Below are 57,671 nucleotides of genomic sequence, written 5' to 3'. Positions count from 1 at the left end.
CGGCCCGGCCGGTCCGATGTGGCGACACCGGCGTATCTCAGCGCCAGGTCGATGTTGCCGCCGACGGTTCGCCAGGGAAAGAGGCGTGGTTGCTGGAACACGACGCCCGCCGAGTCGCCCGGGGTGGGTGGGCGGCCGAGCACGTCGACGCGACCTTCGGTGGGCCTCTCGAATCCCGCGATCAGCCGCAGAAGGGTGCTCTTGCCACACCCCGAGGCCCCGACCAGGACGAGGAATTCCCCGGCCGGTACATCGAGGGAGACCGGACCGACCGCGGTGACGGTGTCCGAACCCTTGCCGTACCGGTGCGAGACGTTGTCGAGCCGGATCGCACCCGACGTCGGGGCGTCACTGTGCGAAGGCACCGGGCAAACCTTCGACGTAGATCGCCTGCTGCAGTTGCTCGAGGGTGGGCGCCTTGTCGATCTGCTTCTGCTCCACCAGGAACTCTGCGGCACTGAGCAGGTTGTTGGCGAGGTTGCCGACGGCCCCCGGGGTGCCGAGCCACTGCGGCGACGCGATCGATTCCGGGGTCAGGTACACACCCTGCTTCAACTGACCGAGTGCCTCATCTGCGCTGATACCCAGTTCGGGTGCGATGAACCCGGCCGCTGCGGCGGGATCGGACTTGATGAGCTCGAGAGCGCGGGCCTGCACCTTGCGCCATGCATTGACCGCTTCCGGGTCGCTCTCGATCAGCTTGTTCGACACCACGCCGAGATCCAGTGTGGGATTGCCTGATTCACCGATGGCCCGGCTGGTGACCAGATCTTTGCCGGTCTTGCGCAGCTCGTCGAGCGTCGGCAGCCAGGTGTAGGCGGCGTCGATGTCGCCGCGTTCCCATGCCGCCAGGATCGCCTGGGGCTGCAGGTCGACGATCTTGACGTCGCTCGCTTTGAGACCGGCCTGCTCGAGGGCGACCAGCAGACTGTAGTGAGCTGTGGACGCGAGCGCGGTTCCGATGGTCTTGCCACGCAGATCGGCGACGCTGTTGATGTTCGTGCCGTTCCGGGCGACGAGCGCCTCGTTGTCACCGGCGACATCCAGGACGAACGCAACCTTGTAGCCGATGGGTGAGGCGCCGGACAGTCCGCGGGCCACCGGGCTCGACCCGATTGCGCCGATGTCGATCGAGTTGCCGATGAACGCCTGATTGATGGTGGCTCCGGATTCGAACTTCGTCCACTTGATGGTGTGGTCGGGCAGCGCTTGCTCGAGCCACTTCTGGTTCTTGACGATGAGGTCGCCGCTGGGGAAGGCCTGATATCCGATGGTGATGGTCTTGCCGCTGTCGCTGTCGTCGGAGCAGGCGGCGAGGCCGAGCGTCAGGGTCAGAGCCGCCAGCGCGGCGACCACGGTTGTCCATCGTCGACGCAGGCGTCCGGGCAGGGCTGTATCACTCATGTTCGTTCGGGTTCTTTCTCTCTGTGGGACTTGCTGTATGGAGTTCAGGCGGAGTGGGTCAGACGCGACCACGCCAGGGCACGGTCTTGCGCTCGATGAGTTGCAGCAGACCGTCGATGATCAGTCCCGAGGTACCGATGGCGACGATGCCCACCAGCACCACCGGAGTGTTGTTGTAGTTGGCGGCATCTCGCACCATCCCGCCGATGCCCGGCAGACCGTTGACCAACTCGGCCGCCACCAACGATGAGTAGGCGACGCCGACCGCAAGGCGGATGCCGGTGAAGGTCTCCGGCAGTGCCGACGGCACCACCACATCCTTGATCACGTCGAACTTGCTGCCGCCCAGCGCTTTTGCTGCTTCTGTGAGGCTTTGCGGTGCTGCCAGCACCGCAGATGTGGTGGCGACGGCCACGGGAGGGAACGCGGCGATGGCCAGCAAGGTGATCTTGGGTTCTTCGTTGATGCCCAGCCAGATGATGAGCAGGGAGAAGTAGGCCAGTGGCGGCAGGGTGCGCAGGAACGTGATCCACGGTTCGAAGACCGCGCGGACCTTGCCGAACGTGCCCATCAGCAAGCCGAAGGCGATACCGACGGCGATGCCGATCACGGTGCCGTATGCGATTCGTTCGAGGCTGATCAGGAGGTGCTCGTACAGGTATTTGCCGGCGTAGCCCCGCACCCCGTCGTTGGTCGTCGAGGTCTGGACAAAGGCGTCCCATACCGCACTCGGGGCCGGAACGAGGGTCTCGTTCCAGATCTTCAGGCTCACCACGAGCTGCCACAGCGCGATGAAGATGATCAGCGACAGAACCGGCAAGCCGATGCGCGACAACACCTTCGAGCTGCGCCGCCCACGGGGCGACGATGCCGGAGTGATGGCCCGGTCGCCGTCCTGATCGGTCGGTTCGGATATGGCTGGCACTACTGACACTGCAAAACCCCTGGTGACATGGAGGCTCGTATCGAGCGGGAGACGATCGATCCCCGAGGCGGCCGCGGGCCGTGCCGGATCGATCAAGAGGGACGGGAGAACGCGATCAGGCGTCGGCCGACAAGCCGCAACCGCGCTCGAACATGGCTATCGACAACAGCTCTGGGCGCCGACGCGGCACAGATCCACCGCAAGCCGTCGCACCAGGGTCGTCGTGAACACTGCGTCACAGTAGCCCCGCCGACATCGGGCAGGACGAGATACAGTTCGCCCGCTCGCAACTCTTTACGCCCTGGCGGGCATGTAGTAGGCCCGGCATCGGCCGACGCCGGCTCTCAACTGGTCCGTACATGGCATCACAGGCGGTGAGCGGGGGTGCGTCTGCCATTGCGACTCGTCCGCGGGGCGTGTGGCGATGCATCGCATCTTCATGCTAAAAAATCTTTAGCTCCAGATAGTGGGCCTCAGTTAGCCGCCAACCTGCACCACAGCGCGACGGTTCTACAACTCTGTCCGCACGTTGGCCGAGGAGCTTCTACATGGAAAACAACCCCACCGATGGCCAGTCCATCGAGCACGTCCTGGGTGGCACCCCACACACGGTGGGTAGTTTTCGCTTCTACGCGAGGGAACGGCGTTGGGAGTGGTCCGATGAGGTCGCCGCGATTCACGGGTACCGTCCCGGCGAGGTGAATCCCACCACGCAGTTCCTGCTCGACCACAAACATCCCGACGACCGCGAGCGGGTCGCCCAGGCCATCGATGGCCTGGTCCGGGACGGACGGCCCTTCAGCAGCCGTCACCGCATCATCGACCGCGACGGCCGGGTTCGGCACGTGCTGGTCATCGGCGACCAGATGCTGGACGAGTCGGGCGCCGTGACCGGCACCGAGGGCTTCTACGTCGACCTCTCCGACGGCCACGACAGCGAGCTCAAAGAGACGATGGACGCGGCGGTCAAGAACTTCGCGACATCGCGGGCCGTGATCGAGCAGGCTAAGGGCATGTTGATGCTGGTCTACGGCATCCCGGCCGACCGGGCTTTCGACGTCCTGACCTGGCGATCACAGCAGACGAACACAAAACTGCGAACCCTGGCACAGAACATCGTCGCCGCTGCCTCGGGCGCGGTGACCATCGACGATGCGGCTCGCCAGAGCTTCGACCACCTGTTGCTCAATGCCCATCAGGATGCCGCACCGGCCGTCGGCTGACGAAAACTGGCTCTAGTGCCAGGATGGTCTGGTGACTTCTTCCACCGATACCCCTTCCATCACCGCCGACGCGTCGGACCCCAGGTCCGGGATCGACCTCAGCTGGGTCGATGAATCGGTGCGTCCGCAGGATGACCTGTTCGAGCACGTCAACGGGGCATGGTTGCGCGAGCACATCATCCCCGACGATCGTCCCGTCGACGGCGCGTTCCATGTGCTCCGCGACCGCGCCGAAGAGAACGTCCGCGACCTGATCACCGAATGCGCGGAGAACGACCCGGCCCCGGGGAGCGACGCCCAGAAGATTGGCGACCTCTTCGCCAGTTTCATGGACGAGTCCCGCATCAACGAAGTGGGCATCTCGCCGATTCGCGGCGACCTCGACGATCTGGACGCTGCCGCGGACCGTACCGAGCTGGCCCGCCTCGTCGGCGCGCTGCAACGCCGCGGCATCGGCGGGCTCTTCGGGTATTACGTCGACACCGACGCCAAGCAGTCTGATCGGTACCTGATCCACATCACGCAGTCAGGGATCGGTCTGCCCGACGAGTCCTATTACCGCGAGGACAACCACGCCGAGACCGTGGCCGCCTACCGCGCACACATGGAGAAAATGTTCTCTCTCGCCGGCTTCGACGACGCGGCAGCGCGTGCGGCAACGGTTGTGGATCTGGAGACGGCCATCGCCGCGCAGCATTGGGACGTGGTTCGTCGCCGCGACGCGGACCTGTCCTACAACCTGCGCTCTTTTGCCGAATTGACCGACCAGGCAGCAGGCTTCAACGTCGAATCCTGGATCTCGGGGCTGCACACCGAACCTGCGACCACGTTCGGCGAAGTGGTGGTCGGGCAGCCGACTTTCGTCGAAGGTGTGGCGGCGTTGTGGGCCGACCGCGACCTCGACGAGTGGAAGACATGGGCGCAGTGGCGTCTGTTGCATTCGGCATCGCCGTACCTGTCCGACGAGTTCGTCGCCGAGAACTTCGCCTTCTACGGCAAGACCTCACCGGTTCGGAGGTGATCCGCGACCGCTGGAAGCGCGGGGTCGGGCTGGTGGAGCAGTGCCTGGGCTTCGCCGTCGGGAAACTGTATGTGGCCAAGCACTTCCCGCCCGAGGCCAAGGCCCGCATGGACGTCTTGATCGACAACCTCGTCAAGGCCTATCGCCGCAACATCAGCGACCTCGACTGGATGAGCCCGCAGACCCGCGAGAAGGCGCTGGTCAAGCTCGAGAAGTTCACCCCGAAGATCGGTTATCCGGCGACCTGGCGCGACTACTCATCGCTACGCATCGAACGGGACGACCTGTTCGGCAACATCGCTCGCGCAAGCGCTTACGAAGAAGACCGGGAGTTCGCGAAGATCGGCAGCCCGGTTGACCACGACGAGTGGTTCATGACCCCGCAGACGGTCAACGCGTACTACAACCCCGGCATGAACGAGATCGTCTTCCCCGCGGCCATCCTGCAACCGCCGTTCTTCGATCCCGAGGCCGACGATGCGGCGAACTACGGCGGCATCGGCGCGGTCATCGGCCACGAGATCGGGCACGGATTCGACGATCAAGGTGCGAAGTACGACGGCGACGGCAACCTGGTCGACTGGTGGACCGACGACGATCGTGCCGAATTCGGTACCCGCACACGCAAACTCATCGACCAGTACGGCAACTTCACCCCCAAGGGCCTCGACGAGAAGTACAAGGTCAACGGCGAGTTCACCATCGGCGAGAACATCGGCGACCTCGGCGGGCTGTCGATCTCGTTGGTGGCGTACCAGATCGCGTTGGACGGCAAGCCTGCCCCGGTGATCGACGGACTGACCGGTCTGCAGCGGGTGTTCTACGGGTGGGCTCAGGTCTGGCGCACCAAAACCCGTGACGCCGAGGCCATCCGCCGGTTGTCGATCGACCCGCATTCACCGCCGGAGTTCCGCTGCAACGGGGTGATCAGCAACATCGACGCCTTCTACGAGGCCTTCGATGTCAGCCCCGACGACGCCCTGTATCTCGACGACGGGGACCGCGTCCGCATCTGGTGACCCCAGCACCCCGATTTTGGTGGGTTCCGGTGAGCACGACCTGCGGGTTCACTCGCGCGAACCCACCAAGATCGGGGGTCTACGGCGTGGTGAAGTCGGTGAGGCCGTCGGTGGGGTCGACGGTTCCGCCGATGGTGTTCTGCACGATGACGGGTGCGCCCTTGGGTGCGTTCTCGAAGAACCAGCGGCCGTCCTCGGTGCTCACGTTGAGGCAGCCGTGCGAAACGTTCGTGTTGCCTTGCTGTCCCACCGACCAGGGCGCAGCATGCACGAAGATGCCGCTGTTGGAGATACGCGTCGCGTACTCGACGTAGGTGCGGTAGCCGTCGGGCGAATCGACCGGCACCCCGTAGGTCGAGGAGTCCATGTACATGTCGGCGAATCGTTCCCCCACGGTGTAGACCCCGTTGGGGGTGGGGTTGTCGTTCGACCCCATCGACATCGGCATCGTGCGCACCACGTCACCGTCGACGGTCACGGTGATGTTGTGGGTGTTGTCGTCAGCAGTGGCCACCCATGACTCGCCGATCGTGAAATTCGATGTGGCACTACCGGCTTCGACAGTCACGTCGGTGCCGGCGGGCCAGAATCCCTCGGGCTTCCACCGAACCTCTTTGTGGCCCACCCAGTAGAGGTGGCCCTTTACTTCCGGACTGGTGGTGACGCGGATGGCCTTCTCGGCGGTCTTCTTGTCGTCGATGGCGTTCTGGAACCTGATCACCACGGGCTGCGCCACGCCGACGGTCTCGCCGTCAGCTGGATCGAGCGACGGTGTGGAGAAGTTCGCCCGGCCGAGTGGGCGGTCGTCGCTCGGCGAGGTACTGGGGGTGGTGCTGGGGGTCGAGGGCGCGGAAACGCCCGGGACCTCGGGCCCACCGGGCCACAGGGGGTCGGCTCCGATGGGGGACGCCGAGATGCCCACACACAGAGCAGCCCCCGCCACGGCGACCGTCAGCCGGCCGAGGCCGCGACGGCTGGTTGCGTTGATCTGCATGTAATTCCTTCGGTTGATCCCCCCGCACGCCAGAACGCCCAACATACTCGACAGGGTGTCCTTTGTTCAACGGCCACAACCGAATGCGAGAGTCGTCGTTCACATCACCATCTCGCCAAGTATTCCCACGTCGCAGCTATTTCCGGGGCAGTATGATCACGTCAGTCGAGACGCGGCAATTTGACATCGGAAAGTAAGCTTTCCCTGTCGTCGGGAAACGGCATTGCGAGGATGAGGTCACATGGAGTCACAGCAGATCTACCCACCGTCCACCGCCCTGTCGGCTCAGATGGCCGACGTGGCGCGGCTTTTGCGGTCGGAGAGTAAAGACACCGAGTCCATTTTGCATGCTATCTCAAAGTCGGCCGTCGAGTCGGTTCCCGGCGCGGAGTACGCCAGCGTCACGCTCGTGACGGGCAAAGGCCAGGTCCAAACTCCCGTGATGATCGGTGACCTGGCAGGCAAGTCGGACGAGTTGCAGCAGGAACTCGGAGAAGGTCCCTGCATTCGCTCGGCCCTCAACGAAGAAACCGTGCGCATCGACAACATGGCAACCGACTCCCGCTGGCCCGCGTTCGCCGCCGGCGCGAACGAGCTCGGCATCAAGTCGATGATCTGCTTCTGCCTCTACATCGAGAACGAGAACTTCGGCGCCCTCAATCTGCACAGTTCGACGCCCAATGCGTTCGACGACGAGTCGGTGTCGATCGGCTCGTTGTTCGCCGCGCACGCCGCGATCGCGTTCTCAGCCGTTCGCGAACGTGACCAGATCCGCGCCGCTCTCACCAACCGCGACATCATCGGTCAGGCCAAGGGCATGATCATGGAACGGTACGGACTCGACCCCGACGAGGCCTTCCGCCTACTGGCACGACTGTCACAGGATGCCAACGTCAAGCTCGCGGAGATCGCCCTTCAGGTTGTCACCGCAGGACCCGACGCCCACTGACCCAACAGCGGCGACCGGTTGCCGGCGACTCGACTCACCGACCCAGGAAGTCGAGCACCGCTCCCTCGAAGGCCCTCTTCGCCTCGATCATCACCCAGTGGCCGCAGTTGGGGAAGATGTGCAGTTCGGCGTTCGGGATCAGCCGCATGGGCACCATCGACATGTCCGGCGGACTCACCCGATCGTCGCGACCCCAGGTGAGCAGGGTCGGGCACGACACCTTGTGCATCATCGACCAGTAGGGCGGCGTGTCCGATGCGGCCATGAACTGTTGCTGCATGGCGAAAGCCGCTGAGCCGTACATCATCTGCGCGGTCTCCTGTGCGTCCGGATTGATCGCCGCTTCCCAGCGCTCCTCGATGAGCTCCTCGGTGATGAGCGCGGGGTCGTAGACCATGGCGGTCAGCCACCGTACCAGCTTGTCCCGGTCGGGCCCGTCGGTGAACTCCTGCAACAACCGCAGTCCTTCGCTGGGGCTGGAGCTGAAGACGTTGGGGCCGACGCCGCCGATGGTCACAAGCTTGCTGACCCGCTCGGGCTTCTTGATGGCCAGGTTGACCCCGACCACTCCACCCATGGAGTTGCCGATCACCGGCGCCGATTCGATACCGAGAGCATCCATGAACCGGATGACCGACGATCCGGCGGTGAGCACGGGGTGCCCTTTGACCGGGTCGCTGACCCCGAAGCCCGGGAACTCGAGCACGTAGCAGTGATGGGTCTCGGCGAAGACGCCGATGTTGCCGCGGTAGTTGCGCCAGCCGGTGACACCCGGTCCCGAACCGTGCAGCAGGATCAGCGGCGGACCCGACCCCGCTTCGTGGTACCGCAGTACCCCTTGGTCGGTCTGCAGTTCCCTTTTGCTCTCTTCATATGTCACGTCCACCGCTCTAGATTAGAACGTGTTCCTGTTTCGCGGGTGCGCACGGTCGGTTCTCGTCGCGCCAGTCATCGCGTTGCGAGTGACTCGTCGATCGCATGGAGTTGACGGACCTCCACCGAACGCAGTACCGCGAGTGACGCCGTCACCGCCAGGTCGCACGCCGCGTCGATTCCCGCGCCGGACACGATCACCGCGCGGTAGGCCACGTCCAAGCTCATCCCGAGGAGCAGCGAGGCCAGTGTGTCGGCGCTGGCCTGCACCTCCACCCCTCGTTCGGCGTAGTTGGCCCGGAGTCGTTGCGCAATCCGCGGTTCCAGGGCTGCGAAGAGCCTGCGCCCGGGCACGTTGTCGTCGGCGCGGTTGGTGAGCAGTACCCGGAAACCCTCGGGCTGTTTCCGGGCATACTCGAACAGCGACTCGACCGAATACTTCGCCCGGTCACCGTAGGCCATGGTTTCGCCCTTGTCGTACGCGGCGAACATCCATGCGGTCAGCGCATCCAGCTCACGGTCGATGACTGCGTCCACGAGCCCGTCACGAGAACCGAAGTGCGCGTACAAGGTCACCCGTGAGGTGCCACCCCGGTCGGCGATCATGTCCATCGTTGCGCGTTCGGCGCCGACGTCCGCGATCACCGACAGCGCGGCGTCGAGCAATTCGGAATCGGTGGGACGGTTCCGAGTGCTGCGGGCAGCGGCTTTCGCTGCGTTCGGCTTGGCAGGAGATCCACCACGCTTCTGGCTGCTCGCCTTCGGCACTGTCCCTCCTCCACGCGAATCTGACGCAGCATCCACCGAATCGGTGTCTAGTGCGTGGCCGCGACGTCGCCGTCGACCCGGCCGAAGTATGCCGCCTCCACCTTGTCTCGTTGTCCTCGGAGGTCACTTGCGGGCCCGGACAGTGCAACCCGGCCATGGTGCAGCACTATCGCTGAGTCGGCGATCGCGAGCGCGAGGTCGATGTGCTGCTCCACCAAGACCACCGCCATGTCCTGCTCGTCGGCGATGGTGCGCAGACGGGGCAGCAGATCTTTCACCGCGATCGGCGACAGTCCCAGGCTGAGTTCGTCGATGAGCAACACCTTCGGTCTGGCCAGGAGCGCCTTGGCCAGGGCCAGCATCTGCTGCTCCCCACCCGAGAGATTGCCGCAGCGACGACCTTTGAGGGTCTTGAGCTTCGGGAAGTACTCGAAGACGTCACTCAGCTCGGCACCGTTCTTGCGTTTTGACAATCGGAGGTTGTCCGAGACCGTGAGCTTGTGGAACACACCACGGTTGTCCGGCACCATCGTCACCCCGCGGCGGGCGTTGCGCTCGACGCGTTTGTCCAGCGGCTGTCCGAGTGCGGTGACCTTGCCCGACAACATGGGTAGCGCACCGATCGTCGCGAGCAGGGTGGTGGTCTTTCCGGCGCCGTTGGGCCCGAGCAGCGCCAGTATCTCCCCCGCGCGCAAGCTGGCATTGAAGTCGCGGACGGCCGGAACACCGCCATATCCGACGTTGAGACCCTCGATGGTCAGAACCGGATCGCCGGATCGGGTTGTGGGGGCACGCTTGTCGGTTCCGGCTGCATGCGCCCCGGCAGGACGCGTCGCGGGAGTGTCGGGCAACGACGGGTCGGCGCCAGAAGGATTTGTCCCAGATGAATGTGTCACTGTGCCGTACCTTTCTGCAGTACAGGCGAAGCCGCGGACTGTCCGTTTTCGTCGATCTCCACTTCGGCCTCCACCTCGGCACTGCCCAGGTAAGCCGACACGACCTTGGGGTCGTCGCGGATCTCCTGAGGGGGACCCGCAGCGATGACCTTGCCGAAGTCGAGCACGTACAAGCGATGGCACACATCGAGGACCAGTGACATGTCGTGGTCGATGAGCAGGACACCGATTCCGCTGGCTGCGATCCGGCGCAGCTCGTTGCCGAAGTCACGACTCTCATGAGTGTCCAGACCTGCGGCCGGCTCGTCGAGGAGCACCATGCTCGTGCCTCCGACGAGCGCCCGGGCCACACCGACCAACTTCTGCTGGCCCAAAGCCAGTTCACTCGGACGCTTGTCGGCGGCCTCGGTCAGACCCACCATCGCGAGCGCGTCGCCGATCGTGTCGGCCGGCGGCTTGGAGCCGGTGAATACGTCGGTGACGAGCGCCTTGAGTCCCGGTTTCTGCACCGCGACCGCCAGGTTCTCGGCCACGGTCAGATCGGCGAACAGCTCACCCGCCTGCCAGGTTCGGGCCATTCCCGTCCCCCGCCGCCGGTGTGGAGGGCGTCCGTCGATCCGGACGCCCGCCATCGACACCTCACCGGTCGACTTGGTGAAACCGGTGACGGCGTCGACGAAGGTGGTCTTGCCTGCGCCGTTCGGACCGATCAGTCCGACGATCTCGCCGGCACCGACCTCGAGGGTGATGTTGTCATTGGCGACGACGCCGCCGTACCGCACCGACAGATTGCGGGCCTGCAGCAGTGCGCCATGTGCTTCAGCCGACATGAGAGCTCGCTTTCGGTTCGGATGTTGCGACCGACGACGTGTCCGGTCCGGATGTGTTGTTGTTCCGGTTCTTCCCGGCCCTCGCTTGATGTGGTCGACGGTCTCCCTGACGGCTCCGACGACGCCGACGGGGTTCAGCACAGCCATCAGCAGCAGGCTGCCGGCGGCGATGATCTGGTAGTACTGACCGAAATCGATTGTCTGGGTGAGGAACACGTATCCCACGCCCAAGGGGCCGATGATGCCGGCAATGAAGGCACCCGACACCGACGTGATCCCGCCGACGTAGGTCATCGCCAACAAGGTCAGCCCGATGATCACCGTGAACGACGCCGCCGACAGCTGTCCGCGGCTGTATCCGATGAGGCATCCACCCACCCCGGCCAGGAATGCCGAGAGGGCGAAGCCGAGCAATTTCGTTGCGGCGACGTTGATTCCGACCGAGGCGGCGGCCCGCTCATTCGAACGCACGGCCAGGAAGGCGCGTCCGGTGGCGCCTGCCATGAAACGCATCACGATGAGGGTCAGCACGGTCACCACCACCAGGACCATCATCGAGAACTCGATGGTCGTGAGTTCCGAACCTTGGCGCACCGACAGGTCCCAGCCGAACAACTTCGGATCGGAGATCAGGTTGCCTTCGAACGGGGTGATCGACGGGTTGTTGAACACGAAACTCTGGATCGCCAGCGCCGCCGCCAGCGTCACCACTGCGAGCTGGGCACCGCGAATGCGCAGGGCGGGAACGCCGACGACCACTCCGAGCGCGGTGGCGATCAGCGCCGAGAGCAGGATGCTCAGCGGGAACGGAACGCCCCAGTTCGTCGTCACCTTCGACAGGGCAAACCCTGCCGAACCCGCGAAGGCCATACTCGCCAGCGAGATCTGACCGAGATAGCCGGTCAGCAACACCAGCGACAGCGCGATCAGCGACAAGATCATGGACGTCACGATTCCGAATCGCCAACTGCCGGATGTCAACAGCACCGCCGCCACCACGGCACCGATCGTCAGCACAACAGGGATCGGACGGATCTTCGGAATGAAGACCGCAGGCATCTTGGCTTCACCGAGCGAGCCACGAGACGGGATCTTGCCGCCCAGCAGGAACAGCGCGATCACCACGACGATGAACGGCACGGCGTCGCCGACACCGGTCTGCGCCCATGTCGGCCACCACTCCAGGGTGCCGGCCCACAGGATGACGGCCTGGAACGCACCGAGCACAAGGCCTGCGACACAGGCGACCCCGAACGACGTCAGCCTTCCGACGAGTGCGACGGCCAGTGCCGGGATGATGTAGAACGTGTAGCTCGTCGCATCCAAGCCGATGGTGTACGCACCGAGCACCACGATGAGACCTGAGGCCGCACCGGTGATTACCCACACGATGGCGGCGAGCCGGTCGGGCGAGTACCCCGCGAGTCGTGCCGCGAGTTCGTCTTCGGAGCCGGCGCGGGTGGCCACGCCAAAGGTGGTCAGGCTGAAGTAGGCCCAGAAGAGCAGCGCGATGATTATCGCCACGACTGCGAGCAGGAGGTCGCTGACGTTGATGACGGCCCCGGCCAGCTCGAAGGTGGTCTGCGGCAGGATCGGCAGTGCCATCAGCGATTCGGTATCGAACCGCAGGTCCACGAGCGCCTGGAGGAACAGCATGAGGCCGACCGATGCTACGACCTGCGCCAGCACGGGGGCGCGGCGTAGAGGCCGGAAGATGAGGTAGTGCGCGACCAGCGCCCACAGCGCAGCACTGGCCACACCGATCACGATGGCGAGGACCATCGGCGTCGGACTGTCTTCACTGCCGAGGCTGATGCTTCCGATCGGGAGGACATACGTTCCGTCGGTGCGCAGCGCGGCAACCACGTACACCGCCCACAGGGCGATGGAGCCCTGCGCGAAGTTGATGACGCCCGTGGCCGCATAGATGCCCACCAGCGATGTGGCGAACACGGAGTAGACCGACCCGACCGCAAGGCCGAGGACGACGAATTGAAGGAATTGACTCATGGGTCGTTGCCCACCTCACTGTGTGGATCTGCGTGACAAGGCGAATGTGCGCGTGATCAAGGCATCAAGGCCAGGGGGCGGATCACTCGAGTGTCTCGAGCGATCCACCCCCCAGTGGTTTGTGCTGTCGTGGAGCGGGATCGACTAGCTGGCGCCCGGGATGGCCTGCAGTGCAGCCGGGTTGGGCTGGGTCAGTCCGCCGCCGACGGGCTCGGTCTTCTTGTCACCGACCACCTCGAATACGAACATCTCGGTGGTGCAGTTCGGCGAGGTCGCCTTGCCACAGCTGAGCTTCGGGCCCAACCAGCTCTGGTAGTCGGTCACGCCCTTGAGTGCGGCGAGGATCGACGGTCCGGTGTACTCGGCCGGCTTGGCGGTGTTCAGCGTCCGGGCGAAGTCGACGAACGTCGAGAAGGTGCCGTAGGCGTAGAAGCCGCCGGAGTCGCCTGCCTCATCCACGTACTTCTTGGTGATGTCGAGGTTCTCCTGCATCTCGGCCGGGGCCGAGTCCTTTGCCGGCTCGAGCCAGATCGGCGAGTAGGTCTGGGCACCGACAGCCTGTGCACCCATCGTCTCGATGAACTCGGTGCAGGCAGCGAGGAACATGGTGTTCTTGAAGCCGACGGACTTCAGCGACTGCGCGAGCTTGGTGCAGTTGGCATCGGTCTGCGACGTCATCAGACCACCCGCATCGGGGTTACCGGAGTTGATCGTGGATGCAAGCGCGGTGTAGTTCGGGTTGGTCGGCGAGTAGTAGACGCTCTTCACGTCCAGGCCGAGCTGCTGGCCCAGCGGCATCAGGATGCGTTCGAATGTCTGCCGCGCGGCTGCGACGTCCACATTCGCCAGCGTCAGCGAGTTCTTACCCTGCGCCTTGAGCGACTGCATCACGCCCACCAGGAAGGACGCCTGCGGCGGACCGAAGTAGACGCGGTTGTCTGCCGACGAACCGGTCACCGAATCGAATGGGATCTGGCCGACTAGTGGGATGTTCGCCGACTTGAGGATGGGGAGTGCAGCGCTGGACGCGGCGTCGTAGCCGTCGATGACCGCGGAGACACCCGCTTGCACAAGCTGATTGGCGCAACCGATGGTCGACTCGGGTGCGGACACGTCGACCGCGCAACTGGTGACCTCGATCGGATGGCCGTCGACACCGCCGAGCGAATCGTTGATGTACTTGACCGCGGCCTTCTGGCCGACCTCTACTCCTGGCTGGGTGATCGGACCATTCGACGGATTGAGGAATCCGACCTTGATCGGAGTGCCGGTCGCCTTGGTACCGCTCTCCGACGGGGCGGCCGCAGTGGTGCCGCCTTCGTCGGACCCGCTGTCGTCGCTACAGGAGACGACGGAAAAGACACACGCCGCCGCGACAAATATTGCCGCCATCCGGCTGGTTCTCTTGCGCATTTCAATGCCTTTCCCGGCGGCATGTGGCCACGACTGACAAGCCCGGGCCAGGCCCTCCGAGTTACACGGGATGTGCGCCGGATGCGAATGCATTCGGCGTGCCCAGTCCGGGGTGTGATCTGGGCCACTCGAAAAGTAGCCCTTGCCTTACAACGGTGTCAAGGTGAATGCGGGAGCAATTCGGGAGCAGAAATAGGCCTGTTGATAAACCGCGAACCCGCCCGAAATGCCCGACTCTGAGCTATAACCGTGCAGCTTGACGCGGTGCACGCGGAGCGGCGCACTGGAAAGAGCTGGGTCGCCACATAAAATGTCACGGTGAGTTATTCACGTTTTGTGGCCATCGGCGACAGCCAGACCGAAGGAATGTGCGACGGTGACGATGTCACCGGATACCGCGGATGGGCCGACCGGCTCGCCGAACGCCTGTCCCGGGACGATCCCGATTTCCGCTACGCCAATCTCGCTGTGCGCGGACGCCGAACGCGCCAGATCCGGGATCAGCAGCTCTACCCCGCGCTCGCGATGGAACCCGACCTGATCGCCGCACCTCTCGGCATGAACGACGTGCTTGCCAGCACAGGCCTCGCAGAGGTCCGCCGCGACCTCGACTTCATCTATCGTGAACTCGCCCGGACCTCGGCGACAGTGTTGATCTCCACCTACCCCAATATGGCCAGGACCGTTCCCATCGCGCGGCGGATCGAGTCACGACTCCTGGCGGTCAATCAGATGATGCGCGAGTTCGCCGACAGCTACGGCTTCGTTCTCGTCGATCTCGTCAGCGCCCCAGTGCTTCTCGACCCGCGGTCGTGGTCACCCGACCGGTTGCACGCATCGCCCTTCGGTCATGATCGGTTTGCGGCCGGAGCCGCGTATGCGCTGAATCTTGCTGACAGCGAGCCTGAGTGGGGCGCTCCCCTGCCACCGCGCCCAGAGCTGACCGCAGCCCAGATCATCGCTCGCGAAGCACTCTGGGCGCGAACGTTTTTTCATTCCCTGGATCATCCGGCGCATGCGGGGCAGGTCACTCGGCGACGGACTGTCGCCCAAACGACCCGAGTTGGCCCCCGTCCGCCCACCCACCGGCGGGTACGACAACGGCCCGGCCCCCTTGCGGGAACCGGGCCGTGACGAGCCGAGTCGCTGACCTGTCGGTCAGTCCTCGATCACCGGGAGCGTCAGTACTTCTCGCCCTTGGCTGCCTTGTCGACGAGCGACTGCGGCGGTTCGAAGTGCTTGCCGTACTTCGATGCCAGATCGCGTGAGCGGTCGACGAAGCCCTGCAGGCCACCCTCGTACTGGTTGATGTACTGGATCACGCCGCCGGTCCAGGCCGGGAATCCGATACCGAAGATCGAGCCGATGTTCGCATCGGCCACGGTCTCCAGCACACCCTCGTCGAAGCACTTGACGGTCTCGAGGGCCTCGGCGAAGAGCATCCGCTCCTTCATGTCCTCGAAGGGGATCTCCTTGGTGCCCGAGTTGAACGCCTCACGCAGACCCGGCCAGATGCGGACGCGCTTGCCGTTCTCGTCGTACTCGTAGAAGCCCTTGCCGCCGGAGCGTCCGGGACGACCGAGGTCGTCGACCATCTTGTCCACCACGGCATTGGAACCGTGCTGGGGAACCGGCTTGCCCTCGTTGGCGAGTGCCTTCTCGGTTTCCTTGCGGATCTTCTGCGGCAGGGTGAGCGTGAGCTCGTCCATGAGCTGCAGCGGCGGAGCCGGGTAGCCGGCCTGTGCGCCCGCCTGCTCGATGAACGTGGGCTCCACACCTTCGCCGACAGCCGCGATGGCCTCGTTGATGAAGGTACCGATGACCCGCGAGGTGAAGAATCCACGACTGTCGTTGACGACGATCGGGGTCTTGCGGATCTGCAGGGTGTAGTCGATGACCTTCGCCAGCACGGCGTCAGAGGTCTTGGCGCCCTTGATGATCTCCACCAGAGGCATCTTGTCGACCGGCGAGAAGAAGTGGATTCCGATGAAGTCCTCGGACCGCTTCACACCTTCGGCGAGACTGGTGATGGGCAACGTGGAGGTGTTGGATCCGAGGACCGCGTCGGGCTCGACGATGTCTTCGATCTCCTGGAACACCTGGTGCTTGACCTCCACCGACTCGAAGGCCGCCTCGATCACCAGGTCGACTCCCTTGAAGTCGGCCGCATCGGTGGTCGGGGTGATGCGGGCGAGCACCGCGTCGGACTTCTCCTGGGTGGTCTTCCCACGCGAGAGAGCCTTCTCCTCCAGCTTGACCGAGTAGTTCTTGCCCTTTTCGGCGGCCTCGATGTTGATGTCCTTGAGGACGACCTCGATGCCGGCCTTGGCCGAGACATACGCGATGGCCGCGCCCATCATGCCGGCGCCGATGACACCGACCTTCTTGGCGGTGTACTTCTCGAAACCCTCGGGACGGGATGCGCCACCGTTGATGGCCTGCAGGTCGAAGAAGAACGCCTTGATCATGTTCTGAGCGACCTGGCCGGTAACCAGCGACACGAAGTAGCGCGTTTCCACGATGTCCGCGGTGTCGACGTCGACGTATGCACCCTCGATCGCGGCAGCCATGATGGCACGCGGCGCCGGCATCGGGGCACCCTTGAGCTGCTTGCGCAGGAGGGCGGGCATGGCCGGGAGCATCTGGGCCAGCGACGGGCTGGTCGGTGAGCCACCGGGCATCTTGTAGCCCTTTGTGTCCCACGGCTGTGCTGCTTCGGGATTCGCCGAGATCCACGCCTTCGCAGCGGGGATCAGTTCGTCGACCGAACCGACGACCTCATCCACGAGACCGGTTTCCTTCGCCTTGGTGGCGTTGAAACTCGGGCCTTGCAGCAGCACGTTCATCAACGCGTTCTGGAGGCCGAGGAGACGAACCGTACGGACCACGCCGCCACCGCCGGGCAGCAGACCCAGGGTGACCTCGGGCAGACCGATCTTGATGCCCTTGACGTCGGCAGCGATGCGGTAGTGGGTGTGCAGCGCGATCTCGAGGCCGCCACCGAGTGCGGCACCGTTGATGGCCGCGACCACGGGCTTGCCGAGGGTCTCGAGCCGGCGCAGCACTGCCTTCATCTGGTTGGCGTTGTTAGTGATCTGGGTGGCCAGTTCGGCCTTGTCCACACCACTGCGGTCCGACGTCATGTCCTTGAGGTCACCGCCGGCGAAGAAGGTCTTCTTCGCCGAGGTGAGGATCACGCCCGAGATGTTGTCCTTCTCGGCCTCGAGGCGGTCGACAGTTGCCGCCATCGATGAGTTGTACAGGTCGTTCATGGTGTTGGCGCCCTGGTTCGGGTCGTCCATGGTGAGCACAACGACGCCGTCGCCGTCCTGCTCCCAGCCGATCATGTTGTCAGTCATAGGTATTCAAAGCTCTTTCTGGCGAAGGGGAAGAAGTCCGGAGGTCAGACACGCTCGATGATGGTGGCAACACCCATGCCGCCACCGATGCACAACGTGATCAGGCCGTAGCGGCCACCGGTGCGCTCGAGCTCGTCGAGCACGGTGCCCACCAGCATTGCGCCGGTTGCGCCGAGCGGGTGGCCCATCGCGATGGCACCGCCGTTGACGTTGGTCTTCTCGTGCGGGATCTTCAGATCCTTGAGCCACTTCATGACAACCGAGGCGAACGCCTCGTTCAGCTCGAACACGTCGATGTCCTCGACGGTGAGTCCGGCCTTCTTGAGTACCAGCTCGGTGGCCGGGGTGGGTCCGGTGAGCATGATCGTGGGGTCGCTGCCGGTCTGTGCGGTGGCCACGACGCGGGCGCGCGGGGTGAGGCCGGCGCGCTTGCCTGCCTCTTCGCTGCCGACCAGCACCAGAGCTGAACCGTCGACGATGCCGGACGAGTTGCCGCCGGTGTGAACGTGATTGATCTTCTCCACGTTGACGTACTTCTGCAGCGCCACGTCATCGAAGCCGGTCATCGCGGCCAGGCCCTCGAAGGCCGACTTCAGCTTGCCCAGGCTCTCGACAGTGCTGCCGGGACGACGGTGCTCGTCGTGGTCGAGCAGCGTGACGCCGTTGATGTCCTTGACCGGCACAACCGACTTGGCGAAGTATCCGCCCGACCATGCGGCCTCGGCGCGCGCCTGCGACTCGGCGGCGTACGCGTCGACGTCTTCACGGGAGAAACCTTCGATGGTGGCGATCAGGTCGGCGCCGATGCCCTGCGGGGCGATGTAGAGGTCGTAGGCCGTGGCGGGGTCGGTGAACATCGCGCCACCGTCGCTGCCCATGGGCACGCGCGACATGGACTCGACGCCGCCGGCGATGACCAGGTTGTCCCAGCCTGACGCGACCTTCTGGGCCGCGAGGTTGGTGGCTTCGAGGCCGGAGGCGCAGAAGCGGTTGATCTGGGTGCCCGGCACGGTGTCCGGCAGTCCTGCCACGAGGGCGGCGGTACGCGGGATGACCGCACCCTGCTCGCCGACGGGGGAAACCACACCGAGGATCACGTCGTCGATGTCGGCGGGATCCATGTCCGGGAAGCGGACCTTGAGTTCGTTGATGAGGCCGACGATGAGGTCGACGGGCTTCACGCTGTGCAGCGAGCCCTTACGCTGCTTGCCACGAGGCGTACGAATGGCCTCGTAGATGTATGCATCAGTCACGCTGAGGTTTCCTTTCAAATGAACTGCGATGTTCGCGGGCGCTCGCCTCGCTGATATTCCTCCAGCTACATGAGGCTAACGCGCTGTAACTTATTTGACCATACCCCGAGTACAGAGCAGCATTCAATAGCGCCTTCATGAGCTAGGGTGGATTCACAATGTCCACCAACCCCGACGTCACACCCGTCTCGCGCCCCCAGCGCCAGAGTCGGCCCGCCGATCGCAAGCGCCAGCTGGTCGACCGCGCGGCCGAACTGTTCCTGGCGCGAGGGTACGACCACGTCTCGGTTGCGGACATCGCCAAGGCCGCAGGCGTCACGGGCCCCTCCATCTACCGTCATTTCGCCGACAAACAGGCGATCCTGTTCGCCGCGGTGATGTCGGGCGTCGAGGACATCGAGCAATGCACCGACACCGCCCTCTCCCCCGCGGCCGACGGCCAGATCCCGATCGGCAAGGCCATCGAGAAGCTGTGTGCGCTCGGCGTCACCAATCCGAACTCGGCAGCCCTCTGGCGCTGGTCCACCGCCCACCTGTCCCCAGAGCAGAACGACGAGGTAGCCCGGCGTACCCGCACCGTGCTGCACCGGTGGTCGGGGGCGGTCTTCGGTCACCGCACCGACTTGTCCCCACGTGATGTCGACCAACTGGCGTGGACCATCCTGAGCGTCAACGGCAGTGTGTCCGTACACCGCACCCGCATCTCGAACTCACGCGCCATCGCACGTCTGGTGACGCTGGTCGGCCGGGTGGTGGAGATGACCCCCGATCACGCAGCCGCCATCGCACCTCCGCCTGCGGGTCTCGCCGAGCCCGCCGGCCGGCGCGACGAGATCCTCGACGCGGCCGCCGAACTGTTCCAGCGGCGCGGATTCGCCACCGTGGGTGTCGACGAGATCGGCGAGGCCGTGGGTATCACCGGCCCCAGTGTCTACAAGCACTTTCCGAGCAAACAAGCGATCCTGATCGCGATCAGCCAGCGCAGCGCCAACCGCCTCGAGGCCAGCGCGATCGCCGCGTACTCGGTGGCCGACAACCCCGCAGCTCTGCTGTCCTTGCTCGTCGACTCCTACATCCAGGTCCTCACCTCCGCTCCGGACCTGTCGGTCTCGTTCAACAGCCGCAGTGTTCTCGAAGGTTTCGACAATGGCGAACTCATCCTCTACCAACGCAGGTACGTGGCACGATGGGTGAACCTGGTCGAGCAGATCGAGACCGACCTTCCAAGCCCGGAGGCCGCACTGACCGTGCACGCAGCACTGACCATCGCCAATGACGCCATGCGCTTGCGTCGCAACTGGACTCGGCCCGAGATGCCTGCGTTGCTCGCGTACCTGATGAAAGGCGTACTGGGCCTGCCCGCGGTTGCGGCAACTGATCCCTCTCGGACGCCGATGTCATGACCGACGAGTCGGATGTCTCCGCTGAAGCGATCGAATCGCTGCTGCTCGGCGGCAAGCGACTGTTCACCCGTGAAGACGTCACCGCCGCACTCAACATCCCGACCGAGTTCGCCGACCGGGTGTGGACCGCTTTCGGGTTCGCCATGGACAAGACCGACGAACCCCTCTTCACCGCCGACGATGTCCAGGCCTTGCAACTCGTCCATGGTCTCGACGAGGCACAGCCCGAGGAGTTCGAGATCGGGATGGCACGTGCTCTCGGCCAGACGATGTCGCGGCTGGCCGAATGGCAGGCACACCACATCGCCGAGCGGATGCGGGCCGCCGACAGTCCGGACCTCGCCCAGATGCTCCAGGCAGTTCAGCGGGTGCAGATCCTGATCTGGCGCCGCCACCTGTCGGCCGCACTGCAGAATGCGCTCTCGATGGGTGAGGGCGAAAATCGCACCATGGCAATCGGCTTCGTCGACATCGTCGGCTACACCAGCCTCTCACGCAAGATCGGGATGGAAGAACTCGACGATCTCCTCGAGACGTTCGAGACGAACGCGTTCGAGGTGGTCAACTCGCGCGGTGGTCACGTGGTCAAGACGCTCGGCGATGCGGTGATGTTCTCCACCGAGGATCCGGTGGCGGGCGCCGAGATCGCCATTGCGTTGCAACACCTCTCGGCCGAACACGGCCTGCCTCCGCTGAGGGTGGGTGTTGCCCTCGGAACCGTGTTGACACGACTCGGCGACGTCTTCGGCGAACCCGTGAACATCGCCGCTCGCCTCACCAGCTCGGCGCGCCCGGGCACAGTACTCACCGACACGACGTTTGCGAATGCGGTCGATGACGAGCGGTTCTTCTTCAAGTCCGTCGGCCCGCTCAATGTGCGGGGCTACAAGCGATTACGTGCGCGCAGCCTGGAACCGAACCGGAAACCGGCGAACGTCACCGACTCCTGACCGTTCGACGGTTCGCGACGTCGTGGCCTTCACTTGGACAGGACTGCCTTGAGGAACGTCTTGGTACGTTCCTGCTGGGGGTTGGTGAAGATGTCGACCGGGTCGCCTTCTTCCACGATCTTGCCCGCGTCGAACACCAGGACACGGTCGGCCACATCGCGGGCGAAACCCATCTCATGGGTCACGATCAACATCGTGATCTCCGTCGTCTCGGCGATCCTGCGCAACACCCCGAGCACATCGGCCACCAGTTCGGGATCGAGCGCCGAGGTCACCTCGTCGAGCAGCAAGACGTCGGGGTCCATGGCCAGTGCCCGCGCGATCGCCACGCGCTGCTGCTGACCGCCGGAAAGCTTTGTCGGATGGGCGTTCTCCTTGTCCGACAGTCCTACGGTCTCGAGCAGTTTGCGCGCCCTGCTGGTCGCTTCCGATTTGCTCAGGCCCAGCACATGGATCGGGGCCTCGGTGATGTTCTGCAGCACCGTCATGTTGGGGAACAGATTGAAATGCTGGAACACCATGCCGATCTTGGCGCGCACCACACGCAGGTGCTTCTCGGACGCACGAACCAGTTTGTCCCCCTTGTATTGGTGGGTCAGCGGTGCGCCGTCGACCCAGATCACTCCGCCGTCCAGCGTCTCCAGGGTCATCAGCAACCTGAGGATGGTCGTTTTGCCGGAGCCGCTGGGACCGATCAGGGCCACCCGTTCGCCCCGGGTGACCCGGAAGTCCAGATGGTCGAGCACCACATGGTCGCCGTACTTCTTGACGACCTTGTCCAACAGGATCATCGGTGTGTTGTTGTCGCGCGCCGAGCCCGACGTGCCCTCAGTAGGCAAGGTGCTTCTCCAGTCTTCTGATCAGGACGGATGTGGGGTAACTGGCGATGAGGAAGATGACCCCGGCCATGGTGATCGGTTCGAGGTACTGAAAGGTCTTGGCGCCGTACTGCTGCGCCGCGGTGACCATCTCGACCACGGTGATGGCGAAGAGGAACGGGGTGTCCTTGAACATCGAGATCGCGTAGTTCCCCAGTGCGGGTGTGGTCTTGCGGATTGCCTGTGGCAACACCACAGCCCGCCACTTGCGCACCGTCGGGAGCGACAGTGCGTGCGCTGCCTCCCACTGGCCCGGTGGTACCGCGTCGATCCCGGCGCGATAGACCTCGGCCATGTAGGTGGAGTAGTGGATACCGAGTACAACGATGCCGATCTGCAACGCCGAGAACTGCGGCAGCAGGTAGTAGGCGAACAGCAGTTGCACCACGAGTGGCGTGAGCCGGATGAACTCGGTGACCATGCGCAATGGAACCGTCACCGCTTTGGGAGCACTGTGCCGCACCACCGCAACGGCCAATCCCAGCACCGCCGCGATCAGGAAGCCCAGCACGGTGGCCAGCAACGTGATCCGGAACCCTTCGAGCAGCACCGGCAGCGAGTCGAACGCCCGTTCCCAGCTCCACTGCGCATTCATCGGCCCACCCCGATGCTCTCGCCGGGCCGCTCAGGGCGCAGCCGCAGGATTTCACGCATCGATGGGCCCGCCCCGAGACGCGACTTCGCGCGGACCTCCAGCAAGTTCATCACCAGCGTCAGCACGTAGGCGATGCAGAAGTACAGAACCAGACCGATCCCGAACGCGAACACCGTGTCGCCGGTCCCTCGTCGGAGCTGCTCGATCTGATACGTGAGATCTTGCAGCAGAACGAAACTGGCCAGCGCGCTGCCTTTCAGCAACTGGATCAGCAGGTTGTTCAGCGGCGGCAACATCTGGACCCAGGCCTGCGGGAAGATGATGCGGTGGAGCCGCTGCCACGGTGAGAAATTCAGCGCCACAGCGCCTTCCCACTGGGTGGCAGGTACCGCCGCAATGGATCCACGGACCACTTCGGCGCCGTACGCGCCGTAGTTCAGGCCCAAGGCGAGAATCCCACAGAACATCGCTTCGAGCTGGAATCCGAGCAGGGGCAACACGTAGAAGAGCCAGAACAACTGGACCAGTAGGGAGGTGCCTCGAAAGAACTCCACAATGGTGCGGGAGACACCTCTGAGCAGCACGTACTTGTTTCCCGCAGCGAGACCGAGCAGGAGGGCCAGCACAAAGGCAAGCGCAGCGCCGCCGAGCGTCAGGTAGATCGTCGTGAGGATGCCTTCCTGGATGCGAGGCCATGCATCCAGGAAGGTGTCGAAGTTCTCACCCACGGAGGGATACCGCTCCGGTCGGGATCAAACGCCCTCACACAGTTGGGCAGTGGTCAGGTTGGGATCGGGCAGTTCTTCTTCTGTGAAGCCGAACTCGCCGACCAGATCCAGATACTTCTGCGGATCCGACGTGATCTTCGCCAGTTCGGCGTTGTACGCCTCGAGCAACTCTTTGTCATCGGTGCGGAACACCGTGGCACCGGCACCCACCTGCGGCTTTCCGTCAATGTTCGCCACGAAGGACTCGGTGACGTCAACCGGCGCGCCCGGGTTGTTGGTCTTCATCCAGTTGAGTGAGATGGCGGTCAGCGCAAAGACGTCCGCACGACCCGAGGTGACGGCATCCATCCCGTCCTGCGGCGTGGCCACCTGCGTGCTCTCGATCCCCAGGGACTCGGCGTAGTCCGACTCGACCGCACCGGTCATGGTGGCCAATCGGGCGCCGCTGTCTTTCACCGACTGCATGTCTTTGAGCCCCTTGGGATTGCCCTGCGTGACCATCAGTGCGGTGGTGTAGTTGAACTCGGGGTCACCGAACGCGGCCTGCTCGCAGCGCTGCGGCAAGATCGACATCCCGGCGCTCACGACATCAAACCGATTGGCCTGCAATCCGGGTATGAGAGAACCGAAATCGGCGTTCACACCCTCGACGGTCTCGATTCCCAGGTTCCCGAAGATCTCTCGGTGCAGTGCCACCGTGGCACCGGTCAGATTGCCGTCCTGCTCGAACGAGTAAGGCGCCTCACCCGCGAACCCCACGGTGACAACACCCTTGTCCTTGAGTTCCTGCAGGTGGTTCGAGTCGTCACCGGAATCGGTCGACGTGCACGCCGCCATGGTTCCCGCGGTGAGGGTGACCACGGCGAATGTGATTGCACACCTGCTGGTTACACGCTTGCTCAACACGTTCAATGCCATCTGTCTGGCCTTCCGCTCACTGTCGGGTGCGCAGACAGGCAGCCGCCGACACGCAGGTACCCTCCCCGCCGACGAACGCCATGCCACCCACCCGACTACTGCAGTCTCATCGTTCTCTCCGGTTGGGTGAACGTAACACCTTTCGATGCATCACCGATGAGTGTCGGAATATTCTGATGCCCGAGAATCGGGGTGGGCGCATCCCCGGCCATCGGCAGGCGACCACCGAAAACGCAGACTGCAAGAAACAGTTCATTACCAACGCGAAAGAGCGGGGGTATCAGTGCCGACTCTCGTACACGGTCACTTCACTCGCCTTGATCACCAGGAACACCTCATCGTCGGCAACAAGTCCCAGCTCGGCGACGGCCGACCAGGTCACGGTCGCGGTGAGGATCGTCCCGTCAGCAACCCGGGCGTCGATCCGCGCGAGATCGCCCTGCGGAACGAGTTGCACAACAACGGCCTTCACGGCGTTACGCGGGCTGCCGCTGGGTCGCTCCCGATAGACGGCGACAGCGCGCGGGGAAAAGGCCGCCATCACAGCACTTCTCGGCGCGATCGGCGCATCGAGCAATCCGGAGACCGCAAAGCCGGCGGCTTCCAGGACGTCACCGTTCCAGACTCCGCTCACCAGATTGAGTCCGGCGAGTTGCGCCGAGAACTGGTTGATCGGGCTGGCCAGCAGGTCACGGACCGGGCCACGCGCCACGATCCGGCCCTCGGCCAAGATGATCGCCGAGTCAGCGAGCGTCACGGCGTCAGCGACGTCGTGGGTCACCAGGACCGTGATCCGCGCGCGGTCCGCGAGAATCTGTCGGAGCATCGACCGGATGCGGTGGACCACATCCACATCGAGTGCACTGAACGGCTCGTCGAGCAGCAGCACCGACGGCTCGGTGGCAAGCGCGCGCGCAGCGACACCCTCTGTGACTGACCTCCGGAGAGTTGCGCCGGCTTGCGATCCGCGAGTTCGGTGGCGCCGACGGCGTCGAGCCACTTGTCGGTGCGAGCCCTGATCTGAGCTCTTGGCAGGTGCCTCGCCGACGGTCCGAACGCCACGTTCTGCCTCACGGTGAGGTGTGGGAACAACAGTCCCTGCTGCGTCAGCATCGACACGTCGCGTCGGTGTGGAGGCATGAAAGTGCTGTTGCCGAACAATTCTCGCGATCCCAGGGCTATTCGTCCGGCACCCGGCCTCGACAATCCGGCCAGCAGATTCATCAGCGTGCTCTTGCCGGCACCGTTGGGGCCCATCACGGCGACGGTATGCCCCTGTGGAACAGTCAGTTCGACGTCGATGGCCGGCAGCTCATTGCGCAGCGACGCGACCAGATCGCCTGTCACAGCACAGCCGTCCGCCGCGAATCGCGCACGTGCACGGCCACCACGACGAGCAACGCGACCACGACGAGCACCACGGAGAGCGGAAGCGCCTGCTCCGGTTCACTGATCGACTCCACGTAGATCGCCAACGGCGCAGTCTGGGTGACACCCTGGAGATTGCCCGCGAACGTGATCGTCGCGCCGAACTCGCCGAGCGCACGGGCGAACGCCAGCACCATTCCGGAGAGCAGCGCCGGAAACACCAGTGGCATGGTCACTTTCCACAGGGTGCGGGTGGGCGATGCCCCGAGCGTGGCCGCCACCTGTTCATATCGCGCCCCGACGGTGCGAAGCGCTCCCTCCAGACTGATGACGAGAAAGGGAAGTGCCACGAAGGTCTGCGCCAGCACCACTGCCGAGGTGGTGAATGCGATGTCGACTCCGATGGCCGAAAGATGTTCGCCCACCAGGCCGAACTTCCCGAAGGCGTAGAGGAGACCGATTCCCCCGACCACCGGCGGCAGGACCAGAGGTAGCAGCACCACCGAACGCACCACGCGCACGGTGCTGCCACCGCGCCGCGCGAACACGATCGACATCGGAACGCCCAGAAGGATGCACAGGACGGTACTGATCGCGGCCGTCTGCACACTCAACGCCAGTGCGTCCACGGATGATTCGGACGTGATGTTCTCCCAGAAGTCGTCCCAGGGAGTGTTCACCGCCAATGCGATGGGCGGCAGCATCACCAGCGCGATACCGAGCGCGGCCGGCACGTACAACCATGCCGGAACGGCCTTGAGACCGGATTGCGAAGCCTTCACGTCGCCGGCCCGAAGCCCATTCGCTTGAGTACCGCCACCCCCTGCGCACTCGTGACCATCTCGACGAATTGCTGTGCCAGAGGTGCGTTCTCCGACTCGGCTACTGTCCCGATGGGATATGCGTTGACCACCGCGGCAAGGGCGGGGTCGGCGACAGTGGTGACCGAGTCACCCGCGCCGACGGCGTCGGTGACGTACACCAGTCCCGCGTCGGCCTGCCCCGTCTGGACCTTGCCGAGTACCCCGGTGACCGCCGTTTCCTCACTCCTCGGCTTGATGTCGATACCGGTGTTCTTCTCGACCAGGGCCGCCGCGCTGCCACAGGGCACACTCACCGAGCAGATGACAGTCGTGACACCGTCTTTCGTCACGTCGGCAAGGGTACGGATGTTCTTCGGATTTCCCGGGGCGGTGACGATGGTGAGCACATTGGTGGCAAAGATCTGCGGATCAGCCACCTTCTCGCCCAGTTTCGCCATGCTCTTCTCGTCGGCCGTGGCCACGACGTCCGCGTCGGCGCCCTGTTCGATCTGCGTGACAAGCGCCTGGGAGCCGTCGAAGTTCAGGGAGACGTCGACGCCGCCGTGCGTCTCGGAGAACTCGTCGGCCAATGCCGTGAAGCTGTTCTTCAACGAGGCTGCGGCGAACACGGTGAGGCCGGCTTTGTCGTCTTGTGCGCCTTCTGTGCCGCTGGTCGAGCACCCTGCGAGCACCAGGGCGGCAGCGAACACCACACCGAGCGACTCGGAGAGTCGAACCGATGTCGTGGATCTCCGCCGGCCCATCACCTGCTCCTGGTCTCGACGATGACCGTGGTGGCCTTGACCACAGCTGTCGCGACCTCCCCGGGCCGTAGCCCGAGTTCGTTCACGGCGTCGGTGCTCATCAACGAGGTCACCTCGAACGGGCCGCACTGCAAGGTCACCTGGCTCATCACCGGGTCGGAGCGGACGTCGGTGACCAGGCCCACGAATCGGTTACGGGCCGAACGCGCCACCGGCGCATCGGTCGACACGACGCTGGGTGCCCGGTCTCGCGCGACCTTGGCCAGGTCGGCGCCGTCGACCACCTGACGGCCGCTGCCGTCGACATGGGCGGGCAGCTGTCCCCCGCTGATCATCCGGCGTACCGTGTCGTCGCTGAGGCCGAGGAGTTCTGCCGCCTGTCGAATCTTGAGATCGCCCACCTTACGATGGTCCGCCGCATGTGCGGCGCTGTCAATCGAGTACAGCCGCATCTGCGGATTCTGAGCCGGTTCGCCGTCGGCGCGATGAGTTCCGGCGGCGCCGTGTGTCTACCTTCCCGAGATCCTTTTCCACACTTCCGAGGAGCCAAAAATGCCAGTTCCCACCCACTCCGACGGCGTTGCGGTCTGGTTCGACCTGTCGAGTACCGACCCCGGCGCTGCCGCGGACTTCTACGGCCGCCTGTTCGGCTGGGACCACACCGAGATGGACGAGCGCTTCGGCGGGTATTCGCAGTTCACCCACAAGGGCAAACTGATTGCCGGCCTCGGTCCGAAACCTGACCCGGGAATGCCGGACTTCTGGTGCACCTACTTTCAGACCTCCGACATCGCGGCCGCCGTCAAACGCGTCGCCGCCACGGGTGGCAGCGTGCTCCAAGATCCGATGGAGATACCGGAGCAGGGCACCATGGCGATCGTGACGGACCCGGGGGGCGACCCCGAGACAGGCGCAAACCCACACGGCGCGGTGTTCGGCTTGTGGCAACCAGGCCGGCACACCGGCTTCGAGTTGCACATGGAAGCCGGTGCAGCAACGTATTTCGAGCTGCAGAGCACCGGCTACCCACGAGCCGTCGAGTTCTACGGCGAGGTGCTCGGCAAACCCGTCGTCAGCCTCTCGGACACGGACGAGTTCCGATACAGCCAGCTGAGTCTGCCCGACCGGGCGCCGGGCGAAGGCTACGCCGGGATCATGGACGCGTCCGGCTACCTGCCGTCCGAGGTCCCATCGCACTGGGCCATCTACATCGGCACCGACAACGTCGACGCAACCGTTGCCGAGGCCGTCGAACTCGGTGGGGCTGTCGTGGCCGCGCCGGAGGACACCCCGTACGGGCGACTCGCCACGATCGGCGACCCGTTCGGGGCAATGATCAAACTGCAGCAGGTTGCCTGAGACGACTGCCGGGTGCGGGCCTCGGCGACGAAGTCCGACACAGGGCGACGGAAAGTCGCCGTCGCAGACGAATACAAGATGAACGGACCACCGGGGGACGAGCCCTTGACTTCAAGCGCACTTGAACGTGAACCATCAGATCACCTGATCAGGACAGAAGACCATCCGAAGCCGGATTTGTCTGATTCGGCTTTCATCCACCAGAGGAGTGTTCCGTGACCCAGCTCGGCGATAAAAGCGCTGGCCCGATGTCAGAGTCGGTGGATACGGTAACCCGCATGACAACTGCCACGGGGGCCACCGACCTAGCGATCGAAGCCATCGACCTGGTCAAAGAATTCGACGGTGTTCGCGCCGTCGACGGAGTTAGTTTCTCAGTTCCACCGGGGTCCGTCCTGGGACTGCTCGGGCCCAACGGCGCGGGCAAGACCACCACGGTCCGCATGATGACAACACTGAGTCAGCCGACGTCGGGCACTGCTCGCATCGCTGGATATGACGTACGGGAGAACCCGGATCTCGTCCGCAGCAACATGGGCCTCACCGGTCAGGCTGCGACGGTCGACGAATTGCTCACCGGCCGCGAGAACCTGTGGATGATCGGCAGCCTCTACGGTCTTCCCCGTAAGGACGTGCGCCGGTCCGGCGACCAACTGCTCGAGCAGTTCTCGCTGACCGACGCTGCGGACCGCGTGGTCAAGACCTACTCGGGAGGTATGCGCCGCCGGCTCGACCTCGCGGTGAGCCTTCTGGCCTCGCCACCGGTGCTTTTCCTGGACGAGCCCACCACCGGCCTCGACCCGCGCAGCCGCCAGGAACTCTGGGACGTGCTGCGATCGCTGGTGAACGACGGAACCACACTGCTGCTCACCACGCAGTATCTCGAAGAGGCCGACCAGCTTGCCGACGACATCGTTGTCATCGACAGGGGCAAGATCATTGCCGCCGGCACGCCACTACAACTCAAGGAACAAGCCGGGCAGGCCAGTCTGGTCATCACGGTCTCGCATGCCGACGATCTCGAAGAAGCCACCCGGTTGCTGCGCGAGAACAGCGGCGAGGTGTTCGTCGAGGAGTCCGCACGCCAGCTCACCGCGAGCGCCGATGGACTCGCCGACCTGACCCGGATCGCCGGGATCTTCGAACGCAGTGAGATCGCAGTCGACGACATCGGACTCACCCGTCCGAGCCTGGACGACGTCTTCCTCTCCCTCACCGGGCACCGCGCCGAGGACGCCGACAACGAGGAGAACAAGTCATGACCACCACCACGTCACCCGCCGACACCGGCCGCTCCACCCCGAAATCCGCTGCAGGCCGGCCTGATCTGGTCCGAGAATCCCTGGTCATGGTGCGGCGCAACCTGTTACACACCAAGCGTCAGCCAGAGATGCTGTCCGACGTCACGGTGCAGCCGATCATGTTCGTGCTGTTGTTCGCGTACGTGTTCGGTGCGTCGATCAGTCCTGGCTCCGGATTCGACTACAAAGAGTGGCTGTTGCCCGGCATCATGGGCCAGACCATTGCCTTCTCTGCGTTCATCGTCGCGCTCGGTCTCACCAACGATCTGGAGAAGGGCATCATCGACCGCTTCCGTTCGTTGCCGATGGCACGGTCGTCCGTTCTGGTCGGACGTTCGGTCGCAGCGCTGATCCACTCGTCGATCGGCATCGTGGTCATGGCCATCACGGGTCTGCTCATCGGATGGCGCATCCACGAAGGCATCGCCAAGGCCGCGTTGGCTTTTGCTCTGGTGCTGGTGTTCGGGTTCGCCATGATCTGGTTCGGCATCTTGATCGGTTCGGTGATGCGGTCGCCAGAAGCTGTCAACGGCGTGATGTTCACGTTGCTGTTCCCGATCACGTTCTTGTCCAACGCTTTTGTGCCCACAGAGCCCATGCCCACCTGGTTGCGCACCATCGCGGAGTGGAACCCGATCTCGTCACTCGTCCAGGCGATGCGCGAATTGTGGGGCAATGGACCGGCGGCACCGGCCGATGCCCCGTGGCCACTGCAGAACCCGGAACTCTCCACGGTGCTCTGGTCGGTGGCACTCACGCTGATCTTCGCGCCGTTCGCGTTGCGTGCTTACCGCAAGCGCACCACGGACTAGCAACACCCTGTGTGCACATCGAGCGGGCCGGTGATCCGGCCCGCTCGATTGCGTTTCACAGACTCCGGGACAGAGCCTCGATCGGGTCGCTGTAGATCGCATCAAGCGACACCGCGCCGGCGGCCTGCTGTTGCACGGTGGCACCCGACCGTGACACGCGCACGTCGCGTCGCTCGGACACGGAGGTCTCGCGAACAGCTCTGGCCACCACGGGCAGAGTCGAAGGCGCATCCGTGAACGCCTGCCCGCCCAGGACAACGTGGTCGGGGTTGAAGATGTCAGAGATGAGGCCGACCGCACGGCCGAGTACTTCGGCCCTCTCGGTCAGGATGGCGCGGGCCACGTCGTTTCCTGCGGCAGCGAGCTGGTGCACGTCTTCGACGGTCTCGATGGCCAACCCCGCAGCGATCGCGGCGTCGACCACACCGGTGTCGCTCACGGTCGGTTCGAGGCGACCGGTGCGGTGCGGGTCGAGGAGTTCGGTGCGGCCTGCGGGGAAATGTCCGATCTCCGGCGGCCCGGCGGTGGGTGTGTACACGCTTCCACCGACGGTGAAGGCGATACCCACCGTTTCCCGGGCGTAGAAGTAGACGAAGCTGCCGCCTTCTTGACCTGGATCGACCAGCAATTCCGCTTGGGGGTTGAGCAGGAGTTCCGCGGCAGCCATCGCCTCGACGTGCGACGCCACCGAGATGGGCAGACCGATCACCGACGCCAGTACTTCACCGACAGGTGCGGACTGCCAGTTCAACCGGGAATGGCTCACACGTCCGCCGTTGTCGACCCGGCCGGCCAGCGCCACCCCGGCCCAGAGCACACGCTTGTTCTGCCAGCGGGAGAGGAAACGTTTCGCGCTCAATCCGATCGACGTCAGGGTTTGCTCGGGGGTGTCGGCAGCCGGGGTCGGGATCTGGATGGCGCCCACCACGCGGTGAAACAGGTCGTGGGTGGTGATCGAGGTGACCTTGAGACCGATGTGGATGCCCACCGTCAGGTATTCGGCGGTGTTCAGCTCGAACGGGAGACGGGGACGACCGATTGCGCCCGCGGGTGCCAGGTCGGCGCGCTCGCGCAGTAGCCCGGCCTTCAGCAGGGCGCTGACCTGACGGTTCACCGTCGAGATACTCAACCCCGATGCGGCCGATGCCGCGTCACGGAACACCGGGCCGTGCAGTCGGGCCGCTCGTAGGACAACTGCCGCCGGTTTGGTCGACAGATGAAGCTGAGGTGTCGCGACGTGGATCCCGGCGCGGGTTCCGCCGAACTTGGCGGGCGCCTTCTGCTGGCCGGGCGCCGGCTGCGGATGAGCGGGCCGAACAGGCGAACCGATCCGCGGTCCGGCTGGGCCACCCTGCCGAACTCCGCTGCGCTGCGTCTCCGGGCCATTGGGTCGAGCGGACGGGCGGACAGGTGTTGCTATGCGGTGGTCAAGTGTTGCAGTCATCGAAGGTCCTCATCGAGTTGTCGCCTCCAGGACCAACGATGGCCGGGGCGGGGAAATGTCTGAGAGAAATGCCGCGAGCGCGGCGGTTCGGGTCAGGACATTCGACAACAGAGGACACGAGCGAAAGGCAGACGACATCCCAGCGCGGTGGTCACATAGGTGACCTCCGGGATGTGGTGGCCGTTGCTCGTCATGAAGGTCAAAGTAGCAGCGGCGACGACACCTGTCCAACGGACCGGGGTCGTGGACGTGACGATCTGAGCGCAGGTCGACACCGCGCTCACCGGCGAGAATAGCCCCGCCGCGGCAGCGACCGCCGACTTGGAATCACACCGATCCGAACCCTGGGATCGCCGCGTCGACGCCGCCCACACTGTGTTCGAAACTCCGGGCTTTTGGCGTCGTCGACCACGGGTCGATCCAGACGAACCGCCCGACAAACAGAAAGGCGTCCTCCGTGTCCCTGCATTTCCACTGGTTCCTGCCGACGTATGGCGACTCACGGAATCTGATGGCGGGTGGTCACGGTTCTGACATGTCCGGAGATCGGCCCGCTGATCTGCGTTATCTCAATCAGCTCGCCGGTGCCGCCGAGGTCAATGGATTCGAAGCCGTCCTCACGCCCACCGGCTTGTGGTGCGAGGACGCGTGGTTGTCCACCGCGATGCTGCTGGAGACAACCGACACCCTCAAGTTCCTCGTCGCCCTGCGACCGGGGCTGACCAGCCCCACCCTGTCGGCACAGATGTCGGCGACCTACCAGTGGCAGTCGAAGGGACGACTCCTGCTCAACGTGGTCACCGGAGGTGAATCGTCGGAACAGCGCGCATTCGGCGACTTCCTGTCCAAGGAGGCCCGGTACGAGCGTTGCGGCGAGTACCTCGACATCATCCGGCAGTTGTGGACCACCGACGGCCCGGTGGACTTCACGGGCAAGCATCTGCGGGTCGAAGGCGCTCACCTGGCCCGTAAGCCCGACCCGCTTCCGCCCGTGTTCTTCGGGGGTTCCTCCCCGGCAGCGGGAACCGTCGCGTCCAAGTACGCCGACACCTATCTGACCTGGGGTGAGAAACCCGACGCCGTCGCGGAGAAGCTCAACTGGATCCGCGGGCTCGCCGCAGACGAGGGTCGTGAACTGTCCTACGGAATCCGGCTGCACGTGATCTCGCGGGACACGGCGGAACAGGCCTGGGCCGAAGCCGACCGGCTTCTCGGTGCACTCGACCCTCAGGTGGTCGCCGGAGCCCAGCAGAACCTCGCCCGCTCGGAATCAGAAGGGCAACGGCGCATGCTCGAACTGCACGGCGGAGGCACCGCGTTCAGCAGCGGTACCGATGCCCGTTCGCTGGAGATCTACCCGAACCTCTGGACAGGCGTCGGGCTCGTTCGAGGCGGAGCCGGCACGGCGCTGGTCGGCTCGCACGACGAGGTGGCCGACCGCATCGCGGAGTACGCGGCTCTGGGTCTCGATCACTTCATCCTGTCCGGCTACCCCCACGTGGAAGAGGCCTACCACTTCGGAGAGGGCGTGCGCCCGAGGCTCGTCCGGCGCGGCCTGCTCAGTGCCGATGACCGCGTGTCCGAGCCTGTCCGGGGAGCCTTCCTGCCGTCGTTGTCGCCGGCAGGCGCGTCCTGACGGGCTGCGTCTTCACCCAACCGCCTTCACCCAAGCCGATTGTCCCCTCCCGCAAAATCATTGGAGCAAACCGTGAGCACCGAGAGCATCGCCGATCAGATCAAGTTCGCCTACTGGGTCCCCAACGTCAGTGGCGGCCTGGTGACCAGTGACATCGAGCAGCGAACGAGCTGGGACTTCGAGTACAACAAGAAGCTCGCACAGACCGCCGAGAACAACGGCTTCGAGTACGCACTGTCGCAGGTGCGGTACATGGCGTCCTACGGTGCCGAGTTCCAGCACGAATCAACAGCTTTCAGCCTTGCGCTGTTGGGGGCCACCGAGAAGCTCAAGGTCATCGCAGCCATCCATCCCGGCCTGTGGCATCCGGCGGTGCTGGCCAAGTTCGGGGCCACCGCCGACCACCTGTCGGGCGGCCGGTTCGCCATCAACGTCGTGTCGGGATGGTTCGCCGGAGAGTTCAAGGCGCTGGGTGAGCCCTGGCTCGAGCACGACGAGCGCTACCGGAGAAGTGCCGAGTTCCTTGAGGTCATCCGAAAGATCTGGACCGAGGACAATGTCGACTACGGTGGCGACTTCTACCGGATCCGTGACTTCACCCTCAAGCCCAAGCCGCTCAACACACCCGAGCGCCCCAATCCCGAACTGTTCCAGGGAGGTAACTCCACCGCGGCCCGCAGCAATGGCGGACGCTTCGCCGACTGGTACTTCTCCAACGGCAAGGACTTCGATGGTGTCACCGAGCAGGTCGACGACCTGCGTGCGGTCGCCAGGGCGCACGACCGCGAGGTGAAGTTCGGGCTGAACGGGTTCATCATCGCCCGCGACACCGAGGCCGAGGCCCGGGACACCCTCCGGGAGATCATCGAGAAGGCCAATCGTCCTGCAGTCGAGGGGTTCCGGGATTCGGTGCAGCAGGCCGGCGCGTCCACCTCGGACGGCAAGGGCATGTGGGCCGAGTCGAGCTTCGAGGACCTCGTGCAGTACAACGACGGGTTCAAGACCAAGCTGATCGGCACGCCGGAACAGGTCGCCGAGCGGATCGTCGCCTACAAACGACTCGGCGTCGACCTGGTCCTCGGCGGGTTCCTGCACTTCCAGGAAGAGATCGAATACTTCGGTGCGAAGGTGCTGCCGCTGGTTCGTGAACTCGAAGCGGCCGACGCGGAAGCCGGCGTCGGCGCATCGTGAGCACCGCGATCGCCTCTCGCATCGACACTGCCGAGCAGGCACTGTCGGTGGCTCACGACCTGGCAGCACATTTCGCCACCGGGGCGGTGGCGCGCGATCGCGACCGCAAACTGCCCTATCGCGAGATCGATCAGCTGTCGGCCAGCGGACTGCTGGCGATCACGGTTCCGAGCCGTTTCGGTGGTGCAGATCTGCCGCCGAGCATCGTCGCCGAGGTCGTCCGCATCCTTGCAACAGCCGATCCCAACATCGCGCAGATCCCGCACAGCCACTTCGTGTATCTGAATCTGCTTCGTCTTGCCGCTGATCCACCACAACAGCGCGATCTCTTCGAGGCGGTATTGGGCGGAAGCCGGATCGCGAACGCGCAGTCCGAGCGGGGCGGCAAGACCGTCGCCGACATCACCACCACGGTCAGAGCGGACCGCGGCGTACTCCGTCTGGACGGCTCGAAGTACTACTGCACCGGATCGCTGTACGCCCATACCCTCGCGGTGCTGGCACGGCTCGACGACCCCGACCACAAGACGGGGCTCGAGGAAGGCGAGTACGTGGCGTTCATCCCCGCCGACGCAGCCGGTGTCCGCATCGTCGATGACTGGAACGGACTCGGCCAGCGCACCACGGCAGCGGCACCATCACGTTCGAAGGAGTGTCCCTGCGCCGCGACCAGTTGGTCGCCCGGGCTCGCGCGGTGGGCGCCCCCGCCGGGTACGGCGCGTTCGCCCAGCTGCTGCACGTGGCGATCGACGCCGGCATCGCTCGCGGAGCGCTTTCTGCTGCAACAGATTTTGTCCGCAGCCGCAGTCGCCCCTGGTTCGAGGCAGGTGTCGATCGCGCCATCGACGACCCGTTGGTGATTCAACGCGTCGGCGAGTTGGCCGTGGAGGTGATCTCCGCCGAGGCAACCCTGAAGAGCGCCGGCGAGGCGGTGGACGCCACGTTCGAGGCTGAGTCCGACGCGACAGCAGAGCGAGCCGCCGCCGCTTCGATTGCGGTGGCGACAGCGAAGATTGTTGCCGACCGGGCCTCCAACGAGGTGTCGAGCGCACTCTTCGAGGTGTCGGGAACGCGAAGCGCCGCAGCAGATCTCGGCCTGGATCACTTCTGGCGCAACGCGCGTACGCACACATTGCACGACCCGGTGCGGTGGAAGTACCAGCACATCGGTCGTTCGTTGCTGCACGACACACCACCACCGCTGCACGGGGTCATCTGACGCCAGAAGCGCCGAACGGGTCTCAGGTGTCGTCGTCCTTGCGGAACGTGACATCGACGTGTTCGAAACCCTTGGCTCGCTGGGCCTTTGCCTGACGGGTGTATGTTTTGCGGTCACCGTGGGTGAGGTCCACGGCGTCGGTGAACGGGGTCAGCAACGCCCTCGGGTAGAGGTGATGCACTCTCACCACGTTGATCTCCGCGGTGAACACCACGGCGATGGAGGTGAGATAGAAGAACGCGAGAAGGCCCAGAACCACGGCGAACACACTGTTGGTGGTGCTCGCGTTCTTCACCACCTGGGTGACGTACACCGTTCCGAATGTCTGCAACAGCTGCCAGACGATCGCCATCGCGACCGCGCCCGGCAACACATCGCGATAGCTCACGTCGTTGCTGGTACTGAGGCGGTAGGCAATGGTGAACACCGCCGAGTTGATGACCACTGCCAGAAGGCCGATGGTCACCCCCTCCAAGGCCCCCAGGGGCCCGGGTAATCCGGCGAAGGTGGACAACACAGCGGTACCCACCAAGGTCATCGCCAGCACGGTCAGCAGGAGCAGGCTGCGGAACCGGGAGAAGATCGGGTTGGGCCGGTTGTTACGCGGCACCTGCCACACGGTGTTCATCGCGTTCTGGGCCGCCTGGCCGACACCCGAGGCGCCGTACAGGGCGCCGAGGATGCCGATCACGATTCCTGCTGTGCCACCGCTGAGTTCCTGCGGTTCGCCGAGCTGCGGGCCGATCACCGGGAATTGGCCGAGCGCCGAATCGAGTACCTTCGCCTGCCACTCGGGATTGTCGTCGAGCACTATGCCGACGCCGGTGGTCAAGAGCAGCAACAAGGGGAACAATGCGAGAAACGCGTAGTACGTCATGAGAACGGCGAGATATCCGCCCTGATCGTCCGCGTATTTGTAGATCACGGCGATGCCGAAACCCAACACGGGGTGCCGCCTCTGCAGCTTGTCCAAACGCTCGATCATCATGCACCCCAGTCGTTGCCTGGCGCGCCATCGCTTGTTGAGCGCAGCGACAACGCTACCCGAGCCAGGTCACTGCAAGCGGTCGAGCAGCCCTTTCGCGTCGTACGGTGCCCTGACCTTTGCGTCGTTGTCGAAGTAGACGAACACATCGCGGTCCACTGCACGCGCCCGGAATCGCTCGGCCCACGAATCGAGTGCCTCGTCGGTGTAGCCGCTGGTGTAGAGCTCGGTGTCGCCGTGCAGACGGGCGTAAACGAAGTCGGATGTCACCTCGTCGATCACGGGGAACTTGCCCGCCGAGTCGGCGAGCACCAGCGCCATGTCGAGCTCGCGCAACAGGTCGGGCAGGTCGGGTGTCATGAAACTCGGATGCCGCACCTCGAGGGCGTGACGAATCGGCCGCTCCGCATCGGTTGTGGTCCAGGCCCGGTCGGCGATGCGGTCACTGTGTCCCGTGGAGAGTTCGGCTGCTTGGGTGGTGGTTCGCGGCAGCAGATGCGCGAACGCCGTGAGTGCCTCGGCGTCGAACGGCAGATTGGGCGGCAGTTGCCACAGGATCGGCCCCAGTTTGGGTCCGAGTGCCAGTACGCCCGACGCGAAGAAGGTGGCCAGCGGCTGGTCCACGTCGACGAGCCGCTTCATATGGGTGACAAAGCGCGGGCCCTTCACCGAGAAAAGGAAGTCGTCGGGCGTCTGCTCCGCCCACTTCAGGTAGCTGGTCGGCCGCTGCAGAGAATAGAAGGACCCGTTGAGTTCGACCGAGTTCAGAACCCGGGAGATGTACTCGAGTTCGCGGCGTTGGGCCAGGCCCTCCGGATAGAAGGTTCTTCGCCATGGCGGATACACCCACCCCGAGGTGCCGACTCGAATCATTCCCCAACCTCTACACGAGCGGCGGCCATCGCTCGACCGGACACCCGAAAACCGCCCAACCTGGCGCAATCCATCACGAGAGAACCCTGGTTGTTGTCAGACCGCTCCCGTAACCTTTTCCCCATGACTATCGAGGCCGCGGTAGATTCTGACTTCCTTGAAGTCACCGAACCGTACCGACGTGAACTGCTCGCACATTGCTATCGGATGATGGGTTCACATCACGACGCAGAGGACCTTCTCCAGGAGACATTCATCCGCGCCTGGCGTGGTTACGACCGGTTCGACGGTCGCGCTTCGGTGCGTACGTGGCTCTACAAGATCGCCACCAACACCTGCCTCACCGCTCTCGGGTCCAAGCAGCGCCGGCCGCTGCCCTCGGGACTCGGCGGCGAGTCGTCGGATCCTCAGGGCGCTCTCCTCGAGGACCACGAGGTGCCATGGCTCGAGCCGTTTGCCGGGTCGGACGAGACGTTGTCCGAGACCGCGGACCCCGCCGCCGTCGTCGGTTCCCGTGAATCCATCCGGTTGGCGTTCATCGCTGCACTCCAGCATCTCCCCGAGCGCCAGCGCGCGATCCTGATCCTGCGTGATGTACTCCAGTGGCGTGCTGCCGAGGTCGCCGAGACGCTGGGACTGACCACCGCAACGGTGAACAGTCTCCTCCAGCGCGCCCGAGCCCAGCTCAAAGAGGTTGCGCCGGAGCGTGATTCTGTGGTCGAACCCGGGGACGCCGCCCAGCGAGAACTCTTGCAGAAGTGGGTCGCCGCCTTCGAGGCGTACGACATCGACGCCATCGTGGCGTTGTTCACCGACAAGGCCATCTGGGAGATGCCGCCCTTCACCGGTTGGTACCAGGGCCCGGAGGTCATCGGTACGCTCATCGGTTCCAACTGCCCGGCCACCGCAGCGGGCGACATGGTGCTGCTGCCGGCGGTGGCCAACGGACAGCCCGCGTTCGGGCTGTACATGCTCGACGCCGACGGCGTGCACAGGCCCTTCCAATTGCAGGTCCTGGACATCACCGCCGACGGCGTCGGTCATGTGGTGGCTTTCTTCTCCGACACCATGGAGGCCGACTTCGCCCGGTTCGGACTACCTGCCGTGCCTCCCGGCCCGTCGGCCTCGGAGAAAGAACCGGTTCAGCCAGAGATGCCGAGCTAGCCAGAATGCCGTCCTAACCCGATATGGCGGACTGATCCATCCAGGTGACCTCCCAGACGTGGCCGTCGAGGTCGAGGAAGCTACGGCCGTACATGAACCCGTGATCCTGCGCGTCCATCCACTTGGAGCCACCGATCTCCAGTGCCTTGTCGACGAGTGTGTCCACGGCCTCACGGGACTCGGCGGAGATGGCGATCAGCACCTCACGTTCTTTGCTGGTGTCGGCGATGCCTCCGGTGATGAAGTCCTGGAACCGGGCGGGTGTCATCAGCATGGCGACGGTGAGTTCGTTGATCACCAGGCACAGGGTGTTCTCGTCGCTGAACGTCTCGTTGAACTCGAATCCGAGCTCTCCGAAGAACTTGCGTGTCGCGGGGATGTCGGCGGCGGTTGTGTTGAGGAACAGCATGCGAGACATGATGATGACTCCGATCCAGGGTTGTTTTGTGCATCAAGCGGACACCACAACAGACATCGCCCGCAACCAAAACTCATCGCCCGCCGAAGTTCCGCCTTTTGCCTGATGCCCCGGGGTCGTCTCGACGCGCATGATCAGGCGATGCGAACCGGTGGGCTGCTGTGACAGATGGATGGGATGATCTGACGGCTCGGGGCGCGTGGATGCCCGGGGCCGTGCGCGCCGAACTGGAGACCGATCCCCACCCGTTGATCGGCCGGCGGAGCAAACGCGACATCGCGATCGACGTACTGATGATCCTGCTGGCCGCCGCGATCGGGGTCGTTGCCATCAGCCCACGTCTGGACGACATCTCCGGCATGATCGTCGTCGACATTGCGGTCGGGGTGGCGGGTTGCGTGGCCATGGTGTGGCGGCGCCGATGGCCGCTGGCTCTGGCGATCGTCGCGACGGTTGCCTCCGGATTCACCTCGGCCATCGGCGGGGTCGCTCTGCTGGCGGTGTTCTCGCTCGCCGTCCACAAGCCGATGCGTTACGCGGTCTCGGTGGCCCTGGCCAGCTTTGTTGCGGCTATGACAAACCGCTGGCTGTACCCGGAAGGGCAGGAGTCGCTGCTCGCCGTGCTCGTGTTCTGGGCACTGATGGCCGCGGTGGCGGTCGGGTGGGGAACCATGGTCCGCAACCGCCGGCAACTGCTGATCTCACTGGCCGAGCGTGCGCGAACCGTCGAAGCCGAGCAACGCGAGCGGATCGCCAATGCGCGGGCCACCGAACGCGAACGGCTCGCACGCGAGATGCACGACGTGCTCGCGCACCGGATGAGCCTGCTGTCCGTGCATGCCGGCGCGCTCGAGTTCAGGCCCGACGCACCACCGGAAGACATCCGCCGGGCGGCCGGGGTGATCCGCGCCGGCGTCCATCAGATGCTGGTCGACCTGCGTGACGTGATCGCCATGCTGCGTGAGGACTCCGAGGATTTTGCTCAGCCCACCCGATCGCTGAGCACGTTGCCCACCCTGTTCGGCGAAGCCGAGGAGGCGGGCAGTCAGATCCGCGCGACCATCGACATCTGCGACCTCGACGACGTCCCGGGTGTGGTCAGCCGGGCCGCCTATCGAATTGTTCAGGAGGGCTTGACCAATGCGCGTAAACACGCGGGTGCTGTTCCGGTGACCGTGCACATCAGCGGCGGACCCGGAGATGGGCTGAGTGTGAGAATCCACCAACCACTGTCGATGGCTGCCAATTCGGCCATCGAACCGATCCCGGGGGCCAAGTCGGGTCTGGTCGGCATCAATGAGCGGGTCACGCTCGCCGGCGGCGAGTTGTCGTATGGCGTCGTGGAGCGCAACTTCGTGCTGACCGCTCGCCTGCCATGGGAAGCGGGCAGCCTGTGACCACCGAGGCCCCATCCCCCATCCGCCTGCTACTCGTGGACGACGAGTGGCTGGTGCGTGCGGGTCTGCGGACGATGCTGTCGGGGCAGCCGGACATCGACATCGTCGGCGAAGCCGCCGACGGATCCACGGTATCGGCGCTTGCACAGCAGACCGGCGCCAACGTGGTGCTGATGGACATCCGGATGCCGAAGGTCAACGGGCTCGAGGCTACCATCGCGTTGCGTTCGATGTCCGAGCCGCCACAGGTGATCATGTTGACCACCTTCGACACCGACGACCTGGTGTTGCGTTCGTTGCAAGCCGGCGCCAGCGGCTTCCTCCTCAAGGACACCCCACCCGCCGACCTCATCGCATCTCTGCGCAAAGTTGTTGCGGGCGAACCGATCTTGTCGCCGTCGATCACCCGCAAGTTGATCGTGCGCTTCACCGACCCCGGCGATCGCCGCACGAAAGCAACAGAACAGTTCGATCTGCTGACCGCCGGCGAGCAGCGCGTGGCCATCGCGGTCGCGCGCGGGATGTCGAACGCCGCGATCGCCGAAGAGTTGTTCGTGTCCATCGCCACGGTCAAGAGTCACATCTCGCACATCCTGGAGAAGCTGACGTTCAACAACAGGGTGCAGATCGCACTCCTGGTTCACGACGCATTGCCGGGTGAGGTGCTCTGAACTCGACGTCGCGCGTTCGACCGTCCACAGACACAGGCATTTCGTCTCGGCGCAGGCGTTGCAACTCCTGCGCCTGGATACAGAACCTGCGAATTCGTCGCTGCGGCAACTACTTCAAGAGCAGTGCGATGGTGTCGACCAAGAGGTCGACCATCTCGTGCAGGGAGTCGGCGCCGAGCGCGCCGGCCATCTCATCGGAACGCATGCTGATCACCGACTCGACGAGCCGAAACGGCAGGTGGCGGCGCGGATCGTCGGGGTCACCGAGCACCTCCCCCGCCAGCGCTGCGTAGATGCGCGCCAGATCTGTTCTCGCCTGGCGGAATTCGGCGAAGCGCTCGGTGCGCAGTTCCGGCAGGAGATACAGGGCGCCGAGGTTCCACCTCGAACCTGCGAGCTGAGCGGCGTCGAATCTGGCAAGCGACTGCAGCCGTTCGAGCGCCGGCTCGCCGACGGCCTCTCGTAGCTGCTGCGCCGTGACCAGCGCCCGCGCCACGGTGTTCTGCAGCAACGCCTCGAGGATGTCGTCCTTGGTCTTGAAGTGGTGGTAGAGCGACGCCTGCCGGATGCCGACCGCCTCTGCGATCATCCGAGTGGACGTGCCGGAGTATCCGCGAGAGGTGAAGAGTTCTCCGGCGGCGTCGAGGATCTCGTCCCGTGCGGTATCCCCACGGCGACGCTGCTCCACCAACCTCGGGCGACCTGGCCCTGCCGAAACCGAACTCACACAGAGCACCTTACTGTCAGACGCCGCAGCGGATCCGTCGTCGCCGCGCGGCTCGGATGACAAACGGACCTGACCTGGCCAGTGCGCATTCGGAAACACAGTTGTTGCACTCATTTGCCTCGGGGTAACAAACCTGTCACTCGACAGAAATAGCGAACGGTTTATCTATCACCTGACAGATAAACCGGGCTCATGGGCCCACTACCAGGAAGATCTCCCATGACCGCAACTGCGCAACCACCTTCGGCACCAGTGAGCGGCGGCGTCACCAAGAACGGCGACTCCGACGATCTCTCCGCGTTCGGTTACACCCAGCAGCTCCATCGTTCGCTGGGAACATTCGCGTCCTTTGCGGCGGGATTTTCCTTTGTCTCCATCCTGACGACCATCTTCCAGCTCTTCGGACTCGGGTTCTCGTTCGGCGGTCCGGCATTCTTCTGGACATGGCCCGCGGTTTACGTCGGTCAACTCCTGGTAGCGCTCTGCTTCGCCGAGATCGCCGCTCGCTTCCCCATCTCGGGGGCCATCTACCAATGGTCGCGCCGGATGGGCGGCGAGGTGATCGGCTGGTTCGGCGGCTGGTTCATGATCCTCGCCCAGATCGTCACCGCCTCGGCGGCAGCGATTGCGCTGCAGGTGGTGATGCCGTCCATCTGGACCGGCTTCCAGCTCATCGGCTCCGACCCTGCCCTCACCAGCACCAGCGGCGCGTCCAACGCTGTACTGCTCGGCTCGATCCTGCTGGTGATCACCACCATCATCAACTGCATCGGCGTCAACTGGATGAGCCGAGTCAACAGCATCGGTGTCACGTGCGAGATCGTCGGTGTCATCGCCGTGATCTTGGCTCTGTTCACCCATGCCGAGCGCGGCCCCGACGTGGTGTTCGACACCGGCATTCCCGGCGAACAGCCCGGGTATGTCTGGGCTTTCATCGTCTCCGGTTTGATGGCCGCCTACGTGATGGTCGGCTTCGGATCCGCAGGCGAGCTCGCCGAGGAGACCAAGAACCCGCGACGCGTCGCACCGCGGACCATCCGCTTGGCGTTGACCGTGTCGGCCATCGGCGGTGGGCTCATGCTGCTCGGCGCCCTGATGGCAGCACCGAGCCTCGGTGAAGAACTGGCCGTCGGCGGCCTGCCTTACGTCCTCGACTCCGTGCTCGGATCGTTCTGGGGCAAGGTCCTGCTGTGCGACGTCGTGGTGGCGATCTTCATCTGCACCCTGGCAATTCAGACCGCATGCTCCCGGCTGATGTTCTCGATGGCCCGCGACGACCGGCTTCCCGGATCCCGGATCCTCTCGCACGTCAACCCCAGAACCGGCACCCCGATCGCCCCGTCGATCCTGATCGGCGTTCTCTGCATCGGCGTCCTGGTGGTCAACGTGGGCAACTCGGCGATCTTCGCGACCCTCGCCAGCGTCTGCATCATCCTGATCTACCTCGCCTACCTGTCCGTCACGGGACCGATGCTGTGGCGACGCCTCAAGGGTTGGCCGCACGGCACCCCCACCGTCGACGCCGAGGGCAAGAAACTGTTCAGCCTGGGCCGGTTCGGGATTCCCATCAACCTTCTCGCAGTCGTCTACGGGCTCGCCATGGTCGTGAACCTGGCGTGGCCGCGGTCGGAGATCTTCGACCCGGCCGGCGAGATGCCCATCCTCAAATGGGCGGGCCCGATCTGCATCGCGGTGGCCATCCTGCTCGGCATCGCCTGCTTCCCACACGGCAAGAAGCATCCGATGCCCGTGAAGGTCGCCGCACCGGCAGAGCCCATCTGATCCGGCTCTCCGCGCACAGCTCTCACTGAAAAGGAACTCCGTCATGACAACGTCCACCGAGTCGACAACCGGTTCGACCGGCACCACCGCAGGGGCCCGCGAACATGCGCGGGCACAGGCCGCCACCATCACCGACTCCATGCCGGTGGTGCCGGCATCGACGTGGACACCGTTGCCCGACAACGTCGCCGCGCACGACATGACCTGGGCTGAGACGGTTCCCGGTGGGCGCTACACGGTGAAGGTTCTCGCCCGCGGAACACGCCTGCGACTGCGTGATGTGGCCGGCACCGGATGTGCGCACATCATCCTGTGGCGCTCTGATGCACCATGGGAGCGGCTCAATGTCGCCGACACGGTCAAGGTGCCCTGGCAGGCGTACCTCGGCTCCGGTCACCCGCTGCTCAGTGATCAGGGGCGCGCACTCGCGACCATCGTGGCCGACACCTCCGGCCATCACGACGCCCTGTGCGGTACCAGCACCCTCGCCGGCAACCTCGCGAAGTATGGTGCCGGAGCTGTTCATTCGACGTCTCCGGCCGGCCGCGAGATGTTCACGCTGGCGGCGGCGAAGCACGGACTGAACCCCACCGACGTGGTTCCGTCCCTGTCGTTCTTCCACAGCATCGTGGTGGAAGCCGACGGAACACTGACGTCGAAGGGTTCCGCCGGCCGCGACAAGTACGTGGACCTGCTCTTGCATCTCCCCTGCACCGTCGCGATCGTCAACACCGCGCATCCTCTCGACCCGTCCCCCGGTTTCGATGTGGGGCCACTGGAGATCTTGGCGTGGAAGGCACCGGGCGATCTCGACTCCGCGTTGGCATCGCTACTCGACACAGACCCGGAATATCAGCGGGCGGTGCTCAACTCCGAGGACGTGTGGGGCGCGGCCCACTTCTAGAATCCGGCCTCCCGCACCTCGTGAACCCCTTCCGCAAACCCTCCGAAAGGACACCGTGATGACCTCTGCCACAACGGCATCGGCTCGCGACCTCGCCCTCGTCGACGGACAGGTGATCCTAGACCACGAGATCGGCGAACGTGCACCGTGGTCAGGCATCGTCGAAGCCGGCGATGTGCTGACCCTCGTCGATCTGCATGGGAACCAGGCCGTGGACACCCTGTTCTTCGGCGGTGCTGATCACACCATCCGCTACTCCGCCCAGACCACCATCGCCGGCCAGGGCAACATCTTCCTCACCACCGGAACCGTGATCCGCGACCACGATTCGGCGCCGATGATGACCATCGTCGCCGATGAGGTGGGCAACCACGACACGCTCGGCGGTGCGTGCTCGCAGGAGTCGAACACGCTGCGCTACGGCCACCACACCAAACACCAGCACGCCTGCGTGGAGAACTTCCTGATCGGTGGGGCGCCGCATGGTCTGGGCAAGGCCGACATGGTTGGCAACGTCAACTTCTTCATGAATGTGCCGGTGGATCCCGACGGCTCGCTCGGCATCGTCGACGGATTGTCGGCACCAGGACGGCGAGTCGCATTGCGCGCCGAAGCCGACACCCTGGTGCTGATCTCGAACTGCCCCCAGATCAACAACCCCTGCAACGGATTCGACCCCACCTCGGTGCGGGTCATCGTGACACGACCAGAGGCATAACAGATGTCGAGCATCTCGGTACTGCGGGCGGGCCCGCAGAGCACCATTCAGGATTGGCCGGGCCGTATCCGGTACTGGCAGGTGGGTGTACCGCCGTCCGGACCCATGGACGATCTGTCGTTCCGGCTTGCGAACATCGCGGTGGGCAACGCAGAAGGAGCGCCCGGCCTCGAATGCACCCTGCTGGGACCGCAATTAAAGTTCGACGAAGACACCGTTGTCGCGGTCACCGGCGCACCTGTTCCGGTGACGGTGGCCGGCGAGGTGGTACCGCAGTGGTCACCGATCGAGGTCAAAGCGGGTCAGATCCTCGATGTCGGCGCGGCAGGCGGCGTCGGGATGCGGATGTACATCGCCGTTGCGGGCGGGATCGACGCGGAGCTGTACCTGGAGAGTCGCGCGACGTTCACACTCGGGCGATTCGGCGGAAAGGACGGACGTTCTCTGACCGACGGGGACACGCTGGCTCGGGCACAGACGTCAGCGCCTGGGTCCCCTCGCCGGATCCTGATCGACGAGAAGCCTGCGTTGACCAACAACTGGCAACTCGCCGTCACTGTCGGACCACACAGTGCTCCAGAGTTCTTCACCCAAGAAGACATCGAGGATCTGTACAACACCGCCTACGAGGTGCATTTCAACTCCGACCGCACCGGTGTCCGCCTGCTCGGACCGCAGCCACGCTGGGCACGCACCGACGGCGGTGAGGCCGGCCTTCACCCGTCCAACATCCACGACACCGCCTATTCCGTGGGCGCGCTCGACTTCACCGGTGACACCCCGATCCTGCTCGGTCCCGATGGGCCGAGTCTGGGCGGCTTCGTCTGCCCGGTCACCGTCACCACGGCGGACCGCTGGAAGATGGGTCAGCTCAAACCGGGCGACACCGTCCGGTTCGTACCGGTGCGCGTTGCCGAGGTGGCGAGTTCGGCCGCACTGGGAACAGCTCGGCGCTCGAACATGGTCACCGTTCTGTCGTCCGGTACCGATCTCGACGACGGAGTGCTCGGATCCACCCGAACCGCTGACGGCACCACCGAGGTGACCTACCGCCGCAGCGGCGACGACAACGTCCTCGTCGAATACGGCGACATGACACTCGATCTCGCGCTCCGGGCACGGGTCCATGCCCTTGCACAACGGATCGAGGCCGACCGGCCCGCCGGTCTCGTCTCGCTCACACCCGGCATCCGGTCACTTCAGGTCAAGGTCGACGCCACCGTGATGCGGCAATCGGTGCTGCTCGAGTGGCTCATCGAGTGCGAAGCCCAGCTGCCTTCGGCGTCTGAGCTGGTGGTGCCGAGCCGCACGGTGCACATGCCCCTGTCGTGGGACGATCCGGCGACCCGGGAGGCGATCGAGCGGTACATGCTTGGTGTGCGCTCCGACGCGCCCTGGTGCCCGTGGAACATCGAGTTCATCCGGCGGATGAACGGGCTGAAATCCGTCGACGACGTGTACCGCATCGTCTACGACGCCGAGTATCTCGTACTCGGCCTGGGCGATGTGTATCTCGGTGCCCCCGTTGCCGTTCCACTCGATCCGCGACACCGTCTGATCACCACCAAGTACAACCCGGCTCGCACCTGGACCCCGGAGAACGCGGTCGGCATCGGCGGCGCCTACATGTGCATCTACGGCATGGAGGGTCCCGGCGGCTACCAGTTCGTCGGCCGCACCACCCAGGTGTGGAACCATCGGCACCCACTCGAGGCAGCAGGTTTCGAACCCGAGCACCCGTGGCTGTTGCGGTTCTTCGACAAGATCAGCTGGTACCCGGTCAGTGCCGACGAGTTGCTCGACCTACGGGCCGACATGGCCGCTGGCCGAGGACATGTGGAGATCACCGACGGCACGTTCTCACTGGCCGAGCATCAACAGTTCCTCGCCGACAATGCCGACGACATCAAGGTCGAACGGACAGCGATGGAGACGGCGCGCGCCGAGGAGCGCAAGCGCTGGTCCGACGGCGGCGAGTTCGCCACGAAGACAGGGAAAGTCGCGTGACACGCATAGCCGACATCTACGCCCAGATCGCCGCGGCCGATCGGCCGGAGGTGTTCATCACCCTGCGCGATCAGGCGGACGTCGAAAGAGACCACGCTGCCTCCATCGCTGCCGGAGGCGCATTGGCCGGGGTGGTGGTTGCGGTCAAGGACAACGTCGACGTCGCCGGGCTGCCGACGACCGCCGCCTGCCCGGGCTATGAATACCGGCCCGGGCACGACGCCGCGGCGGTCGCCGCCCTTCGGGCTGCCGGAGCGGTGGTCATCGGCAAGACCAACCTCGACCAGTTCGCGACCGGCCTGGTCGGCACGCGCAGCCCCTATGGTGCTGTGCGTGATTCACGTCGCCCCGACCACATATCCGGGGGTTCGAGCTCCGGCTCGGCAGTGGCCGTTGCCTGGGGTTCGCCGACATCGCCATCGGCACCGATACCGCCGGATCGGGACGGGTGCCCGCCGGCCTGCAGGGCATCGTCGGCATCAAGCCCACCATCGGAGTGGTCAGCACCGCGGGTGTTTTGCCGGCCTGTGCCAGCTATGACTGTGTGACCATCCTCGCCGCGGATCTGGACCTCGCCAATCGCGCGATGGGGGTGATGGCCGGAGGTGCTGCGTGGCCGGCGTCAACGCATTTCGCTGCTCCCGACAGTCCGGTGGTCGCCGTGCCGGCCACGCTGCCCGCTCTCGATGCACGGTGGCAGGAGGCCTTCCACACCGCGGTGGAACACGCCGAGAACGCGGGTGTGCGGATCAAACGGATCGATCTGTCGGACTTCCTGGCTGCGGCCAAGCTCTTGTACGAAGGCGCCCTGGTCGCCGAGCGCTATGACGCGGTGGGCGAATTCATCTCCGCGGCATCCCCTTCCGACCTCGTGGACCCGACGGTCGCCGCGATCATCGGCCCGGCCGACCGGTTCAGCGCCACCGACCTGCTGTCGGATCGCCGACGCGTGCAGGCGCTGGGTGAGCGCGCCATGTCGGCGCTCGGCGACGCGACGGCGCTGCTGATCCCGACTGCCCCGATGCATCCGACACTGGCCGAGGTCGAAGCCGATCCCGTCGCGTCAACGCCACGATGGGGACCTACACCAACTTTTGCAATCTGTTCGACCTGTGCGCGGTGTCCGTCCCGGCGGGTGAGGTCACCGAAAGCGACGGATCGACAGCACAATTCGGCGTCACAGTGGTGGGCCGGGCCTACGACGACGCAGTGGTGCTCGACATCGCCGGCCGGATCGGTACCCGATCGCCTGCATCCGGCCGGTCCTGGCCCGAACGGGCGGGCGCCAAGGCCACCGAGGTGTTCGTGGTGGGTGCGCATCTGCGCGGTCAGCCGCTGATGGGTCAGCTCACCGACAAAGGTGCGCGTTGGGCCGGGGACGCCGCGACAGCGGAGGCGTACCGGCTCGTCGCCCTCGATACCGAGCCCGCAAAGCCGGGGCTCGTCCGTGATGAGTTGTCGGGCACATCCATTCGCGGCGAGCTGTGGGCTCTCTCGCCGGCGGCACTCGGAGAGTTCCTCGGCGAACTCCCGTCACCGATGATGCTGGGGCCGGTCCAACTCTCCGACGGTCGCTGGACCGTGGGCTTCGGGTGCGACCACCAGTCGGTGGGCGAGGCCGTGCCACTGACCGCCACCCATTGGCTCGAACGCTAGGGGTTCGCTTCCGCCGGACCTTGGCGCAGTTCTGAGATCACCCGTCCGAACGCGTCCAGATCTGCCGCCGACGGTTCGATCGGCGTCAGGTAGGTGATCCCGAATTGCTCTCGCAGTTGCCGGATGCGGGTGACCACCTCGTCGTGAGACCCGTGCAACGCGTTGGGTTGGCGCAACAGTTCGCCATCGGTGGCATCGCGGTTGTGGTGACGCAACGTGTCGAGGTCCGGCTCTCGGTCGATGGCGAGGTCGAAGATGATCAGATTCAATTCGAGGTCGTCGAACCTCGGACCTGCTTGGCGCCGAATGTATTCCACGCGCTCGGCGAGCGCCTCGTCGTCGGCGAGACCCGCAAGGGCAACGATGTCCGCATGGTGGGCGGCGATCGTCAGCACTCGGTTTCCCGTGCCGGCGACCATGATCGGGGGTGGTGTCTGCACCGGCGGCGGCGTGCGAGCCGGGTCACCGAGGAGTCGTCTCAGTTCGATCACCATGTCGCGCATGTGGTCGACACGTTGCCCGGGCGACCCGAACGGGATACCCGCTGCTACGAACTCCGCCTCGACGTACCCCGCGCCGAGTCCGATCTCCACGCGTCCACCCGTCAACTGGTCGACACCGGCGATGTCGCGGGCGAGCAGAGCCGGCCGATAGAAGCCCGCGTTGAGGACGAAGTTGCCGACCCGAACGGTCGGTGCGGCAGCTGCGGCCGCGACCAACATGGGGAACGGCGCACCCAGTTCGAGATGGTCAGGCAGCAGCACCACGTCCACACCGCACTGTTCGGCGTGCCGCACCTGGGCCAGGAACTCATCGGCCGTCCCTCGGGCCAGGAAGTTCACCCCGAACCGGAAGTCTCGAGAACCGCTCATGACACACCATTAGAGACGATCGACGCACATCGGCGCGACCGATGCCGGGCGGCGGGCCGCCGCACGGCAAGATGATGCCCATGGGTGTCATCTACTTGGTGCGGCACGGTCAGGCCGGTCATGACGAGAACGGTTACGGGAGCCTGACCGATCTCGGACGCGAGCAGGCACGGAACGTGGGCAAGCATCTCGCGCGACGCGTGGGCCGGCTCGATTTCGCGGCGTCGGGAAATCTGGCTCGGCAGTTGGAGACAGTGCAGGAGATCGTCGCGCAGTTCGAGGATGGGACTGCTCCCGAGCCCGTCGTGAACGCGGGCTGGAACGAATACGACCTGACTCACCTGACCAACCGGGACATGCCACCGGTGGGCACGTCGGCCGAGGCCGCCGACGCTCAGCGTGATTTCCAGCGCGATCTCGACAAGGCACTGCTGGCCTGGGCTGCCGACGGCCACAGCACGGGGGCCGGTTCCTATGCCGAGTACCGCGAGTCGATCCGTGAGGCACTCAAGGAGATCGCGACGTTCGCGGGCCCCGGTCAGGTTGCGCTCGCGGCGTCCTCGGCGGGCACGATCGCGGCCGTCGTCGCGGAGTTGTGGGGTGTGGACTCGCAAACCTGGCCCGTCATCGCCCGCACCATGGTCAACGCCTCGATCACCAAGCTCATCGTGGGCAGCACCGGCATCAACGTGATGTCGGTGAATGATCACGCACACGCCGACACCCCCGATGACCAGGGGAGACGACGGCTCGTCACCATGCGCTAGAGCGCCTTCGTGTTTGAGATCTCTCGACCTGGGCATTCCGTCGTCAGCATCTCTTGAACCGAGACGATCGCGGTCTCGGGACGAACCCGAATCCCAACCATCGGAGCGCTCATGCAGCCCGCCACCAGTTCGACACCCAGCGCTCTGGTCACCGGCGCCACCGGATACGTCGGCGGCCGCCTTGCACCACGCCTGATCGAACGTGGCCACGACGTACGGGTCCTGGCTCGGACCCCGGACAAGTTGAAGGGCGCTCCCTGGATTGGCAGCGCGAAGGTGATCAAGGGCGACCTGAGCGACAAAGGGTCGCTGGAGAATGCCTTCACTGATGTCGATGTGGTCTACCACCTCGTTCATTCGATGGGCGGTTCCAAAGACTTCAGCGCCGAGGAACGTCGGTCGGCAGAGAACGTCGTCGAGGCCGCACGCAAGGCTGGGGTGTCCCGGATCGTCTACCTCTCGGGACTGCACCCCGAGGGTGTCGAACTCTCCGAGCACCTGAGTTCACGCACCGAGGTGGGCGAGGTCCTGATGGCGTCGGGCATCGAGACCATCGTCTTACAGGCGGGCGTGGTGATCGGTTCGGGGTCGGCGTCATTCGAGATGATCCGGCACCTCACCGAGCGTCTGCCGGTGATGACCACCCCCAAGTGGGTGCACAACAAGATCCAGCCGATTGCAGTCAGGGACGTGATGCACTACCTGGTGGAGGCCGCCACCGCGAAGGTTCCCGAATCGCGCACATGGGACATCGGTGGTCCAGACGTCCTCGAATACGGCGACATGATGCAGATCTACGCCGAGGTTGCTGGGCTGCGCAAGCGCAAGATGATCGTGATCCCGTTCTTGACACCGTCGCTGGCCAGCAACTGGGTCGGCACCGTCACCCCGATTCCCGGTGGTCTCGCCCGTCCCCTGGTCGAGTCGCTCGAACACGACGCGGTCGCCTCCGAGCACGACATCGACGACGTCATCGCACCTCCGGTCGGCGGGTTGACCCCGTACCGCACGTCCGTCGAATTGGCTCTGGCCCGGGTGGGTCGCGGCGATGTGGAAACACCGTGGTCGAACGCGTCGCCCGCATGTGCGCCGTCCGAACCGATTCCCTCAGATCCCAAGTGGGCCGGTGAAGAGGCGTACGTCGATGCCCACACCAGCCACACCGTCGCGACCGCGGCGGCTGTGTGGAAGGCGATCGAAGGACTGGGCACCGAAAAGGGCTTATACGGAACGGCACCGGCCTGGAAGTTGCGCGCACGGATCGACCGGGCAGTCGGTGGACCCGGATCGTCCGCAAGCCCGAGCCAGCAGGGCACGCCGGCTGCCGGCGACGACCTCGACTGGTGGCGCGTGGAGACAGTGGAGCCCGAACACACGTTGCGGCTACGGTCACAGATGCGGTCGCCGGGTACGTCGTGGCTCGAATTCCGCATCGCCGCAACAGAATCTGGCAGCGAACTCGAACTGCGCACGGTGTTCTATCCGCGTGGCATCGTGGGACGTGTCTACTGGTATGCCCATTTGCCGGCTCATCGCGCGGTGTACCGCACCATTATGAAGAACATCCTGCGCGAGGCCGAGAGATCAGTCTGATCTGACGCACGATCACATCCGAAGGAGCCGAGGACGCATTCCAGCGGGTGTTGGTTTTGTCGAAATCCTCACCAGCCTGCGGCGAACCGATACCAGTCGCCAGAGACGTGGCTGAGTTCGATTGATTCGAACTGCGCTCGAAATGCGTCTGTAGGGTCATGGAACTGCACGATCCCGAAAGCGCACAAAACACTTACGGCTGTACCGACGTCGCCAACGCTGACAACTGGATCGACTGGTTGAGGGTCCCGTAATCACCTGGTGCCCGTTCGGTGCGCGCGGCATCCGGGACCGATGAGCGCTTCGTCAAATCAACTTGAATACTTCTTCTCAGAGGCGGCCTGGACCCAGTGTGCGGCAACAACTTGCGTGCTGACAGTGTTCCCAGTGGTCAACCCAACGCAGTCACCCGGGCCGGATTCATGCGAAGACGGACCGTGTCGTCATCCAGCCGTCGATAGCGTTCATGGTTTTGTCGAGTGTTGGCGGGTCGAAGAGTGCGTGGTCGGCTCCCGGTATTTCGACGTGGTCGGCGTCGCGGTATCGCCTGGCAGTGGCGCGAGGGATCCTCGGGTTGACGGCTCTGTCCTGTTCGGCGCCGATCACGAGAACAGGTGCGGTGATCGCGTCGAAGTCGACGCTCGCCGCGTGACGTCGGTCGAGGTACGGGAAGCTCATCTCGCAGTACGCGCGACCCGACTCGGCGACCGCATCGTCGAGGAGTTCGCGCACGTGCTCTTGCGGCTGGTGCTGCGCGATCATCTCAAAGCGAGCCGTGGTGGGCATCAGGGGACGTCGCCACGGTGCGCTCGGTCGAAAGAAATGGGTTCCGAACAGTCGGATCATGGTCGGATATACGGCGAAGATGCCCGCTGCGGGTGCCGGAGCCGCGGCCACGACACCGGCGGTCGGGGTACGTGCGGCGACCAACTGCACCAGTAGACCACCCATGGAGAGTCCGACGACCAGTGGCGGGGAGTCGAGGGACTCACAGAAGTCGACCAGGTCGTCGGTGTAGTCGAGCAGGCTCAGACCGGCGATGAGGGGAGCACCGTCGTCGCGGGGCAGTTCGTGATGGCGCAGGGTCGGGGTGTGAACAGTGAACCCGCGGTCGGCGAATGCCTGCGTGGCCGACCCCCACCAGGTTTCGGTACCGCGGCCCCAGGTGCCATGAACAAGGACGACGTGAAGAGGTGACATGACTGTGAATTTACACGCATCGATCGATTTGGCAATCGATCGATCCGGGTAAATTGGCGCCACTACAGTGGCGATATGGATCGAGAGGACGAGACCGAGATCGGGATTGATGGTCGTGCCGCTCGCTGGGCACACCGGCGCCCGGAGCTGGTGGCCGCGGCCACCCGCTACGTTCTCGACCATGGCGTCTCGGATCTGACACTGCGGCCGCTGGCATCCGCGATGGGAGTCACCATCGCAACAGTGGTGCGTCAGTTCGGAACCAAGGAGGCACTCATCGAGGAGGTCAGCCGGTCTATCAACGACGACCTGCTGAGAACTCTCCGCGACGATCCCGAACTCGCCGACCTTTCTCCGGCGCAGACCCTTCGCACCCTCTGGCGGCGGTGGCTGGACCCCGCGCAAGGCCGACAGTTCCGAATGTTGTTCGAGCTATACGCCCTGGCGCTGCGTCACCCCGAGCAATATCGGTGGTTCACAGAGTCGATCGTCACCGATTGGCTGCCACAGATCGAGTCCCCACTGATCAGCGACGGGGTCGATCCCGCGGCCGCACGCCAACTGTCCACGCTGGTGTTGGCTGTGCTCAGGGGGCTGCACCTCGACCTTGTCGCGACCGGCGACGTCGACCGAGTGGATGCCGCGTTCGAGCTCGCCATGGCGACGCTCGATCCCGCGCTCACGCAATCGGCGGTAGCCAAATCAACGAACATGGGCACCAAGTAACGAATCCTCGCCCGCAACAGCGGGTTCAGGTCTCCATTGACACACATCCGTCCATGTCGCGCCGACAGCTGTGGTTGCCAGCCGCTTTGTTAGTTCCGGTGATCGAAGCCGGCGCCTGGTGGCTCTACCTGCGCCGTGTCACGTTTACTTGACACAAGTTAGCTTCCTCAGACGCGAGCGCCCCCAAGCGCCTGTCCGTGCTTCCGAGCGAGCTGCTCGGCTTCGTTACGAAGCGTTGCGGCGAGATTCGTGAACTCGTCGAGCGCCGGGTTCTCACCGACGAGGGTGAACGCGGTTTCGACGACCTCGAGGTCCAGGCTCCAGACATCGGCGAGGATGCGACGCATCCAACCGGTCGCGTGGTCCCAGCCCTCGCGTGGTGTCCCGGCCGCGTAGTTGCCACCTTGGACCGTCACGAGCACCGCAGGCCTACCCGCGAGAACCGGAGCGGCTGCCGGACTGAAGCGCGGGTCGGTCATGACGGTGTCCACCCAGGTCTTGAAGTGTTGGGACACTCCGAAGTTGTACAGCGGCACAGCGAACAGCAGAGCGTCGGCCGCGATGAGCTCATCAGCCAGTTCGGCCGCGACACCGAGCGCTTCGCGTTGCTCGGGCGACTGCTGATCCTCAGGGGTGTAGCCGGCGAAAGCAGCTGTAGCCCAGGTCGTTGCGGGGATCGGCTCGGTGCCGACGTGGCGCCGGACGATCCGGTCGTCGGGATGCCCTGCCGTCCACTCCTGTTCGACGATGTCGGCAATTGCCCGGCTGTGTGATCCTTCGACTCGAATGCTGGCGTCGAGACGGAAGAGGGTCATGGGTTCTCCTTGGGTGAGCTGTCAACTTGAACGTGCAAGTTGAACCATACGCCTCGTTGTTGAACATTCAAGTTCGCTAGAATGATCGCGTGACCGACACCCCGGATACGCAGGATGACGTGTGGCTATCCCCCGAGCAACAGCGCGACTGGGCATCCCTCGTCGCAGTGCTGATGACCCTGCCCGGCAAGCTCGACACGCAGTTGAAACAGGTCGCCGGGATCAACTTCTACGAATACAGCGTGATGGTGTCATTGTCGAACGCTCCCGGACACGTCAGCGTGATGAGCGATCTGGCCGTGGAGGCCAAGGGGTCACTGTCCCGGCTGTCGCACGCAGTCTCACGTCTCGAGGCTGCCGGCTGGGTGGAGCGCCGGTCGTGCGGCGGCGCCGGCCGACGAACCGAAGTACTCATGACCGAGACGGGCTGGCAAGAGCTTCAGCGTATTGCGCCCACGCACGTCGAGGAGGTACGGCGGCTCGTCGTCGACGCCATGGACGCCGCCCAGCTCGAACAGCTGGGCTCGGCCGCCCGCCTGATCGCCGCTGCCGTCGACCCCGCGCTCGCCGACGTTCTGGCGTCAGCGATTGTTCGTAGCGACAAGACACAGGACTAACAAGTGCCGCTTGCAGTCAACTTATCGAATGGTCAAGCCCACAACGCACATCATGTTCAAGATTCGATGCTCGCTCGACCCAATGCATCGCCCCACGGAGTCGGTGTTGCAGACGGTCCAGTGCGACAACACAGAGGTATCGTCCGCAATTCAACTGTGCCGCAATTGATGTCGTTCAAATGAGGCCGACTGCGACATTCACGTAGTTCACTGAGCGAGGCGGGCATTGTCGACCGTGCCCTCAACCTCATGGAATCAGGACCTTCGCCATCGCTTACTCCTGTGCAGTCGTCTGATCACCCTGCTCACGTGTCGCGGGAACGACCGTCCAGAGCGAACGAGAATTTCATTGACTTACAGTCAACGAAACTATACCGTCGTGCCATGGACGCCACCGCCACCCACGCCGCACCCAAGGAATCGGCCAACCGTCGCAATGACGTTCCCGCCCAGGATGCGGCAGATTTGCGACGCGCGTTCGGATGCCTGCCCAGCGGCGTTGCTGCAATATGTGCCGATATCGAACCCCACCCAACCGGGATGCTGGTGAGTTCACTGACGTCGGTTTCACTCGAACCACCGCTGCTGTCATTCTGTGTTCAGAACGGATCACGGACGTGGGCCGGCCTGCAGAGCGCCACCCATGTCGGGGTGAGCTTTCTCGGCGATACCCACGAACACGTCTGCGTGCAGTTCGGCGGCGAGTCATCACAACGATTGGCGCGCATACCTGTTCGCCGTACCGCTGAAGGTGCGGTCCTCATAGAAGACGCAGCCGCCACCTTTGTCTGCTCGCTCTACGAAGAATTCTCAGCGGGTGACCACACGATCGTTGTACTCCGGATCGAGACGTTCGAGGCGGCACCGGAATGTGCACCGCTGGTCTTTCACCGGTCGCGCTACCGCACGCTGGCCGGGTAAACGCCACTCTTACAACCGATTCCGCGAAACACAGGAGGACCACACCATGACCACAACACAATCACCCCAGATCGACTCTGTTGGCGACGTGCTTGCCCGCGTCAGAGACCTGCTGCCGCTGATCAAACAACATTCGGCCGGCAACGAGCGAGAACGCCGGGTGGATCCGGCAGTCATCGAAGCCCTCCGAGACGCGGGCGCATTCCGCTTGGCTGCTCCGCGACGTCACGGTGGACTCGAAGCCGGGCTCACGTCCATGCTCGAGCTATCGGCGCTTATCGCCGAAGCCGATGGCGGAACATCTTGGGTCACAACACTATCGAACATCCAGTCATGGTCGACGTGTATGTATCCCCGCCAGACGGTCGACGAGATCTACGCTGACGGACCGGACAAAATTCTGTGCGGTGTGGTCTCACCTGGAGGTACCGCTCGAAAGGTCGACGGCGGATACCGCGTCACCGGCCAGTGGCCGTACGCATCGGCGAGCCTGCACGCCGAGTGGATGGGCGGTGGAGTGTGGGTGCTCGATGACGACGGCGACGAAGAAGA

52 protein-coding genes and 4 pseudogenes (2 of these 56 cut by a window edge) are annotated in these 57,671 nt (G+C 64.5%); 27 read left to right on the top strand and 29 right to left on the bottom strand.

The window, feature by feature from the left end:
• The 3 genes in view from W823_RS53310 to W823_RS53300 are tightly spaced (at most 58 nt apart) and all read right to left on the bottom strand, a layout consistent with a single transcriptional unit that may run on beyond the window.
• Positions 1–365 carry the 5' end (the start) of an ABC transporter ATP-binding protein gene (locus W823_RS53310; protein ID WP_023962460.1) on the bottom strand. It extends 430 nt beyond the left edge of the window, so the window shows 365 of its 795 coding nt (coding positions 1–365); the start codon lies at positions 363–365; its stop codon lies off the left edge, out of view.
• The gene (locus W823_RS53305) at positions 349–1,404 is read right to left on the bottom strand and encodes an ABC transporter substrate-binding protein (protein WP_023962458.1); all 1,056 of its coding nucleotides are present in this window, start codon (positions 1,402–1,404) and stop codon (positions 349–351) included. Before W823_RS53305 ends, W823_RS53310 begins: the two co-directional genes overlap by 17 nt.
• Positions 1,405–1,462: 58 nt before the next feature.
• Positions 1,463–2,338, bottom strand: coding sequence for an ABC transporter permease (locus W823_RS53300; RefSeq protein ID WP_369792674.1), 876 nt, complete (start codon positions 2,336–2,338; stop codon positions 1,463–1,465).
• Positions 2,339–2,877: 539 nt separating this feature from the next.
• On the opposite strand from W823_RS53300, the gene W823_RS53295 reads away from it, so the two are divergent.
• Positions 2,878–3,552, top strand: coding sequence for a PAS and ANTAR domain-containing protein (locus W823_RS53295; RefSeq protein ID WP_023962453.1), 675 nt, complete (start codon positions 2,878–2,880; stop codon positions 3,550–3,552).
• A gap of 58 nt (positions 3,553–3,610) precedes the next feature.
• Positions 3,611–5,592 (top strand): annotated as a pseudogene (locus W823_RS53290) (M13 family metallopeptidase).
• A 79-nt stretch (positions 5,593–5,671) separates the two neighbouring features.
• Here the strand turns inward: W823_RS53290 and W823_RS53285 are convergent.
• On the bottom strand, positions 5,672–6,586 hold the full coding sequence (locus W823_RS53285; protein WP_051406691.1) for a L,D-transpeptidase: 915 nt from the start codon (positions 6,584–6,586) through the stop codon (positions 5,672–5,674).
• A 241-nt stretch (positions 6,587–6,827) separates the two neighbouring features.
• On the opposite strand from W823_RS53285, the gene W823_RS53280 reads away from it, so the two are divergent.
• Positions 6,828–7,535, top strand: a complete 708-nt coding sequence (locus W823_RS53280) for a GAF and ANTAR domain-containing protein (RefSeq protein WP_023962450.1) — start codon at positions 6,828–6,830, stop codon at positions 7,533–7,535.
• A gap of 34 nt (positions 7,536–7,569) precedes the next feature.
• Here the strand turns inward: W823_RS53280 and W823_RS53275 are convergent, their stop codons facing one another.
• From W823_RS53275 to W823_RS53255, 6 genes and pseudogenes are all read right to left on the bottom strand, one after another.
• Positions 7,570–8,421 carry an alpha/beta fold hydrolase gene (locus tag W823_RS53275; protein WP_023962448.1) on the bottom strand — a complete coding sequence of 284 codons (852 nt, stop codon included), beginning with the start codon at positions 8,419–8,421 and terminating at the stop codon, positions 7,570–7,572.
• A gap of 62 nt (positions 8,422–8,483) precedes the next feature.
• Positions 8,484–9,074, bottom strand: a complete 591-nt coding sequence (locus W823_RS53270) for a TetR/AcrR family transcriptional regulator (protein WP_235189670.1) — start codon at positions 9,072–9,074, stop codon at positions 8,484–8,486.
• Between the two features lie 149 nt (positions 9,075–9,223).
• Positions 9,224–9,937 (bottom strand): ABC transporter ATP-binding protein, encoded by a 714-nt coding sequence (locus tag W823_RS53265; RefSeq protein ID WP_030175131.1) that lies wholly within the window; start codon positions 9,935–9,937, stop codon positions 9,224–9,226.
• Positions 9,938–10,068: 131 nt separating this feature from the next.
• Positions 10,069–10,902 (bottom strand): ABC transporter ATP-binding protein, encoded by an 834-nt coding sequence (locus tag W823_RS59775; RefSeq protein ID WP_062796783.1) that lies wholly within the window; start codon positions 10,900–10,902, stop codon positions 10,069–10,071.
• 84 nt (positions 10,903–10,986) lie between these two features.
• A pseudogene (locus W823_RS53260) lies at positions 10,987–12,912 on the bottom strand (ABC transporter permease); the annotation flags it as partial.
• 144 nt (positions 12,913–13,056) lie between these two features.
• On the bottom strand, positions 13,057–14,325 hold the full coding sequence (locus W823_RS53255; protein ID WP_023962438.1) for an ABC transporter substrate-binding protein: 1,269 nt from the start codon (positions 14,323–14,325) through the stop codon (positions 13,057–13,059).
• A 318-nt stretch (positions 14,326–14,643) separates the two neighbouring features.
• On the opposite strand from W823_RS53255, the gene W823_RS53250 reads away from it, so the two are divergent.
• Positions 14,644–15,459 (top strand): SGNH/GDSL hydrolase family protein, encoded by an 816-nt coding sequence (locus W823_RS53250; protein WP_369792673.1) that lies wholly within the window; start codon positions 14,644–14,646, stop codon positions 15,457–15,459.
• Between the two features lie 47 nt (positions 15,460–15,506).
• Here W823_RS53250 and W823_RS53245 read toward each other — a convergent pair whose 3' ends face one another.
• Positions 15,507–17,684, bottom strand: coding sequence for a 3-hydroxyacyl-CoA dehydrogenase NAD-binding domain-containing protein (locus tag W823_RS53245; protein WP_023962436.1), 2,178 nt, complete (start codon positions 17,682–17,684; stop codon positions 15,507–15,509).
• A gap of 44 nt (positions 17,685–17,728) precedes the next feature.
• A complete protein-coding gene (locus W823_RS53240) occupies positions 17,729–18,937 on the bottom strand; it encodes an acetyl-CoA C-acetyltransferase (protein ID WP_023962434.1) in 1,209 nt (402 codons plus the stop codon).
• Between the two features lie 158 nt (positions 18,938–19,095).
• On the opposite strand from W823_RS53240, the gene W823_RS53235 reads away from it, so the two are divergent.
• Both W823_RS53235 and W823_RS53230 read left to right on the top strand, forming a co-directional pair.
• A complete protein-coding gene (locus W823_RS53235; RefSeq protein WP_023962433.1) occupies positions 19,096–20,340 on the top strand; it encodes a TetR/AcrR family transcriptional regulator in 1,245 nt (414 codons plus the stop codon).
• Positions 20,337–21,290 carry an adenylate/guanylate cyclase domain-containing protein gene (locus W823_RS53230; protein WP_023962431.1) on the top strand — a complete coding sequence of 318 codons (954 nt, stop codon included), beginning with the start codon at positions 20,337–20,339 and terminating at the stop codon, positions 21,288–21,290. The genes W823_RS53235 and W823_RS53230 overlap by 4 nt, the downstream gene beginning before the upstream one ends.
• A 29-nt stretch (positions 21,291–21,319) precedes the next feature.
• Here the strand turns inward: W823_RS53230 and ehuA are convergent, their stop codons facing one another.
• The 9 genes from ehuA to W823_RS53190 all read right to left on the bottom strand — a co-directional run bounded on the left by ehuA (position 21,320) and on the right by W823_RS53190 (position 27,796).
• Entirely contained in the window at positions 21,320–22,081 is a 762-nt protein-coding gene (ehuA, locus tag W823_RS53225; RefSeq protein WP_023962429.1) for an ectoine/hydroxyectoine ABC transporter ATP-binding protein EhuA, read from the bottom strand.
• A 37-nt stretch (positions 22,082–22,118) separates the two neighbouring features.
• Positions 22,119–22,763 carry an ectoine/hydroxyectoine ABC transporter permease subunit EhuD gene (gene ehuD, locus W823_RS53220; protein WP_023962427.1) on the bottom strand — a complete coding sequence of 215 codons (645 nt, stop codon included), beginning with the start codon at positions 22,761–22,763 and terminating at the stop codon, positions 22,119–22,121.
• Entirely contained in the window at positions 22,760–23,491 is a 732-nt protein-coding gene (ehuC, locus tag W823_RS53215; protein ID WP_023962425.1) for an ectoine/hydroxyectoine ABC transporter permease subunit EhuC, read from the bottom strand. The genes ehuD and ehuC overlap by 4 nt, the downstream gene beginning before the upstream one ends.
• A gap of 24 nt (positions 23,492–23,515) precedes the next feature.
• Positions 23,516–24,409 carry an ectoine/hydroxyectoine ABC transporter substrate-binding protein EhuB gene (gene ehuB / locus W823_RS53210; protein ID WP_023962423.1) on the bottom strand — a complete coding sequence of 298 codons (894 nt, stop codon included), beginning with the start codon at positions 24,407–24,409 and terminating at the stop codon, positions 23,516–23,518.
• A gap of 280 nt (positions 24,410–24,689) precedes the next feature.
• Complete coding sequence (locus tag W823_RS59770) at positions 24,690–25,298, bottom strand: TOBE domain-containing protein (RefSeq protein WP_369792672.1); 609 nt, start codon at positions 25,296–25,298, stop codon at positions 24,690–24,692.
• Positions 25,187–25,756, bottom strand: coding sequence for an ATP-binding cassette domain-containing protein (locus W823_RS59765; protein WP_369792671.1), 570 nt, complete (start codon positions 25,754–25,756; stop codon positions 25,187–25,189). Before W823_RS59765 ends, W823_RS59770 begins: the two co-directional genes overlap by 112 nt.
• On the bottom strand, positions 25,753–26,481 hold the full coding sequence (locus tag W823_RS53200; protein WP_152538183.1) for an ABC transporter permease: 729 nt from the start codon (positions 26,479–26,481) through the stop codon (positions 25,753–25,755). The genes W823_RS59765 and W823_RS53200 overlap by 4 nt, the downstream gene beginning before the upstream one ends.
• A 74-nt stretch (positions 26,482–26,555) precedes the next feature.
• On the bottom strand, positions 26,556–27,344 hold the full coding sequence (gene modA, locus W823_RS53195) for a molybdate ABC transporter substrate-binding protein (RefSeq protein WP_023962419.1): 789 nt from the start codon (positions 27,342–27,344) through the stop codon (positions 26,556–26,558).
• Positions 27,344–27,796, bottom strand: coding sequence for a molybdopterin-binding protein (locus tag W823_RS53190; RefSeq protein WP_023962417.1), 453 nt, complete (start codon positions 27,794–27,796; stop codon positions 27,344–27,346). Before W823_RS53190 ends, modA begins: the two co-directional genes overlap by 1 nt.
• 100 nt (positions 27,797–27,896) lie before the next feature.
• Between W823_RS53190 and W823_RS53185 the strand changes: the two genes are divergently transcribed.
• The 3 genes from W823_RS53185 to W823_RS53175 all read left to right on the top strand — a co-directional run bounded on the left by W823_RS53185 (position 27,897) and on the right by W823_RS53175 (position 30,816).
• The gene (locus W823_RS53185) at positions 27,897–28,703 is read left to right on the top strand and encodes a VOC family protein (RefSeq protein ID WP_023962415.1); all 807 of its coding nucleotides are present in this window, start codon (positions 27,897–27,899) and stop codon (positions 28,701–28,703) included.
• Between the two features lie 278 nt (positions 28,704–28,981).
• The gene (locus W823_RS53180; protein ID WP_023962413.1) at positions 28,982–29,965 is read left to right on the top strand and encodes a daunorubicin resistance protein DrrA family ABC transporter ATP-binding protein; all 984 of its coding nucleotides are present in this window, start codon (positions 28,982–28,984) and stop codon (positions 29,963–29,965) included.
• Complete coding sequence (locus W823_RS53175; protein WP_023962411.1) at positions 29,962–30,816, top strand: ABC transporter permease; 855 nt, start codon at positions 29,962–29,964, stop codon at positions 30,814–30,816. The genes W823_RS53180 and W823_RS53175 overlap by 4 nt, the downstream gene beginning before the upstream one ends.
• Before the next feature lie 55 nt (positions 30,817–30,871).
• Here W823_RS53175 and W823_RS53170 read toward each other — a convergent pair whose 3' ends face one another.
• Positions 30,872–32,260, bottom strand: coding sequence for an ROK family protein (locus W823_RS53170; protein ID WP_023962409.1), 1,389 nt, complete (start codon positions 32,258–32,260; stop codon positions 30,872–30,874).
• A gap of 457 nt (positions 32,261–32,717) precedes the next feature.
• Here W823_RS53170 and W823_RS53165 point away from each other — a divergent pair, with 457 nt between their 5' ends.
• The 3 genes and pseudogenes from W823_RS53165 (at position 32,718) to W823_RS53155 (ending at position 36,306) form a co-directional block, all read left to right on the top strand.
• Positions 32,718–33,896: an LLM class flavin-dependent oxidoreductase gene (locus W823_RS53165; protein WP_023962405.1), complete on the top strand. Its 1,179-nt coding sequence runs from the start codon at positions 32,718–32,720 to the stop codon at positions 33,894–33,896.
• Between the two features lie 72 nt (positions 33,897–33,968).
• The gene (sfnG, locus tag W823_RS53160) at positions 33,969–35,087 is read left to right on the top strand and encodes a dimethylsulfone monooxygenase SfnG (protein WP_031333391.1); all 1,119 of its coding nucleotides are present in this window, start codon (positions 33,969–33,971) and stop codon (positions 35,085–35,087) included.
• Positions 35,081–36,306, top strand: a pseudogene (locus W823_RS53155) (SfnB family sulfur acquisition oxidoreductase). The gene sfnG and the pseudogene W823_RS53155 overlap by 7 nt, the downstream one beginning before the upstream one ends.
• Before the next feature lie 22 nt (positions 36,307–36,328).
• On the opposite strand, the gene W823_RS53150 reads toward W823_RS53155, so the two are convergent.
• Positions 36,329–37,291 (bottom strand): YihY/virulence factor BrkB family protein, encoded by a 963-nt coding sequence (locus W823_RS53150; RefSeq protein ID WP_031333389.1) that lies wholly within the window; start codon positions 37,289–37,291, stop codon positions 36,329–36,331.
• Positions 37,292–37,360: 69 nt separating this feature from the next.
• Complete coding sequence (locus W823_RS53145; RefSeq protein ID WP_023962399.1) at positions 37,361–38,164, bottom strand: DUF72 domain-containing protein; 804 nt, start codon at positions 38,162–38,164, stop codon at positions 37,361–37,363.
• A gap of 123 nt (positions 38,165–38,287) precedes the next feature.
• Between W823_RS53145 and W823_RS53140 the strand changes: the two genes are divergently transcribed.
• A complete protein-coding gene (locus W823_RS53140; RefSeq protein WP_023962397.1) occupies positions 38,288–39,328 on the top strand; it encodes a sigma-70 family RNA polymerase sigma factor in 1,041 nt (346 codons plus the stop codon).
• Between the two features lie 13 nt (positions 39,329–39,341).
• Here the strand turns inward: W823_RS53140 and W823_RS53135 are convergent, their stop codons facing one another.
• A complete protein-coding gene (locus tag W823_RS53135; protein ID WP_031333386.1) occupies positions 39,342–39,746 on the bottom strand; it encodes a VOC family protein in 405 nt (134 codons plus the stop codon).
• 161 nt (positions 39,747–39,907) lie between these two features.
• Here W823_RS53135 and W823_RS53130 point away from each other — a divergent pair, with 161 nt between their 5' ends.
• The gene (locus W823_RS53130) at positions 39,908–41,143 is read left to right on the top strand and encodes a sensor histidine kinase (protein ID WP_023962393.1); all 1,236 of its coding nucleotides are present in this window, start codon (positions 39,908–39,910) and stop codon (positions 41,141–41,143) included.
• Positions 41,140–41,814, top strand: coding sequence for a response regulator transcription factor (locus tag W823_RS53125; protein ID WP_023962391.1), 675 nt, complete (start codon positions 41,140–41,142; stop codon positions 41,812–41,814). The genes W823_RS53130 and W823_RS53125 overlap by 4 nt, the downstream gene beginning before the upstream one ends.
• Before the next feature lie 109 nt (positions 41,815–41,923).
• Here W823_RS53125 and W823_RS53120 read toward each other — a convergent pair whose 3' ends face one another.
• Positions 41,924–42,541: a TetR/AcrR family transcriptional regulator gene (locus W823_RS53120; protein ID WP_235189667.1), complete on the bottom strand. Its 618-nt coding sequence runs from the start codon at positions 42,539–42,541 to the stop codon at positions 41,924–41,926.
• A 219-nt stretch (positions 42,542–42,760) separates the two neighbouring features.
• Between W823_RS53120 and W823_RS53115 the strand changes: the two genes are divergently transcribed.
• The 6 genes and pseudogenes from W823_RS53115 to W823_RS59145 all read left to right on the top strand — a co-directional run bounded on the left by W823_RS53115 (position 42,761) and on the right by W823_RS59145 (position 49,608).
• Positions 42,761–44,323 (top strand): amino acid permease, encoded by a 1,563-nt coding sequence (locus W823_RS53115; protein ID WP_031333382.1) that lies wholly within the window; start codon positions 42,761–42,763, stop codon positions 44,321–44,323.
• Positions 44,324–44,366: 43 nt separating this feature from the next.
• Complete coding sequence (locus W823_RS53110) at positions 44,367–45,227, top strand: urea amidolyase associated protein UAAP1 (RefSeq protein ID WP_023962385.1); 861 nt, start codon at positions 44,367–44,369, stop codon at positions 45,225–45,227.
• 58 nt (positions 45,228–45,285) lie between these two features.
• Entirely contained in the window at positions 45,286–45,945 is a 660-nt protein-coding gene (locus W823_RS53105) for an urea amidolyase associated protein UAAP2 (protein ID WP_023962383.1), read from the top strand.
• Positions 45,946–45,948: 3 nt separating this feature from the next.
• Positions 45,949–47,952 carry a 5-oxoprolinase/urea amidolyase family protein gene (locus W823_RS53100; protein ID WP_023962381.1) on the top strand — a complete coding sequence of 668 codons (2,004 nt, stop codon included), beginning with the start codon at positions 45,949–45,951 and terminating at the stop codon, positions 47,950–47,952.
• A pseudogene (locus W823_RS59150) lies at positions 47,949–49,291 on the top strand (amidase family protein). The gene W823_RS53100 and the pseudogene W823_RS59150 overlap by 4 nt, the downstream one beginning before the upstream one ends.
• Positions 49,261–49,608, top strand: a complete 348-nt coding sequence (locus tag W823_RS59145; RefSeq protein WP_235189665.1) for a hypothetical protein — start codon at positions 49,261–49,263, stop codon at positions 49,606–49,608. The pseudogene W823_RS59150 and the gene W823_RS59145 overlap by 31 nt, the downstream one beginning before the upstream one ends.
• Here W823_RS59145 and W823_RS53090 read toward each other — a convergent pair.
• Entirely contained in the window at positions 49,605–50,480 is an 876-nt protein-coding gene (locus W823_RS53090; protein WP_023962373.1) for a TIGR03621 family F420-dependent LLM class oxidoreductase, read from the bottom strand. The two genes, W823_RS59145 and W823_RS53090, sit on opposite strands and share 4 nt — an antisense overlap.
• A gap of 80 nt (positions 50,481–50,560) precedes the next feature.
• Between W823_RS53090 and W823_RS53085 the strand changes: the two genes are divergently transcribed.
• Both W823_RS53085 and W823_RS53080 read left to right on the top strand, forming a co-directional pair.
• Positions 50,561–51,247 (top strand): histidine phosphatase family protein, encoded by a 687-nt coding sequence (locus W823_RS53085; protein ID WP_031333379.1) that lies wholly within the window; start codon positions 50,561–50,563, stop codon positions 51,245–51,247.
• A gap of 111 nt (positions 51,248–51,358) precedes the next feature.
• Positions 51,359–52,840, top strand: coding sequence for an SDR family oxidoreductase (locus tag W823_RS53080; protein WP_023962367.1), 1,482 nt, complete (start codon positions 51,359–51,361; stop codon positions 52,838–52,840).
• Positions 52,841–53,260: 420 nt separating this feature from the next.
• On the opposite strand, the gene W823_RS53075 is transcribed toward W823_RS53080, so the two are convergent.
• Entirely contained in the window at positions 53,261–54,040 is a 780-nt protein-coding gene (locus W823_RS53075) for an alpha/beta hydrolase (RefSeq protein WP_023962363.1), read from the bottom strand.
• A 75-nt stretch (positions 54,041–54,115) separates the two neighbouring features.
• Here W823_RS53075 and W823_RS53070 point away from each other — a divergent pair, with 75 nt between their 5' ends.
• Complete coding sequence (locus W823_RS53070; protein ID WP_023962361.1) at positions 54,116–54,766, top strand: TetR/AcrR family transcriptional regulator; 651 nt, start codon at positions 54,116–54,118, stop codon at positions 54,764–54,766.
• A gap of 167 nt (positions 54,767–54,933) precedes the next feature.
• Here W823_RS53070 and W823_RS53065 read toward each other — a convergent pair whose 3' ends face one another.
• Positions 54,934–55,581 carry an FMN-dependent NADH-azoreductase gene (locus W823_RS53065; RefSeq protein WP_023962359.1) on the bottom strand — a complete coding sequence of 216 codons (648 nt, stop codon included), beginning with the start codon at positions 55,579–55,581 and terminating at the stop codon, positions 54,934–54,936.
• A gap of 89 nt (positions 55,582–55,670) precedes the next feature.
• On the opposite strand from W823_RS53065, the gene W823_RS53060 reads away from it, so the two are divergent.
• From W823_RS53060 to W823_RS53050, 3 genes are all read left to right on the top strand, one after another.
• The gene (locus W823_RS53060) at positions 55,671–56,198 is read left to right on the top strand and encodes a MarR family winged helix-turn-helix transcriptional regulator (protein ID WP_023962357.1); all 528 of its coding nucleotides are present in this window, start codon (positions 55,671–55,673) and stop codon (positions 56,196–56,198) included.
• A gap of 384 nt (positions 56,199–56,582) precedes the next feature.
• Entirely contained in the window at positions 56,583–57,119 is a 537-nt protein-coding gene (locus W823_RS53055; protein WP_023962355.1) for a flavin reductase family protein, read from the top strand.
• A gap of 46 nt (positions 57,120–57,165) precedes the next feature.
• Positions 57,166–57,671: the 5' end (the start) of an oxidoreductase gene (locus tag W823_RS53050; RefSeq protein WP_023962353.1), read on the top strand. The gene runs 691 nt beyond the window's last position; the window shows 506 of its 1,197 coding nt (coding positions 1–506); it begins with the start codon at positions 57,166–57,168; its stop codon lies off the right edge, out of view.

Origin of the sequence: Williamsia sp. D3 (assembly GCF_000506245.1) — a bacterium.
Classification (GTDB): Bacteria; Actinomycetota; Actinomycetes; order Mycobacteriales; family Mycobacteriaceae; genus Williamsia; species Williamsia muralis.
This window is presented reverse-complemented; position numbering and strand designations above follow the sequence as displayed.

Coding starts and splice junctions, on each gene's coding strand:
- W823_RS53305 (WP_023962458.1), bottom strand. CDS start 1,404: ATGAGTGATACAGCCCTGCCCGGACGCCTGCGTCGACGATGGACAACC.
- W823_RS53295 (WP_023962453.1), top strand. CDS start 2,878: ATGGAAAACAACCCCACCGATGGCCAGTCCATCGAGCACGTCCTGGGT.
- W823_RS53285 (WP_051406691.1), bottom strand. CDS start 6,586: ATGCAGATCAACGCAACCAGCCGTCGCGGCCTCGGCCGGCTGACGGTC.
- W823_RS53280 (WP_023962450.1), top strand. CDS start 6,828: ATGGAGTCACAGCAGATCTACCCACCGTCCACCGCCCTGTCGGCTCAG.
- W823_RS59775 (WP_062796783.1), bottom strand. CDS start 10,902: ATGTCGGCTGAAGCACATGGCGCACTGCTGCAGGCCCGCAATCTGTCG.
- W823_RS53255 (WP_023962438.1), bottom strand. CDS start 14,325: ATGCGCAAGAGAACCAGCCGGATGGCGGCAATATTTGTCGCGGCGGCG.
- W823_RS53245 (WP_023962436.1), bottom strand. CDS start 17,684: ATGACTGACAACATGATCGGCTGGGAGCAGGACGGCGACGGCGTCGTT.
- W823_RS53235 (WP_023962433.1), top strand. CDS start 19,096: ATGTCCACCAACCCCGACGTCACACCCGTCTCGCGCCCCCAGCGCCAG.
- W823_RS53230 (WP_023962431.1), top strand. CDS start 20,337: ATGACCGACGAGTCGGATGTCTCCGCTGAAGCGATCGAATCGCTGCTG.
- ehuA (WP_023962429.1), bottom strand. CDS start 22,081: ATGATCCTGTTGGACAAGGTCGTCAAGAAGTACGGCGACCATGTGGTG.
- ehuD (WP_023962427.1), bottom strand. CDS start 22,763: ATGAATGCGCAGTGGAGCTGGGAACGGGCGTTCGACTCGCTGCCGGTG.
- ehuB (WP_023962423.1), bottom strand. CDS start 24,409: ATGGCATTGAACGTGTTGAGCAAGCGTGTAACCAGCAGGTGTGCAATC.
- W823_RS53200 (WP_152538183.1), bottom strand. CDS start 26,481: ATGCTGCCGCCCATCGCATTGGCGGTGAACACTCCCTGGGACGACTTC.
- modA (WP_023962419.1), bottom strand. CDS start 27,344: ATGGGCCGGCGGAGATCCACGACATCGGTTCGACTCTCCGAGTCGCTC.
- W823_RS53190 (WP_023962417.1), bottom strand. CDS start 27,796: ATGCGGCTGTACTCGATTGACAGCGCCGCACATGCGGCGGACCATCGT.
- W823_RS53185 (WP_023962415.1), top strand. CDS start 27,897: ATGCCAGTTCCCACCCACTCCGACGGCGTTGCGGTCTGGTTCGACCTG.
- W823_RS53180 (WP_023962413.1), top strand. CDS start 28,982: ATGACAACTGCCACGGGGGCCACCGACCTAGCGATCGAAGCCATCGAC.
- W823_RS53175 (WP_023962411.1), top strand. CDS start 29,962: ATGACCACCACCACGTCACCCGCCGACACCGGCCGCTCCACCCCGAAA.
- W823_RS53170 (WP_023962409.1), bottom strand. CDS start 32,260: ATGACTGCAACACTTGACCACCGCATAGCAACACCTGTCCGCCCGTCC.
- W823_RS53150 (WP_031333389.1), bottom strand. CDS start 37,291: ATGATCGAGCGTTTGGACAAGCTGCAGAGGCGGCACCCCGTGTTGGGT.
- W823_RS53145 (WP_023962399.1), bottom strand. CDS start 38,164: ATGATTCGAGTCGGCACCTCGGGGTGGGTGTATCCGCCATGGCGAAGA.
- W823_RS53140 (WP_023962397.1), top strand. CDS start 38,288: ATGACTATCGAGGCCGCGGTAGATTCTGACTTCCTTGAAGTCACCGAA.
- W823_RS53135 (WP_031333386.1), bottom strand. CDS start 39,746: ATGTCTCGCATGCTGTTCCTCAACACAACCGCCGCCGACATCCCCGCG.
- W823_RS53115 (WP_031333382.1), top strand. CDS start 42,761: ATGACCGCAACTGCGCAACCACCTTCGGCACCAGTGAGCGGCGGCGTC.
- W823_RS53110 (WP_023962385.1), top strand. CDS start 44,367: ATGACAACGTCCACCGAGTCGACAACCGGTTCGACCGGCACCACCGCA.
- W823_RS53105 (WP_023962383.1), top strand. CDS start 45,286: ATGACCTCTGCCACAACGGCATCGGCTCGCGACCTCGCCCTCGTCGAC.
- W823_RS53100 (WP_023962381.1), top strand. CDS start 45,949: ATGTCGAGCATCTCGGTACTGCGGGCGGGCCCGCAGAGCACCATTCAG.
- W823_RS53090 (WP_023962373.1), bottom strand. CDS start 50,480: ATGAGCGGTTCTCGAGACTTCCGGTTCGGGGTGAACTTCCTGGCCCGA.
- W823_RS53085 (WP_031333379.1), top strand. CDS start 50,561: ATGGGTGTCATCTACTTGGTGCGGCACGGTCAGGCCGGTCATGACGAG.
- W823_RS53080 (WP_023962367.1), top strand. CDS start 51,359: ATGCAGCCCGCCACCAGTTCGACACCCAGCGCTCTGGTCACCGGCGCC.
- W823_RS53075 (WP_023962363.1), bottom strand. CDS start 54,040: ATGTCACCTCTTCACGTCGTCCTTGTTCATGGCACCTGGGGCCGCGGT.
- W823_RS53070 (WP_023962361.1), top strand. CDS start 54,116: ATGGATCGAGAGGACGAGACCGAGATCGGGATTGATGGTCGTGCCGCT.
- W823_RS53065 (WP_023962359.1), bottom strand. CDS start 55,581: ATGACCCTCTTCCGTCTCGACGCCAGCATTCGAGTCGAAGGATCACAC.
- W823_RS53055 (WP_023962355.1), top strand. CDS start 56,583: ATGGACGCCACCGCCACCCACGCCGCACCCAAGGAATCGGCCAACCGT.